Origin of the sequence: Pantoea sp. DY-5, from assembly GCF_019795955.1 — a bacterium.
GTDB classification, from domain to species: domain Bacteria; phylum Pseudomonadota; class Gammaproteobacteria; order Enterobacterales; family Enterobacteriaceae; genus Pantoea; species Pantoea leporis.
The window spans coordinates 1-56,788 of the sequence record NZ_JAIMIE010000005.1 but is presented as its reverse complement, the minus strand read 5'-3'; the positions used below and the strand labels follow the sequence as shown (position 1 = coordinate 56,788).

The window sequence follows — 56,788 nt, the reverse complement described above, 5'->3', positions numbered from 1 at the left end:
GGCATCAAAATCATCATTAGCGATAACGGCCCCGGCTTCTCGGCGGAAGGATTAGCGCAGGCTTGCATGCCGTTTTACAGCTCGCGCGCCAACAGCATGGGATTAGGCATGACGCTGGTCGAGAGCCTGATGTTACGCATGAACGGCCAGCTGCGGCTGGCAAATCGCGCTGCAGGTGGCGCGGAGATTACCTTAATTTTCCAACTGGCGGAGTAACGGAATGGTCGCAAAGGTTTGGTTAGTGGATGATGATTTATCCGTGCGTGAATCGCTCGGTTTTCTGCTTAAGACGCTGGATTACGACGTGGCAGATTTTGCCGATTTGGCCGCATTTGAAGCGGCAACGCAGGCGCAGCAGCCGCTGCGCGGCTGCTTGCTGTTGGATGTGCGCATGCCGGGCATTAGCGGTCTGAGCTGGCTGGCGGAGCAGGGCGATCGCCATCCGTTGCTGCCGGTGATCATCATGACCGGTCACGGCACCATTGATGCCTGTCGTCGCGCATTTCGTCAGGGCGCGTTCGAGTTCTATACCAAGCCGCTGGACATAGAACCGCTATTAGAAACCATTCATCTGGCATTCAATGAAAGTGAACAGCGAGCCGATCGCTGGCAGTCGCAGCAGGGTTTGCAGGCGCGGTTTGCGCTGTTATCGGCGCGTGAAAATGAAGTGATGCAGTTGATAATTGCCGGGCAAACCAGTAAAGAGATCGCGCGTGATTTATCACTTTCGCCGCGCACCGTGGAAGCGCATCGCGCAGCGGTGTTTGCCAAGCTGGAGCTCAATAATCTCGCACAGTTGATTCACGCCTGGCAGCAGTTGAACCAGGTATAACTACCAGGCCGAACGAGTAATCGTCCGAATATTTCTTTTGCCCGCCGCGCTTTACAGTGTCACTCACTATTAAACAGGAGTGACACATGAACATCCGCCTTTCTCTGATTGCCGCTGCGGCGGCCTTTGTATCCTTCGGCAGCCACGCTGCATTAACCGAATCCAACCTGTCACTGGCTGACGCACAGAAGCTGGCGAGCGCCGCGATTCAGTCGTGTGCGGCGAAAAACTACAACGTCACGGTAACCGTGGTGGATCGTGCTGGTGTAGTGAAAGCGGTGCAGCGCATGGATAACGCCGGTCCGCACACCGTTGAAGCCAGCCAGATGAAAGCCTACACCGCGCTGAGCACCAAAAACCCGAGCGGTAAAGTGATGGAAGCCGCGCAGAATAATGCTGGTGCGCAGAACATGCGTGATATCCCAGGCTTCCTGCTGCTGGCGGGCGGTGTACCGGTGAAAAGCGGCGATCAGGTGATTGGCGCAATCGGCATCGGCGGCGCACCAGGCGGCCATCTGGATGAAGCCTGCGCGATGGATGCGCTGAAAGTCATGTAGGGTCGCCATTCATGGCGACCAGGTGCGCATAAATGCGCACCCTACGAAAACCTCGCGCGATCTGGTTACATGCGGCGCGACAGTGCAAAACAGATCAGCGGCATCGGCAAGGTAAACAGCAGCAGCAACCAAAGCAGCACATACACTGCATCAATGCCGTTATTTTGCAGATTGTTATACAGCTGAACCGGCATGCCCTGTGGGAAATAAGCGAAGATCATCACGATGCCAAACTCGCCCATGGCACGCGCCCACGCCAGTGCGCTGGCCGTTGCCAGTCCCGGCGCGGCAAGCGGAATCGACAAACGCCAGAAACGTTGCCACGGCGATGCACCCAACGTGCGGCCCGCTTCCAGAATATCCTTCGGCACAGCGGCAAACGCGGAACGCGCGGTGGTGACGAAGTAGGGCAACGCACCGTACCATTGCGCGAGAATAAACGCGGCCGGATTGTTGACCAGCGTCCAGCCAAACTTCCCCAACAACTCGCCCGGCAAACTATACGGCCCGTAAGCGCTCACCAACAAAATCCCCATTGCCAGCGGCGGCGTCAGCAACGGGATCATCACCAGCAGTTCGACAATCAACCGTGCCTGACCGCGTGCCTGCGACAGCCACCACGCCAGCGGCAATCCACTGACAAAAATCAGCAACAGCGCGATCACCCCCAAACCTAGCGACGTGGCGATAGCATTGCCATCGCCCCACGCCAGCTGCAGATGCTGCCAGTTGGTGACGCCAATCAGCGTGAGAAAAGGCACCGCCAGCAACAATAATGCCGGTAGTGACAGCCACAGCGCGGTGGCGTGACGGGTTTTCATTAGCGGTAGATCGAACTGCCTTTCGGCGCGGCATAGCCATTCTGTTTAAACAGCGCCTGACCCGGCTGACTCAGCATAAAATCAACAAAGGCTTTGCCAGTTGCGGCGCCGTGCGGGGCGTTTTTCAACACCGCGGCATAGTAAACCAGCGGCTGGGTGTGCAGCACTTTGTCGTTGCCCGTGCTGTCTTTCACGCTGAAACTCACCGTGTCGTACCACTGTTTTGCCATCGCCGGATTGCTCAGATTAATCTCTTCGGGCAGTGCCACATACGGCAGATGCGCGGAGATCACTTCGCTCTCGTAACCTGCTGCAGCATCAACCTGGCCGCTCTCCAGCCGCGTCAGCAGGCCGCCCTCCAGATGGGTTTGCGCCGAATTTTGATAGCCGCCCATAATTTTGTAGGCGATGCCCGGCTGCTGATAATACTTCTCTGCCAGCAACAGGGTAAAGATGATGTTTTGACCTTTCGGATCGTTGATCGGATCGGTGCGACCAAACTTAATGCCCGGCGTTGCCAGCACATTTAACCAGCTGGCATCGCTGCCTTTGGCCTGCGCGAACTGCTGCGCGTATTTTCCTTTCGGGCTGTACGCCACCACCATGCTGGTACTCGCCACCGGAATCGCATCATCAATCAATCCGGCGTCTTTCAGGATCTGCATCGGCCCCGGCGTGATTGAAACAAACACATCGGCGGTGATTTTCTTGCTCGCCAGCAAACGCGCCATGCCATAAGCGCCCTGACCCTGGCCTTCATACCTGCCGTTATTTTGTTTAGCAAAGGCTGGACCTAATGATTGGTCCATCACTTTGCCCATGGAACCGGCATAAGTTACGCGGATATCGGAATCCGCTTGTGCATGCCAGCTAACGCCCGCGCTGGCAGTCAGCAGCAGCGCGGTGAGGTGAGTAAATCGCATTCACTTTCTCGCTATATAATTAGGTAGATAGCGATTATCGAAATTGAAATAAGCAGCGCAAGCGAAAATCTATTGCGAAATCATACTAAAGGCCCGCCGCAACGGGCCGAAGCGTTAAGCGAGGATGCGTTTCGCCCAGGATTCGATCTCGTCGCCGCTGCCGATATCCAGCTGTACCAAACCGTTGGTGATGAAGGTTGGTGAAACGTGGATACCGTTTTGCCGCGAGTATTTGCTGTGCCATTTAATCTCATTCTGCAGCTCGGCACGCAGGAAGGGTTCGCGCGCGTTAACGCCGCTGTATTGCTCCAGACGATCGAGAATCTGATGCGGCGTGGCATCCATATTCGGGCCGTGGCTGTGATCGGTAAACTCGAACTCTTCACGATGATCGGCCACCGCTTGCAGCACCTTTTTGGCCGCTGCTTTGCCTTCCGGCAAGGTTGAGGCGGCAAGGATGTAGCGCACAATCACGCCGGAATACATATGCCACGGCTGTGATTGCAAACGGATTTTTAACGTCATCTTCTCTTCGCCCACCAGTTGCAGCAGCGCGTCTAGCTTGTTGAATGCGCGCACGGAGAACGGGCAGGTAGGTTCCAGAAACACTTCGAACACTTTTGGGCCGTGGCCCCAAACCAGCGGATCGGCGTGTAATGCGGTGGATTGGCTCATGGTAATTCCCTGTTGCAGCGATAAAAGTTGCCTTACTTTGGCAAAGCCCTGGACGGACAGCCAGCGCGGGCTTGTGCTTTTTTGTTACAAGGCCATTCGATTGCTGCAAATGTAGCGAAAGAAAAATCGTTTTATAGATCCGCGAGCTACAAGAAACTCAGCCTGCAACCGCCTTGCACAGAAAATAAGCGGCTATAGTTAATCCTGTTTCAATCTTCTGACTTGTAGCATTTTTGATTCATTTGCCTGGAGCCAAACGTCAAGAGCATCGAGGTTCAATGTGTTTGCCAATCTCTCCTGGAAAATCATTCATCAGGTTCTCAATGAAACCATTGCCGAGTTAATGGATGAACACCAAACGCTGGACGTTCCCACTTTGCGCGAGCGGCTGCTGGAGATGGCGGAAAGCGAATCCGATGAACTTATGGTGTTGTGTTACTGGCAAGCGAGCAAAGTGCTGACGCGCTTGCCGCCCACGGTGACCGCCAGCCAACTGATTGAAGAGGCGCGCGTCGCGTACCGCACGCCGCTTAATCACGATCCGCTTTAACCCTTGATGCTTTTCAGCGTTTTAATCGCGTTAAAGCGGCTAAGTGACGGATTAATGGTCAAGAGCGGGAAACACGCTCTGCTAGACTTGCCCTGTCAAAAACGTGGATACAGAGGACAGTAATGAAAATCAAAAGTTATGCCGCCTTGAACGCGGGTGAAGCGCTGGTGCCTCATGAGTATGAAGCCGGTGAACTGGCTGCTGAAGAGGTGCAGGTTGAGGTCGATTACTGCGGTGTTTGTCACTCAGATTTGTCGATGATTGATAACGAGTGGGGCATCTCCTCGTTCCCGGTGATTGCCGGCCACGAAGTAATTGGTCGCATCAGCGCGTTAGGCGACGCGGCGCAGAATAAAGGCTTGAAAGTGGGCCAGCGCGTGGGCATCGGCTGGACGGCGAAAAGCTGCCAGCACTGTAATGCCTGTATCAATGGCGAGCACGTTAACTGTGAAAACGGTTCGGTGCCAACCATCATGAACAAAGGCGGTTTTGCCAGCCATCTGCGCGCCGACTGGCAATGGGTGATCCCGCTGCCGGAAGCGATGGATTACACCTCGGCGGGTCCGCTGCTGTGTGGCGGCATCACCGTGTTTAAACCGCTGTTAATGCATCATGTCACCGCCACCAGCCGTGTCGGCGTGATCGGCATCGGCGGCCTGGGCCACATGGCGATTAAATTGCTGCGTGCGATGGGTGCCGAAGTGACGGCATTCAGCTCCAACGCCAGCAAAACCGAGTCAATCAAAGCGATGGGCGCGGACCGCGTAGTTAACAGCCGCGACCCGCAGGCGCTGAATGCGCTGGCCGGTCAGTTTGATTTGATCATCAGCACAGTGGCGGTGGATCTCGACTGGGCACCGTACTTCCAGGCGCTGGCTCCGCACGGTAAATTCCACACCGTCGGCGCAGTAATGAAGCCGTTTGAAGTGCCGGCGTTCAGCCTGATTATGGGCGATCGCGCGGTGACCGGTTCCTCTACCGGTTCGCCAGGCCAGCTACGTTCACTGATGAAACTGGCATCGCGTGCGGATATCGCACCGCAGGTGGAAGAGTTCCCGATGTCTAAAATCAATGAAGCGCTGGAGCACGTACGCGCGGGTAAAGCCAATTACCGCGTGGTGTTGAAAGCTGATTTCTGATTTTTCGCCATGATTAAAACGGTGCATAAGACCATGCACCGTTTATCCAACAACACACCACTCGCGGGACATTCTGCAATTTGTTTCGCGATTAACCGCAAGAGTTCTATTCGGTTTATCATTGCTTAATGGGTAATGAAATTTTCCGGTGTATCAGTATCACGGTGATGAAAAATTGCATCAGAATTTAAAATGAATGAATTTACCCTAAAATATCAATATTATTTTTATTTATGCCAAGTGCTGACATTTTATCTTCTGTAAAGCACAATATGTCATATGGCCCATACTGACATATTATGTAATTTGGTGATATTTCTTTTATTTGGCTAATAATCACGCTCAGGTCAGATTTCAAAACTTCTATTTGCAATACTGGTAGGCTATGTCCAATGGTTTTTTTTGCCCCAGTTAAAACCTGGGATTCCATACCCTCAACATCTATTTTTATGAAGCAAACTTTCTCAAAACTAAAATCATCAATTTTTACTTGTTGAACAACTTCATGAGATGTAGATCTCTTTTGGTGAAGTTCTTCATTTTGAGAGTCTCCAAATTCGATGCTTCCAAAATTCATAAGCTGACTATAATCAAATTTTGGTATCGGAATGTCTTCATGAGAATCCCCAACGCAGTTATGATGTACAAATAGGTTTTCAATGCTATTTAATACGGTCGAACCACAAATCATATATGCCAGAATTCGCTGCCCCTCAAAGGCGTGAACTGCTCCTCCTTTTTCTTTTAAGGTTTTGGCACAACTTAATGCATAGGCACCAAAATTTGCACCAATATCAAGCATTACGCTTCCTTCACCCGCTAAGTAACATATCTTTTGTGCCACATCAATTTGCTGATAGTCTAACGCCGCACCTGTTTTTACAATGGCATTAGTTTGATTTATATCAAATCTGTTGATCAGCATATCGCCATGAATTGTTGGTACTTTTATAGTATAGGACGGTGCCATTTCATCTCTCTCAAAAATTGTTATCCTTACTAAGATAGCGGCACAACAGTAGAAAACTTAAATGTAAATATTTTTGCAAGATAGTAATTCAATCTCGGCATAATTACGTTGGGATTTAATTATTGCCTGTAGAACAAAATTGATGGTTTTCGCATTCAATAAAAACAGCATTCACTCACTTAATCCCCTGATCAATCAGCATTATATGACGTAATGCTTTGGTAAACTGCTGTCGTCAAATCAAACTCACCGAGGACAGCGATGAAGATTTCCAGCTATGCCGCTCTGCAAGCGGGTGAGGCGCTGGTGCCTTACGAATACGATGCCGGTCCACTGGCCGCGGAAGATGTACAGGTTGAGGTGGATTATTGCGGCGTCTGCCATTCCGATTTGTCGATGATTGATAACGAATGGGGCGGCTCGCGCTATCCCTTAATTGCCGGCCATGAAGTGATTGGTCGCGTCGTCGCGCTGGGTGATACGTCGCAGAATAAAGGGCTGAAAGTCGGGCAGCGCGTGGGCATTGGCTGGACGGCGAAAAGCTGCCATCACTGCGATGCATGTATCGAAGGCGTTAAGGTCAACTGCGAAAACGGAAAAACCTCCACCATCAATAATAACGGCGGGTTTGCCAGCCACTTGCGCGCCAACTGGCAATGGGTGATTCCGTTGCCGGACGCGATGGATATCGCCACCTCCGGACCGCTGCTATGCGGCAGTATCACCGTGTTCAAGCCGCTGCTGATGCATAATATCTCGGCCACTAGCCGCGTGGGCGTCACGGCATTGGCGGATTGGGGCATATGGCGATCAAACTGTTGCGGGCCATGGGCGCGCACGTAACCGCATTCAGTTCTTCTGCGGCGAAAACCGATTCGATTAAAGCGATGGGTGCCGATCGCGTAGTCAACAGCCGCGATCCGCAGGCGCTTAGTGCGCTGGTGGGGCAGTTTGATTTGATTTTCAGCACCGTGGCGGTGGATTTGGACTGGAAGCCGTATTATCAGGCGCTGGCGCGCAAAGGCACGTTCCACACCGTTGGCGCGGTGATGAAACCGTTTGAAGTGCCGGCGTTCAGTTTGATTGTCGGCGATCGCTCGTTAACCGGATCGTCTACTGGTTCACCGGCACAGCAGCGCGCCTTGCTGAAACTGGCATCGCGCAGCGATATCGCGCCGCAGGTGGAAGAGTTCCCGATGTCGCAGGTAAATGACGCGCTGGAACATCTGCGCGCCGGGAAAGCCAATTATCACGTGGTGTTGAAGGCCGATTTTTAAGGACGGTGCGGTTGGTAATAAGGTCGCCATGAATGGCGACCCTACGCGCTCTTATCCCCGATCATCCTTTTCGCCGAGGAAGAAGTACCACAGCGGAATCGACGTCAACGCGGTAAATACCGTGGTATACAACGCAATCATAAAGCCCTGCGTGATGTACATGGTCAGCGACCAATGGCTGAACGGAATGCCATATTGATCGATAACGCCGCCGATAATCGCATTGCTCATCACCGTGCCGACAATCAGCGCCAGGATAAACAAACCGCGCAGAAAGTAGCGCATCTCTTTACGCTTCACGGCAAATCGCGCGCGAATAATGCCCAGCGGAGATTGCTGTGAAGCCAACAGCGCGGCTTCATCGAGCGGTGCGCGTTGCTGTTTGCGCCAGCGCAGGATGTCCAGCAGCAGGAACGCCAGCAAACTCGCGCCCATCACCGGCAGCGCATAACCCAGCGCCAGCGCCACCAATAACCAGGCGACTTTGGCGTAATGCGGTAACGCCATCCAGGTTTCGGTCAGGGTTTGTGCCGGATTCGCGTCGACATCTTTTGGCCGACGAATCCACCACATACGATAGCCGAACACGATCATGCTGCATAAACCGAGGCCAAAGAACGCCAGCAGCAGCTGATTAGGCAAACCAAACAACACGCCCATATGCGCATCCACGCCCCAGCGCGTCAGCTTCGCCACCAGCGGGAAACTGGCAAAGTAGACGTGATCCACCACGCTAAAATCCTGCGGATTTACTGACACCGCATCGACTCGCGTAGGCCAGCTGCGATCGATCTCCGTCACCGCCCACGCTTTATCTGCGCTTTTCGGCTGACGCAGTTCGAGCTTCGCCGCGCTCAGTCCATCCTGACGCGCCGCATTCAGCACGCGATCCCAGTCGGCATCGGCGGCGTTATTGCGCGCCGGTTTGGCGGGCGCTGCCGTTGGTTTGGTCATCGAAGACATCGGCATACTCATGCCCGACATATCCCTATCCGGCATGTGATCGGCGTGCGGATCGGCCGGTGCAGCAGGCGCATCGCTGTTGAGCGAGGTATTCACCTGTGGCGTCAGCCAGTTCAGTTCGGTACGCATGCGATCGATATTGCCGCCCGCCCACTGCGACCACGTCAGGCCGGTCACCGAGAAGAACACCAAACCGATTGCCAGCGTCAGACCGAGCGTAATGTGCCAGTGGCGGCTGAAGGCAAAACCGCTGCGCGGCTGTTTCAGCTTACGTTTCGGACGCGTTCCCAGCCACAGCACCACGCCGCCCAGTGCTGCCACCCACAGCCATGACGCCGCCAGTTCACTGTAATTACGACCGAAATCGCCGAGCAGCAAACTGCTGTGCAGTAAGTCGATGGTGGTGCGCAGCGGCAACACGCCGCTGGTGCCGTAAACCGGCATATCGCCTTTCACTTTCAGGCTGTAGGGATCGATAAACACCGCGCGCGACAGTGACGCACCGAGTGTGGCGTCGCTGAACTGCACGCGCGTGGTATCCGTTGCGCCCGGCGCAGGACGCACCGCGTAGATGTGCTGATTTTCGCCCGCATAGGCGCGTGCCGCGCTGATTTGTGCGGACAGCGGCTGCGCGTTGCCTTGAGGTTCGGCGGTTAGCGCATCGGCATAAATCAGGTTTTCCAGCTGGGGCGTCAACACATAAAGCGTGCCGCTGAGCGCCGCAACAAAGATGAACGGGGCGACAAACAGACCAATATAAAAATGTAAGCGACGTAGCAAATTAAGCACCGCGCCGCGCGGTGCTGCAGAGTGAGCAGCAGACAAAGCCGTCTTCCTTCCAAAAAGAAATTGTCTTAGCACATCGCTCAAGCTGAGCGTGCGCTGCAATAAATGAGGTCAGCAGGAAAGCGGTGCAGGCGGGGCGCGCGGACGATGAATGCTGCTAACGCGACGCACAATCGGCGCAACCACGTGGGGCAGCGGCGGGGCGCGCGAGATCACCATGATCAGCCAGATAAACGGAATAAACACCCACATCAGGAGCGGGACATGCACCAGCAGATCACAATAGCCACAGGCAAACTCGCCGTCGTCCATCATGTGGTGGCTCATGCCGGGCATCGGCATATCCGCCATCATCATTTCATGATGGCTCATTGAGATATCCATCATGCTGTGCTGCGGCATCGCCAGCAGCTGGCTTTGACGCTCCATCAACGTTTTCGACACAATCGGCGCGACGAACAGCAGCAGCACCGCCACAATGGCGACGCAGGCAGTCAAACGCTGGCGGAAGTGGTGTGTAAACGTCATGGTTGCTAGTGGATGATTCCGTAAATGAGGCGGAAGTGTAACGCGATTGACGTTGATGGGTTAAAAAAATAGAGGCTATTTAAGAAAAAATTCGCACCTTTTGAAAATAGTCACTTAAAGAGATGCGGCTGTTAACGTAAATGCAACCTGATAAAAACAGAGAGGAAACATAAGGGTAAGCATGTGGCAGTGAATGACGTTTATTGCGTGATGCAGGTTAATGTGGGGCGGTCGCCATGAATGGCGACCCTACAGGTATTTTGCGGGTTTTTCGTAGGGTGCGCATTCATGCGCACCTGGATACAGCGGCAATCTATTGCGCGATAAATCGCGCCGCTACGGCTTGTGCGGTGGTGGAAATCCGTAGTTCCCGGGCGCTTTAGAATATTGATCTTCCCAATCGCTCGGTGAGTTTTTCCAGCAGCGCGGTGCCTGCTAAAGAGTTGCCCGAATGATCCAGCGCGGGCGACCAGACGGCGATACTCATGTCGCCGGGGATCACCGCAACAATGCCGCCGCCGACGCCCGACTTCGCCGGCATGCCCACGCGCCAGGCGAATTCTCCGGCACCATCGTACATGCCGCTGGTCATCATCAACGCATTTACCTGACGTGCCTGGCGCGGTGAGATCACCGCCGATTCATCATCCTGCGTGCTGCCATGATTGGCGAGATAAAGGAAGGTGCGCGCCAGTTCTTCGCAACTCATCGCCAGCGAGCAGTAATGAAAATAAGTTTCCATCACTTTGCTGACATCGTTATGGAAGTTGCCGAAGGATTTCATCAGCCAGGCGATCGCAGCGTTGCGCGCCGAATGTTCGTATTCGGAGCGCGCGACGACGCGGTCGTAATGGATGTCATTTTGCTGCGCCAGACGGCGCACAATTTCCAGCATGCGCTGGCGCGGCGCGGTCAGGCGGCTTTCCAGCAGATCGCACATCACCAGCGCACCGGCATTGATAAACGGATTACGTGGTTTGCCCTGTTCCAGCTCCAGCTGCACCAGCGAGTTAAACGCCTGGCCGGACGGCTCTTTGCCGACGCGCTGCCAGATTTCGCCATCTTCATACAAGGTGAGCGCCACGCTGAGCGACAACACTTTGGAGATCGACTGGATGGAGAAGCGCGTCGTGGCATCGCCCGCCTGAAAACAGCGTCCGTCGGGCGTGCAAATGGCGATGCCGAGCTGATCGGCATCCACGTCGGCCAGCGCCGGAATGTAATCCGCCACTTTTCCCTGCTGGGTGAGCGGGCGAACTTCGCTGACAATCTCTTCTAGCAATGCATTACTGAGTTCCGACACCTTTACGCTCCGTGTAGCCATTGGTGGCCAGGATGATGGTGATTTGCGTGCAGCGAGTCAATCGGCGGCGCAAAATTCTGTGAGCCTTCTGGGTGAAGCCTGCGTTACAGTGCGAGCTGATTTCATTAAATGTCGAGCCCGCGCGATGATAATTAACCTGTTTCGCGATTTCCCCACTTCAGCACAAAATGGCAGTGAAGAGACGTTTGAAGCGCTGCTGACGCAGCCCAATCTGCATATCGAACGCATCGTTTCATATGGACAAGCCAGTCCGCCCGATTTCTGGTACTGCCAGACGCAAGGGGAATGGGTAATCGTTTTACAAGGATCGGCAGGATTGCAGCTGGAAGGGGAAGCGCAGGAGCGTCACTTGCAGGTCGGCGATTTTGTCGAGATTCCCGCTGGCTGCCGCCATCGCGTCAACTGGACGGACAGCAGCGGCCCAACAGTGTGGCTCGCGGTGCATTATGGCGCGATTCCGGTTAGCGAAATGTGAAGTGAGAAGCTCATCACGTGTGAAAATTATATTCCATGATATAAAATATGGAAAATTTATTTCAAATTGAGAGAATTCTATCATGTCATCGCTGCCATCCCTTGAAACCCTGTTGCAGCAGGAAGCTGAGCATCGTTTACCGCAGTTTGATTTCGATTTAGCGTGGCAAATCGGCCAAAGCATCCAGCAGCGCGCGCGTGAGGACAATGCGCCTGTGGCTATCGAAGTCTTTGCATTTGGGCAGGTGCTGTTTTTGGCGGCGTTGCCAGGATCCGCCCCGGAAAACCTGGAATGGATGCGCCGTAAGCGTAATACCGTGTTGCTGACCAGCCACTCTTCGATGTATGTGGGGCTTTTGAACGAGCAGAAGGGCGAGCGTATGGCGCAGCAACGTAATATTCGCCAGGAAGATTACACCGATCACGGTGGTTCTTTCCCGCTGCTCACTTCTCAGGGCGCAATCATCGGCGCAGTTACCATCAGCGGTTTACCGTCTGAACACGATCATGCGTTAGCGCTGTGGGGGATTGCCCAGCTGCTGCGCTGAGTTTGTTAGAAGAAAGAATGCCGGAGATTGAAAATGGCCTCCGGCGTTTTAATTCTCAAAATAACAGCGTTGCTGAACCAACGCCGCAGGCTTTGGCGTATCGCGCGATAGTATCCAGGCTGGCAGAGGTAATATTTTTTTCCATACGCGAAACGGTGGGCGGTTTTACTCCCATTCGCTCTGCAACCTGAGCGCTGGTTAAACCCGCATTCTGGCGCCACTCTTTGAGTAGCGATTGCATTCGCGATTTACGCTCCTCAGCTTCCCATGCTGCACGGTATTCGGGGTCTTGCAGCATCTCTTCATGAATTTGATTGTGAGTTTTATATTTCATTCTGCATTTCCTCCAGCCTTCGCAGGGCTTTCTCTATTTCTGATGATGGTATTTTTTGACTCTTCTTAATAAAAATACGCAGCATGTAAATTTTCTGTCCTCGCTGGTACACCCAAAGTCCGCGTGAGATATCGGTACCAGAGGTTCTAATCTCATACAGCCCATTTCCCAGCGGTTTGGTATGAGGCTCACGGAGACTACAAGGATCGGTTTGTAAACGATTGACCAGTTTTACAAATTTCACGCGAATGATAGGTGGTAATGATCTAAGTTCATCCTCAGCGGCGTCATGGTAGATAACCTCGAACACTGGCTGGCCTCCGTGCGATAATTCTAACGATGATTTTGTATTAGCTCAACAGCTAATATTAGCCTGTGGGCTAATGCTCAATACTTAACCGAACGGAAGTTTTAAAGTATTTAAAAAACAAAAACGCCCGATGTGATCAACACACCGGGCGTTTTATTGCACAACAAACGCTATTTCATCACCGGTACTTTCAGCTTAGCGCCTGCGCCGGTGGCATTGCGCAGATCGGCGACCTGGCTGGCTTTCACCTCGGCAGCCTGATTACCCCACGAATTCCTCACGTAGTTCAGCACATCGGCCATCTGCTGATCGTTAAGCTTCCAGGAGAATGCTGGCATGCCCGCGGACGTTGGGCGGCCTGCGGTGTGCGGCGCGCGTGCACCGTCTAGCAAGGCGTGGATCATGTTGGTGGGATCGTTCTGCATCGCACCATTGCCCGCAAAGGCGGGCACCATGCCGGTGATGCCTTCACCCGACAAACCGTGACACGCCGAGCAATCTACTTCATAGCGCAGTGCAGCCCGATCGTAACGCGTTTTATCCATCACGAACCCGGCGGCTTGCGGCGTGGAAGAAGCCGGTAAGCTGCGCAGGTAAGTGGCGATAGCGTGCAAATCACGATCGTTAAAATATTGCGTCGAGTGCTCGACCGCTTCGGCCATTGGACCCGCCGCCACGCTTGCAACGTTCGAACCGGTTTTCAGGTAGTCAGCGATCTGCGCGTCGCTCCATTTGCCAATGCCAGCATGAGGATTCGGCGTAATATCCGGCGCGTACCAGCTTCCCAGATTGCCACCTTGCAGATATTGGCTATTGATTTCGCCGCCCAGCGCGTTGCGCGCGGTGTGACAGACGCTGCAGTGCGCCGGACCATCAACAATATACTTGCCGCGATTCCACTCATCATTCTGCGCGGTTTGCTGCTTGAACGCGCTGTTATCGAAGAACAACAGGTTCCAGCCAGCCATCGTCAGGCGAATGTTGTAGGGGAAATTCATGCCCGCATTTTCATCGATGGCGTTGTGCACCGGTTTTTGTGCCGAAAAGTAGGCCCAAAGATCGTGCATATCATCATCGCTCATCTGTGTATAAGCGGTGTACGGCATCGCCGGATAAAGGAAGCCGTGTTCGCCGCGTCCCTGACGCACCGCGTTAAAGAAATCGCGCTCGGTCATGTTGCCGATGCCGGTTTCACGGTCTGGTGAAATGTTCGAGGTCTGCAGCGCGCCAAAAGGCGTATCGATTGTGTAGCCGCCGGAGAAGTCCGCATTGTGACAGGCGGCACAGTCGGCGAGGCGCATCACGTACTCACCGCGTTTAATAGCGGCATCGTCATTGCTGTGGAAATCGGCCAACTGCACGTTGTCGTCGGCAACGTTGGAGCGCGCGCTGTCTAACACCACCCACAAACGACCCGACGCCGCGATGCCCGCAATCACCGCCAGTGCGGCGAGCGTATAAGTTATCTTCTTTGCTTTCGCCATGATTACGCCCCCACCAGCGGTGCCGGATTATGGATGTACTTCTGGTGGATCGCCTGCGCAGCACGCACCGCCAGCGCACCAATGGTGATGGTCGGGTTATAACCGCCGTTGTTCGGGAAGGCGGATGCGCCGACCACGAACAGGTTGTGCGCATCCCAGCTTTGCAGATAGGGATTGAGTGCGGAGGTGCTGGGATCGCTGCCCATCACCGCGCCACCAATGGTGTGCGAGCTGTGCTGCTGGTACGGATTCCAGCTCTTCTCCGCCTGGTTATCCACCACGATATGCTGGCCGCCGGTTTCTTTCATGATGTCGATGGCGCGATCGGTAACGAATTTCGCCATGCGCACATCGTTCTGGTTCCAGTCGAACGTGGTGCGGATCAGCGGCTGGCCGTGACGATCTTTGTAGTTGGGATCGAGATCGAGATAGGCTTCGCGCATCGGCATCGAGGTGCCCTGACAGAAGATGGTACCGGCGGTTTGGTAGTCGCGCTTGTAGCCCGCTTTCCACTCGCTGCCCCAGCGTTTGGTGCCGGGACGCAGGCCGTTCATGTTCTGAATTGGACGTCCGTTGGTGGAGAAGCCCATGATGCCGGCGCCGCCGATGAAATCGAGATCGCTGTGGTCGAAGTTATCGCCGTTGAAGTCATCAATCTGCACCGCCAATGCGCCGCCGCCGATGAACGGGTTCATAAATTCGTTATCGAAGAAGCCGGTGACGCTGGAGCAGGTTTGATAGTTGTAGTTACGGCCAATGGTGCCGCGACCGGTCAGCGGATCGTATTGTTCGCCCACGCCGGAGAGCAGCATCAGGCGCACGTTATCCATCTGATAAGCGGTGATGCAGACGATATCCGCCGGCTGGAAGCCCTCCACGCCATCCTGGGTGATAAATTTCACACCTTTCACCGTTTTACCGTCGTCATGCTTTACGGCGTGCAACACTTCCATTTCGGTCAGCAGCGTGAAATTTGGACGTCGCATCAGTACCGGCAGAATGCACGCTTGCGGCGATGACTTGGAGAAGTTGCCGCAGCCGTGGAAGTCGCAGAAGCCGCAATAGGTGCACGGACCCATGCTGACGCCGAGCGGATTGACATAAGCTTGCGACAGATTACCGGCCGGCACCGTGAACGGGTGATACCCCATGCTTTCGGTGGTTTTGCGATACTTGCTCATCCAGTGCGTATCTTTCAGCGGCGGGGTTGGATAGTCGCGTGAACGCGGGCCTTCGAAGATATTGCCGCCTTTTTGCGGCTGGCCATTAAGATTGCCCGCGATACCGGAAGTGCCCGCAATACGCTCGAAGCGATCGTAGAACGGTGCCATTTCGTCGTAGGTCACGCCCCAATCCTGCAGCTGCAAACCCTGCATCTTTTTCGCGCCGTAACGTTCGCGAGTTTGCTTCGCCACTTCAAAATCCCACGGCGTAAAGCGCCATGACATGCCGGCCCAGTGCGTGCCTGCACCGCCAACGTTCCAGCCAAACTGAAACGCTGACCAGTTACGTACCGGCGCTGCCAGCTGATCGCTGCGGTTGCGGAAGGTGGTGGTTTCCACGCTCATCGGCTGCAGGATTTTGCGGCGCGTGTGGAAACGCAGTTCATCGGCATCAATGGCGACCGGGAAATCGGTCGAGGTATCGCGCCAGGCACCGCGTTCAATGGCGACCACGTTAAGTCCCGCGCGGGTAAGCTCTTCCGCCATCACCGAACCGGCCCAACCTAAGCCGACGATGACCACGTCAGCTTTATTTCTTACTAATGACATTGACTCAGCTCCGGCTATTTAATCGTTAGGAATGAGGCTGACGGGAATAAGCGCCAGATTTTCGTTGCGGCGTTCGATATAAGGGCGATAGTCATAGCGTGCGCCGGGAAAACCGATCATCTTCCAACCCACCATATTTTTATTTCCGCCATAAATCGGATCCGCTAAATAGCTTTCACGCGCGTTTTGCAGCATTAATTCAAACAGCGCCTGGCTATTCACGTCTTTTCCTAAATCGATCTTGCCGTCTTCCATAGCTGTCAGGAATGTATCGATCTGTTCAGCTGATAAGGTATGTAATGAAGCCTGATGCTGTTGCTGCGCCCACTTTTCCAGCGCGGCTAAACCGGTTAAGTAGCGCGCTTTTGGCGGGGTAAGAAATTGCGGGCTGCCCATCAATGCCGCTTCATTTTCCGGATGCAGCGGCGCCTGCAAATAGAGCGCCGCGCCAGAGCCATAATCACCAGCTAACTGGTTATCGAGGAACTCAATCGCGCCCGCTTCACTGGCGGACGGGCCAAGGTCATCGGCGGGGATTAGGCGGTCAAAGATGGCTGCCAGATTCTGGCGATCCAGCGGGTTAGTGAGCACCTGATAACCATCTTGCCATGCCGGTTGCGGCAGGTGATCGGTGCTGAGTTGGGTTTCCAGCGGGACATTGTGCAGCTCTTTCGCCCGTAGCTGCGGCGCGACAGCGAGGGATGCCACAATTCCACTGAGCGAAAAGAGCGCTTCTCTTCGGTTCATACTTTTTATCCCTTAAACTTCAACAGATGAATATTGACAGAGCACGACGTTCAGATATTTCAGACGCAATGACCTTGCGCAAATAGCGCGCAGGCGCTAGCGACGAATCTGCGTTCGTAATTGTTTTTTTCAGAGGTAGGGTAAATATACGGTCGCCATTTATGGTGACCGTATTTACGGGAAACCCGTTTATCGGGCTCCCTTTATGTTAATGAATATATTTATTCATATCTTCATAGCAGTGACGGGAAATATCCCACAAATCGTCTTCCCAGTTTTGCGGGCTTAATAGTTCCGGTGACCAAACGCCGTCGTAGCCGGTAGCTTTTACCGCCGCCACCCAGGCGGCAATATCCACATCGCCCTGGCCTGGTGCGTAGTCGCGCTGTACCCACTCATCCCAGGCTTCACCCGGCTTGGCCGCGCGGCCATCGCAGAAATGCACGCCGTAAATCAGATCTTTATCCATGCGCGCCACTTCAGCAGGCGTGGTGCCGCCGCCGGCATGCAGGTGCCAGAAATCCACCACCACGCCAAGATTGTCTTTGCCGCTCTGTTTAATCAGCTCCAGTGCGTGTTGCAGCGAATTGAACGCGGTGAAGGCGACGACTTCAATCTGGAATTTAATGCCGTGTGGTGCGCCGATATCGGCGATGGCGGAGATATTCTCCAGCAGGATGGCATCACGCTCGGCGGCGGAAAGATGATCGAGTTCGGTCAGCGCCATGATTTGCACCACCGGACAACGCAGTTCCACCGCGGCCTGGCAGATTTTTTCCGCTTCGCGCAGCAGCTCAGCTCGCGCTTCCGGCTCATGGCGGCCAATACGTTTCAGCGCATTGATGCAGGTAATATCGACGCTGTATTTCGCCATCAGATCGCGGTAGGCAGCATAGCTGCCAACGTTATCCAGATAGCGATACAGATGTTCTGGCAGGATCTCCAGCCCGCTAAAGCCAGTCTCATGGGCGATGCGTAACTGAGTGACGGCATTGCTGTACCAAACAGACACGCCATGCAACGACAACTTCATCTCTCCTCCTTGTTACCTCACGGCTTCAGGTGAGAGCGTCGAATACGCAATTCTCCCTGAGACCAAACGCCACCCGGAGTGGCACGTTCATCAATCAGCCGGTTCAGGGCTTCAGTGATGATCAAATCAATACGCTGGCTGAAGGTGGTGAGCTGCCAGCTGGGCAAGCTGGCTTCATCGATGTCATCGAAACCCACCACCGCCATGAATTTGTTGCCTGCACCTTCGCGTAAGGCCGCCAGCGCGCCGAGCGCCAGCACATCGTTTTCGCAAAACAGCGCTTCAACCCGCTGATCGGGCGCGTGCGCGTTGAGATACTCAGTCAACGCCGCGTAGCTGCGTTCGCGGGCGTATTCACCGGCGGTGAGCAGCACTTCCAGCGCCAGGCCAGCTTGGTTCAGCGCAAGTTGCAGACCTTCCAAACGCAGCGTGTGATGGCTGCTGGTGGCCGGGCCCATCATGTACCCGATGCGCGTATAACCTTGCGCCAGCAGCAGTTCGCCCAGCTGTTTGCCCGCCTGCAAGCCATCGATATTGACCACTTCAATATCCGGCTCGTCATTGTTACGGCACACCTGCACCAGCGGAATGTGGTGCATTTCACGCGCCACGGCGACCAGCTCATCACTCAGCACCGTGCCGAGAAACAGCATGCCATCGACCTGCAGCTGATCGGCCAGCGACAGCACCGCGCGGTAGTTTTCACCGCTACCAATATTCAGCAGCAGCGCCATGTAGCCGCGCTGCTGTAGCTGGCGGGTGACGGTGTCGAGCATCAGCATCGAGTGCGGATTTTTAAGCTCGTCGATCACCACGCCAATAATCTGTGTCTTCTTCTGCGACAGGCTGCGGGCCAGCAGGTTAGGGCGATAACCCAGCTCGGTGGCAATCGCGATTACGCGTTCGCGCGCTTTCTCGGAAATTGACGCGCCGGGCGTAAAGGCACGCGATACCGTCCATTTCGAGACGCCAGCCAGTCTTGCCACATCGCTGGCGGTGGCTTTGTGGGATTTTGCGGTTGGTTTACTCATAGCACCTGCATAGGGGAAAAAGCGGAGACCCACAGCATTGAACGTGAAACCCAACGGAAAATAAACACCTAAGCGCACGCAATTGGCGTAAAGCGCGACAAATAACCCTGTTTTTAGGATGTTGCGATTATGTTTGATCTTTGCACCCGATTGCAACGTTTTTTGCAATCGGGTGCATTTCATTAACTTTTTGTGATCGATTTCGCTGATTTGCACTTTGCCAGATTGACTAAAAAGTCGTCTTAGCTGACATTTTGCTCACCACTACAAAGCAAATCTCGTTTTTACCTGTCGTGTGCAGCTTATTTTGCACCCGGTAGCAAAACAGTAAAACGCTAAAAATTAATCTCTGATCTCTTACCTCAAACCATTTTGCACCCGAGTGCAAAATAAACAGGAGTTGTTATGCTCATCGGTGAAAAGAGTATTCCACGCCCACTGCGCTGGGCCATGATCGGTGGCGGCCGTCTCAGCCAGGTGGGTTATAAACACCGTTGCGGTGCGCTGCGTGATAACACGGCATATCAGATGGTGGCCAGCGCCTTTGATATCGATGCCGAGCGTGGTCGCGATTTCGGTGTCAACTTAGGGCTCGATGCGGATCGCTGCTACGCCACTTATCAGCAGCTGCTGGCCGAAGAGGCGAAGCGTGCGGATGGCGTTGAAGTGGTGTCTATCGCCACGCCAAACGGCACCCATTTTGAGATCACCAAAGCGGCATTGAATGCCGGTATTCACGTCATTTGTGAAAAGCCGCTGTTCTTCACTATCGCCGAAGCGCTGGAAATTAAAGCATTAGCGGCGGAAAAAGGGCTGATCGTTGGCGTGACCTACGGTTTCTCCGGCCATCCGCTGCTGATGCAGATGCGGGCGATGATCGCCAACGGCGAAATTGGTGATGTGCGCATGGTGGAGCTGCAATACACCCACGGCTTCAGCGCCAATGACAGCGCCGACAAATTTAGCGAAGCGCAAAAATGGCGCGTCGATCCAAAGATTGCCGGTCCGTCTTTTGTGCTCGGCGATATCTCTACGCACACTTTCTACATCTCCCAGCTGGTGTTGCCAGAACTGAAAGTGAAATCGCTGCTGTGCGATCGCCAAAGCTTCATTCCCTCGCGCGCGCCGTTGGAAGATAACGCCATGGTGCTGATGCATTACGACAACGGCGCGGTAGGGCGCATGTGGGCCTCATCGATTAATGCCGGTTCGATGGACAGCCAAAGTATTCGTGTGATTGGTTCGCGCGCAAGCCTGGAGTGGAGCGACTACAACCCAGGCGAGCTGAAATATGAAGTGCAGGGCCAGCCGAATCAGATTATGCATCACGGCATGCCGTACCTGCATGAAAGCGCCCTGGCCGATGAACGTTTGGGCGCGCTGCACACTGAAGGCCTGGCGGAATCCTGGGCCAATATCTATCTGAAATTTGCTATCGCCATCCACGCCACCCAACAGGGCGACCAAACCACGCTTGATAACCTGATCTATCCCGATATTAGCGCCGGAATTGAAGGTGTGCGCTGGATTGAAAACTGCGTGCGTTCTGCGGACAACGGCGCGAGCTGGGTTAACTACGAATAAGGATTGCCATGAAACTTTCGTTTTGTACCGATAGCCTGGGTCATCTGCCGTTTGAACAGATGCTGGATAAGTTGCTGGAGCTAGGTGTTTACGGCGTTGAGATGACGACCGGCGGCTGGTCACCAGCGCCGCATCTGCGTACCGAAGCGTTGCTCGGCAGCGCCACGCAGCGTCAACAGTTGTTGCAGGCGCTGGAGAGCCGCGGCATGTCGATTGCAGCGCTGAATGTGTCGGGTAATCCGCTCGATCCAGGCGAATTAGGTAACAAACATAAGCGCGATACGGAAAACGCGCTGGCGCTGGCCGGAGAACTGGGGGTGAAGAAAATCGTCATGATGAGCGGCTTGCCGCCCGCCAGCCCGCACGACACCATTCCAAACTGGATCACTTACACCGTAAGTTGGCCGCCGACGCTGAAAAACTGCCTCGATTATCAGTGGAATGAAGTGGCGATCCCTTACTGGCTAGGGCTGGTGCAACGCGCTAAAGAGAGCGGCGTGGAGAAATTCGCGCTGGAGAATTTCAGTTCGATGCTGGTGTGGAATCCGGAAACCTTGTTCCGTCTGCGCGACGCGGTGGGTGAGATGGTGGGACTCAACCTCGATCCCAGCCATCTGCTGTGGATGGGCGCGGACCCGATTGCAGCAGCACGCGCGCTCGGCCCGGCAATTCATCACTGTCACGGCAAAGATGTGCGTCTGGAGCGCGGGCTGGTGGATATCAATGGTCTGTTGGAAACCAAACCGGTAGAAGATGTCGCCAATCGCGCCTGGAACTATGTTGCCGTTGGTTGCGGCCAGGATCTGCAGTGGTGGAAAGAGTTCTTCTCGGTGGTACGCATGATGGGCTACAACGACTGGGTATCGCTGGAAATGGAAGATCTCACCATGTCGGTGGAAGCGGGCGTAACCTCCTCAATTGCGGCACTCAAGCAAACCCTTAGCCAGTAATGTCAATTCACGGCGGGCAACCGCTCGCCGTGTTCTGTACATCGAGCCTTGCCTGCCTGATAATTCGTGGTTCACCCACTATTAAGAGGCACGCCATGCTGGAAAACCATCCACAGCGCGACGAAATCAGGCTGGAGAATGTGCTGGCGGCGTTGGGCAACCCGATGCGCATGACGGTAATCAGCATTCTGGCGGACGGCGGCGAACATACTTGCGGATCGCTGCTGAAAGGCGTCTCCAAATCCACGTTGACCCATCACTGGCGCGTGCTGCGCGAAGGCGGCATTATCTGGCAGAAACCCTCTGGACGTGAAAACCTGCTGTCGTTGCGGCGCGACGATCTCGATGCCCGTTTCCCGGGTCTGCTTGATTCACTGCTAAGCGCCACCCAGCAAGATCCCCTGACCCGCATCACGCTGGATGATTTCCAGGTTAAATAACCCGCGCACGCCCAGCCAGCGTAGCCACAATCATCTGCAACCCCGCAATCACCAACAGCAGCATCAGCGGCCACTGCCAGTTGCCGCTGACATCATGCAGCAGCCCAAAACAGAGCGGGCCCAGCGCCGCTAATCCGTAACCGACGCACTGTGCCATGCCCGACAATTTCGACGCCTGCAAATGATCATGGGTGCGCAGATTAAACAGCGACAGGCAAATCACCATTGATGCACCGGCGCCCAGTCCCGCCAGAATCAGCCACAGCAGCGCGTATTGCGGTGCCATTAACAGTCCCGCGACGGCGATAAAAATCGATAGCGATGCGAGAAAACCAATCATCCGCTGGTCGTGCATTTTTTTCAGTGCGCTCATGCAGGCCAGGTTCGAAACGATGGCCACAATTTGATAGACAAACAGCATGCCACCCGCTTCCAGCTGGCTAATGCCGCTGTCTTGCGCAAAAGGCGTAAACCAGCCGATCAAGGTGTAGAACACTAGCGACTGGCAGGCCATAAACAGCGAAACCTGCCAGCCTAAGGCCGCGCGCCACGGTGAGCGTGTTGATGTGCTATTGGCGCTGTTATTTGTCTGAGATGCAGGCTTTTTCAGATAAGGCAGCCAGGCTAACAGTGCGATAATCGCCGGAATCAGCCACACCGCCAATGAAAGTCGCCAACCCGCGCGACTCAGCTCTGCCAGCGGCACCACCACGCCCGATGCAATGCTGGCGGTGATCGCCATGGTCATCGCGTACAGGCCAACATATCGCGCGGTGTGTTCAGTGAAATCACGCTTAATCAGCGGCGGCAGCAGCACGTTGGCCGCCGCAATCCCCGAGCTCAGGATGATCGTTCCCACCCACAACGCATTTTCACTGCCGCTGATACGCAGAATCGATCCCAGCGTGATGAGCAGCAATGCGCCCCATAAACTGCGCTCAAGACCAAAACGGTTGCCGAACCATGCTGCGGGTGGCGCTAAGGTAGCGAACATCAATAGCGGCAAGAAGTTGATCACGCCCGCCGCACTGGCGCTCAAGCCAAACGTCAGACGGATGTTTTCCAGCACCGGGCCAACCGCGGTAATAGGCGTGCGCAAGTTGGCCGCTGTCAGCAGCAGTAAGAACAGGAAAAAACCAGAACGACGCAGAGCAGGATTCGCAGATAAAACGGTATGGGTCATATTTTCGCACCATAGCAATGAGGCAGAGCGAGTCTGCTTATGGTGCGTTGGTTGACGTTAACGCTTACGCAGCGGCGATTAACTGCTGAAAGGAGGGCAATACTAACGAGTGAGTGGGGAGATGTAAAGTCGGCGGATTATCGAGTGAGGTCATATTAAATTTGTCGCTTGCGCCATCGCTCATCCGCGTCCACCTTTAGTATTTCCCTTTTCCACAAATGGACGAACAATGATCTGGTTATGGAACGTGCTTATCTTGCTGGCAACCGTGGTGGTGATGGAAATCGTCGCGGCGCTGTCGCATAAATACATCATGCACGGCTGGGGATGGGGCTGGCATCTGTCGCACCACGAACCGCACAGCGGCAAGTTTGAGCTAAACGATCTGTATGCGGTGGTGTTTGCGCTGCTGGCGATTGTGCTGATTTATGTTGGCGTACAAGGCATGTGGCCGCTGCAGTGGATTGGTGCCGGGATGACGACTTACGGCGCGCTCTATTTCATGGTGCACGATGGTCTGGTGCATCAACGCTGGCCGTTCCGCTATATCCCGCGCAAAGGCTATCTCAAGCGCTTATACATGGCGCACCGCATGCATCATGCGGTACGCGGGCGCGAAGGCTGCGTGTCGTTTGGTTTCCTCTACGCGCCATCGCTGAATAAGCTGCAGGCCACGTTGCGCCAGCGCCACGGGAGAAAAATCAACGAGGACGCTGCCACAGACCAGCCGGACGCGGCTCAGGACGAGCCACACGCGAAGTGATTGCCAAACCCGCGCCTTTCACCAGCAGCGCCAGTTTTTCACCTTTACTGGTGCGCTGCCGTGAATCCCAGGCGTGAACACCGGCGTGCTGAACTTTCACCCCGATTTCGCGATAAACGCCGCGTGCCGTCGCGATGGCCCACGCCGAGCGCAGCGGCAAACCCGGCAAGCCGGACCGCGCTGAGTGATAATAGGGTTCCGCTTCCGTCACTAAACGCGCTGCCAGCGTGGCCAGCGCCGCACGATGTTGCGGTGCTGTCAGCGTATCGGCGCGTAATCCCGCCTGATCGAGCCAGGATTGCGGCAGATAGCAGCGACCATTTTCGGCATCTTCGACGATATCGCGCGCAATGTTAGTGAGCTGGAACGCCAGGCCTAAATCGCAGGCGTGATCGAGCACCGCTTCGTCGCGCACGCCCATTACGCGCGCCATCATCAAACCGACTACGCCCGCGACGTGATAGCAGTAACGCAGCGTATCGTCGAAGCTGGCATAGTGTTCGTCGCGGGCATCCATGGCGAAGCCTTCCAGATGATCAAACGCCAATTGCTGCGGCAGTTGGTGAATAATCGCCACTTCCTGAAACGCTTTAAACGCCGGTTCATCCATGTGCGCGCCGCTGTAGGCGCGGCGCGTTTCAATCTGCAGGTGCTGCATGCGTGCCTGTGCATCTTCGACGGCATGCTGCGTGCCGCCTTCGCCCAGCGTTTGCCCATCAATCACATCGTCGCAATGACGACACCATGCATACAGCATCAGCGTGCTGCGGCGTGTCGGTGCATCAAACAGCTTGGCGGCGGTGGCGAAACTCTTCGAGCCCACCGCCATGGTTTGTGTCACTTGCTCGAGTAAAGGCTGTCGATTCATTCAGCGCGATCCTCCAGCATCAGCTGAGCGGTGGCCTTGGCGGAACCAATTACGCCGGGCACGCCCGCGCCTGGATGCGTACCCGCACCCACCAGATAGAGATTGCTGATATCGGCATCGCGGTTATGCGGTCGGAACCAGGCGCTTTGCGTCAAAATTGGCTCCAGCGAAAACGCCGAGCCGTGATGGGCATGCAGCGTGTCGCGAAAATCAAACGGCGTAAACATTCTGTGTGTCACTAATTGCTGACGTAATCCCGGCATGTAGTGCTGCTCCAGATAAGCAAAAATTCGATCGCGCAAGCGCGGTCCTTCCTGTTGCCAGTCGATGTCAGCGGTGCCGAGATGCGGCACCGGCGCTAACACATAAAAGCTGCCGCAGCCGGGTGGTGCCAGCGACGGATCGCTGCTGCAGGGCGCGTGCAGGTAGAGTGAAAAATCCTCTGCCAGTTGGCTGCTATTAAAAATCTCATCAATCAATTCGCGATAGCGCGGACCAAAACAGACGGTGTGATGCGCGAGCTGTTCATGCGGCTGATTGAGGCCAAAATAGAGCACAAACAGCGAGTTGCTCATGCGCTTACGCTTGAGCGATGTCGCACGTTTCATTGCTAGCGGATGATGGCGCAGCAGTTTGTCGTAGGTATGCACCACGTCGGCATTGGAAGCTACGGCGGCGGCATCGAAGCGTCGTCCATCCTTTAACTGGACGCCGCTAATCTGACTGCCACTGGTTTCCAGCTGGCTCACTTCGGCATTCAATAACAGTTCGCCGCCCAGATCCTCAAACAGCCGCGCCATGCCATTTACCAGCGCGCCCGTGCCGCCGCGCGGAAACCACACGCCCCATTCACGCTCCAGCGCATGAATTAAGGTATAGATCGATGACGTTGCAAAAGGATTACCGCCCACCAGCAATGAGTGGAAGGAGAACGCCTGACGCAGGTGATCGTCCTGAATAAATTTCGCCACCATGCTGTAGACGCTGCGCCACGCCTGCAAACGTCCCAGCTGCGGCGCCACGCGCAGCATGTCACGCACCTGCAGAAACGGCACGGTACCGAGTTTCAGATATCCCTCTTTGAACACCTCGCGCGAATAGGCGAGGAACTGACGATAACCGGCGACATCCTGTGGATTGAAGGTGGCGATCTGCTGCTCCAGCAGCGGCTGATTGTTGTCGTAGTCGAGCTGTTTGCCATCTTCCCAGCACAGGCGATAGAAGGGCGTAACCGGCATCAGCTCGACGTAATCGCTGAGTGATTTACCCGCCAGCGTGAACAACTCTTCGATGGCGCTGGGATCGGTGATCACCGTAGGTCCGGCATCGAAGGTAAAACCGCTATCTTCAAACACATAGGCGCGTCCGCCCGGTTTGTCGCGCTGCTCGAGTAAAGTCGTTGGTATGCCCGCTGCTTGCAGGCGAATCGCCAGCGCCAGGCCGCCAAAGCCTGCGCCAATCACATAAGTGCGTTTCATTTTTTCTTCCCTGGTTCGACAGAATTCAACAGCGCGCGCAGCGCTTCACCGATGGGCACCGGCGGCTTGCCGCACAGAATCCGCGTTTTATCGCGCAGGCGCAGTTGCCCGGCGTAAAAGCGGCTAATTAACCCGGCATCGAGCCGGTAAAAACGTTGCATCACGCGCCAGCGCTGCTGCGGCTTACCGGCCAAAAACAGCATGCGGTTCAGCAGGCGGAAAAATCGCTGCTCGCGCCACTGCTGACGGGCAAAGCGTTCGATGTGTTGACTGAGCGTGCGGGCATCGGTGGGCAACAGCGTGGCTATCAACTCCGCCAACGCCACGGCGGACGGTAAAGAATAACCCGTTGTCGCGTGAAACAGTCCGGCGCGCAGGCCGCTGCATGGCTGGCCGCGCTGCTGTTGCCAGAATCGATCAATATCGCCGCTCAGGGTAATCGGTAATATGCCGTGCTCTTCACGCAGCAGCGTGCCAGGCCGCCAACCTTGCTGTTTGGCATAGTCAGCGATGTGCTGACGAGCGGAGTTCTCCGCCAGCGTAGGTTGATTAACGTAATGCGTATCTTCAATCAGTAACCGATCGGCGCTGAGCGGTAGCGTGTAGACAAAACGGTAGCCCGCTTGCTGATCGACGGTGGCATCCATCAGGATCGGCTGCTGCAGGCCGTGCGGCTGCGCCAGCTGCCACTCTTGTCCAAGAAACACCTGATAACCCAGCTGCAGATGCGGCGTTGGCTGCAGGCCGCGGCCATCAATCACCACCTGCGCATCAAGTTCACGGCCATCCGCCAGCGTCACCTGTGTGGGTTTTACCTGTTTAACGGCAGCATTTGTCCACAGATCGTCACCCATCGCCGCGAGTAGATGCCGGGCAAAATCGCCTGACGCGATGGAACAATAATCCCCGTCCAGGTTGCGGCGCAACGCGGGAAAACGCACCTGATAGCCAGGCCAACGCGCCGTGATCAGCGGCTGCAGCCAGCGTAGCTGATCGGCGCTAAGATCGCTCTGATGAAATGACCAGGTATGATTGCCTGCCGGATGTGCGTCGCTCTCCAGCAACAGGCATTTGAGCTGCGGCTGCAGTTGGCGCAGACGCAGCGCAATCAACCCGTTTGCCAGTCCGGCACCGACCAGAATCACATCGTAGTGCGCACGCATCAGGTGGCCTCCGCCAGCACAACTTGCTGCTGGCACAGCGCTTGTTCGACGATGTCGGCCGCACGCTGGCAACCGCCTGCGCGCTGCAACTGTGCCTGTATCGCTGACATCCGTAACGCGTAGCGATCGTCGGTAAGTAATTGTCGCAGATGCTGCTCCAGTTGATGAACGCGGTTAAAGCGCGATGCGCGCCGTCCAACGCCATGCCACTCAATGCGCGCTGCCACGCCGGGTTGATCAAAGGCAATGGGCAGCGCCAGCATTGGCGTACCGCATTCCAGTGCTTCCAGCGCGCTGTTTAATCCGGCATGAGTAATAAAAAGCTGCGCGTGTTGCAGGGCGGCACGTTGATCGACAAAATCCGTCACCCACGCCGCACCAGCCAGTTGCAACTTGTGCACCTGATCGGCGTTCAATCCCCCACAATGAGCGATCACCAGAGAAAGTTGCTGGCGGCGGCACGCCTGTGCCAGATGCAAAAACAGGCGGAAGCGATGGCCTTGCAGCGTACCCAGCGAGGCGTAAACCACCGGCTGGCGCAGCGCCGGCCAGGGCGCATTGAGCGGCGCTGCCGCAAGCGGCGCGCGCAGTTGTCCGACGGCGTGATAGCAGGCGGGCAGTTGCTGACGCGGAAAATCAAAGGCGGGCACCATCTGGCTGATTTGTGCCAGCGGTGAAAGGCACTGATGCAATCCGCGCCGCTCCGTCAAATTGAACGCCCGCGCGTGTTTGAGGATGACGTCGCCGTAACGACGCATGATGCGATCATAGATATCGCTGCTAGCCTGAAAACGTTTCAGCGCTTTTTCATCCTGAGCATAACGGAAGGGCATCACCGGCAGCGGAATGCCGGCTTCACGATTGACCGGCAAGGCGCAGGCTACCGAAACAAACGGCAGATGCAGCGCTTCAGCGACCAATCCGCCTGCTGCTTCCATTTCATCGGCGATCACACCATCAATGTTCAATGATTTCAGTACCGCTGGCAGTTCGCGGCACAGCATATCGGTGCAGGAGGCGAGATCGTTGATTACGCGAAACAGCGACAGGCCGCCCGGCGAAGCCAGCCGATGCAGTACGGGCGCCAGCGAACCGGCCGGATGCGTTTGCTGGCCTACTGCAACGAAATTAATGCGTTCGTCGCTGAGCAAAGTGCGGGCGTCGGCTTGCTGGATGAAGGTGATGCGATGGCCACGCGCCAGCAGCGTTTGTGCTAACGCCTGCAACGCGTGAAAGTGGCTATAAAGCGGCGGCGCGATCACCGCAAAGTGGCCCAACGGCTTAGCCGCGCTCAGTTGAACATCGCTAGCTGTTGATTAAACAGCGCGTGCATGTATTGGCGAGTGGCGATGCCGCGATGGCAGGCGCAGGCAAGGTGTGCATCGGCGCTGCGCAGATGATCGCGCAGACGACGTTCTGCGCCGTCAGCCCCGAGCATCTGTACCAGCGTGGATTTACCCTGATCCTGATGCACATCTTTGCCGGTGTGTTTGCAGCCGTCGGCGAGGTCGTCAAGCAGCTGAAACGCCTGGCCGAGATCCTGAGCGAAGAAGCTAAGACGTTGCCGCACCTGAGGTGAAGCGTCAGCGGCAATCGCCGCCATTTGCAGCGTGGCGCGAAACAGCACGCTGGTTTTCAGTTCATTAGTTAGGGCGATCGCTTCCGGGCTGCGGCTCTGGGTGCCGTCATGCAGATCCTGAAACTGCCCTTGCACTAAACCTTGCAGGCCCACGGCGGCGGAGAGTTCGGCAATCGCTTCAGATTTATGCATGGCAGGCAAACCGGGTGCAATGGCAATCACTTCAAACGCGCGGCTCAGCAGCGCGACGGCGGCGAGAATCGCCACGTTTTCACCAAACTCGCGATGTACGGTAGGGCGACCACGACGCATCTGCGCGTTATCCATTGACGGGATGTCATCCAGAATCAGCGAGGCCGCGTGCACCATTTCCACGGCACAGGCGAGATCGAGAATGCCATTTTGCGTCAGCTCGCAACCCATATCGCGCGCCGCCAGCATCAGTAATAAAGGACGGATGCGCTTGCCCTGCGCCAGCGTACCGGCACGCATCGCGGCACGCACGCGATCGCTTTGCTGTCCGGCAGGCAGTAAATGTTCAAGATGCGCCTGTAAAATTTGCTGCAGCTGAAGGAGTTCGCTTGTCTGATGTGCTGTGCTATCGACATGGGTGGTCATAATGGCTATCCATGGTTGATGAAATTATTATGCTTTTTGATTAACCGTAGACTGCGGAAGGTGAGTTTGCCAGCGAGGGCAGCGTGGTTAAACCACTCCAAACCCGATAATGGATGAGAATTACGTAGAGAAGTAATGCTCAAGCGTCGGCTAAAGAGAGAGCATTTCGTTTATTTCGAATATTGATTGTTTCGTTTATTGCGATTATCATTCGGTGACTGCAATTTGAAACCACAAACTATCAATTGGAAAACGCATGAAACACACAATTCTGGATAGCTTGAGCCTTCCGGCTCCGAAGGAGATTGAGGCCGCTTTGCGTGGGCAGAGGGAGCTCGCAACTTATCTATCCACCAAGCAGGAAACGCAAAAAATATCGATTCAGGATGCGCACAACGAAACTCATCAGATTGAGCTGCCAACGTCTGCCCTGACACTACTCATGGCTGTTTTGGGCGAGTTGGCGGTGGGAAATGCGGTTCAGGTTGTGCCTGTTCACGCTGAATTAACTACGCAGGAAGCGGCAAATATTTTAAACGTTTCACGCCCGCATTTGGTGAAACTGTTAGAGCAAGGTCAGCTTCCGTACCATAAAACAGGTCGCCATCGTCGCGTGCTTTTTGCGGATCTTATGCAGTTTAAAGACAAGCGTGCGCAAGAGAGCAATGATGCAATGCAGGAATTGGCAGACCAGGGACAGGATCTCAATTTCTACTGATGAACCATTCACCCTATGCCGTGGTACTGGATGCATGTGTGTTGTATCCATCCATACTGCGCGATGTACTGCTTCGCCTCGGTCTGACGGGGCTCTACCAGCCAAAATGGACGGCCACCATTCAGGATGAATGGAAGCGTAATTTACGCACTAACAGACCAGATATTGCTGAAGATCAGTTGGCGCGCACGCAGACATTGATGAATAAAGCGCTTCCAGATGCAATGGTATCGGGATTTGAACCGCTTATTTCTGGCATTACATTACCTGATTCCAATGACTGCCATGTTGTCGCTGCCGCTATACGGTGTAAAGCTGAAGTGATTGTCACAATGAACCTGAAGGATTTCCCGAGAAAACTCATGGCTGAATTTGAAATTGAAGCTCTTCATCCTGACGAATTCATCATGGATCTGTTCGACTTAAATCAGGCGCTGGTTTTGAAGGCAGTGAATGCGCAACGCGCGAGTTTTAGACAACCAGCAATGGGCGTTACGGTTTATCTGGATTCGTTATTACGCCAGGGTTTACCGATGACAGTAAGCGCATTAGATAAGTTTCGTTTTCTCATTTAGCAACGATTAAATCATTACGCTGCTGCACGGCATGCCATCTATTTCCGCGTGATCTTATCGGCGAAAAAAGTAACAGCAACGCCGTAACATAAATAACTCCGTTAGGCTGGTGGTAAATAAATACCGCTAATGGAAAATAAAATGACGAATACTAAACCTGCCGTGCTGATTATTCAGCCGCTAATGCCGCAGTTAGATGAAAAGCTCACGCAACATTTCCATTGCCATCGTTTATATGAGCAGCATGACGCAATGCTATTTATCCAGCAGCATGGCAAAGCGATCAACGCCATTGTTACGCGCGGCGATGTCGGGGTGGAAACTGCACTGCTGGAGCAACTGCCGGAATGTAAAGCCATTGCGGTATTCGGCGTCGGCACCGATCGTATCGACCTCAAATATATTGCTGCACAGGATATTCAGGTCAGCATTACTCGTGACATTCTGACTGATGATGTCGCCGATTTGGCCATGACGTTAACGCTGGCGTTCTCGCGCAATTTGGTGGCTTACCATCAGTTTGCGAAATCCGGGGCATGGGAAAATAACGGCGTTGAACTCTCCAGCCGTGCCAGCGGAAAAAGAATCGGTATCGCTGGGTTGGGCGCAATTGGTTTAGCCATTGCGCGCCGTGCCGAAGCCTTTGGTATGGAAGTGGCGTATACCGCGCGTTCGGCGAAAGACGTCAGCTATAAGCGCTGTGACACCATCGAACAACTCGCCGCCTTTAGCGATTTTCTGGTGCTGGCACTGCCGGGCAGTAAAGAGAATTTGCAGCTGGTCAACGCGAAGGTGCTGGCGGCGCTCGGCAAAGAAGGCGTAGTCATCAACATCGCGCGTGGCACGGTAATCAATGAACCCGATCTAATCGCTGCCTTGCAGCAGGGAATCATTAAAGGGGCGGCGCTGGATGTTTATCCGGATGAGCCGAAAATTAATTCCGCGCTGCGTGAACTGGATAATGTGCTGTTAACGCCGCATATTGCCAGCGCAACCCACGAAACGCGTGCGCAAATGACCAATAATGTGCTGGAGAATTTACTGGCCTATTTTGCCGATGGGAAGATTCTGACATCGGTATAATTTAAACATCCGGATTAAGATGAAATTCTTATATCCTGCGCAATAATCCCTATTTAGCCATAGCAATTTTCGCTCGGCCAGGCTGTTATGATATCGGCACTTAATTCAGGAGCCCATCATGACAGCACAGAAAATTGCAATTATTGGCGGCGGCGTTATCGGATTAGCGGTGGCGCGCGCCTTGGCGTTGCAGGGCGTTGACGTCACCGTTTTCGAACAACAACACATTGGTGCGGGCACCAGCAGCACCACGTTTGCCTGGGTGAACTCCAATGGCAAACAGCCGCAAAGTTATCACCTGCTTAATGCGCTCTCGATGGAAGAGCATCTCAAACTGCAGCACGCGCAGCCGAACGGGTTGCGCTGGCTGGAAACCGGCGGTACATGGGAATGGGCCGCCGAAGGCGATGCGCAGCAACGTTTGCTGCAGCGCGCCACGTCGCTGCAATCGGCGGGTTACGCGGCGCGTCAAGCGTCGCCCGCAGATGTGCTGCGTGATATTCCGGAGCTGCGGGCGCAGGCCATCAGCGGCAGCGTGTGGCATTTCCCAACCGAATCGGTGCTGCATCCGGCGCTCTATCTGGCGCGCTTATGGTCAGAAGCCAAAGCGCGCGGCGCGGTGCTGTACCAGCATCAGCGCATCAATAGCATCAGCGAAAGTGCCGATCGGGTTACGCTGCAGCTGGAAAACGGTGAGCAGTGGCAGGGCGATCGTATCGTGTTAGCCACCGGACGCTGGGCCAATCAGCTGCTGAATTCACTGGGACTCAATCTGGCGTTGCTGGATACCAGCAAACCGAACGCGGTGGCTTGTAGTTTTCTGGTGCGCACCGCGCCGCAGCCGCTGTCGCTCAATGCCAACCTTATCTCTCCGCAACTCAACGTACGCCCGGACGGCGGCGGACGTTTGCTGCTGCAAGCCTTAGAGCTGGATCACCTGGCCGATTCTGCTGCGCCACCCTCAATCACCAGCGACATCGCCGCGCAGTTCCGCGAGCGTTATTACGCGCTGTTTGCGGATGCGGGCGAGTTGCAGATTGAACAGATTGTGGTGGGGCAACGCGCACGACCTGCCGATGGTTTACCGGCGCTGGGCTATGTCACAGCGCATCATCGCGTCTATGTGGCGGTGACACACAGCGGTATCACCCTTTCGCCATTGATTGGCAAGCTGGTGGCTGAAGAGCTGATCGGTGATGTGGCAAGTGAGCTGCTGAGCGATTTCCGTCCGCAGCGTCTGCTGGGCAAAAGCGTGGAAGCGTTTGCGCCCATTAAGCGTAATTTCCCGGCGGCGCAATAACGCGATGAGACTGTGTTTTTATAGGTCTCTTTCATAATCGATAGTCTCTTTCACCGCCGCCACGGCAAGCCGCAGTTTATCCTTGCTGACCGATCCCAACGCAAGACGAATGGCATGCGGCACATTGATTGAGGTACTGAACGGTTCAGCCGAAGATACCGAGATCTGCTGGTGGATTAAACGCTGTACCACCCGTTCAGCCCTGACTTCGCAAGGCAACGGTAGCCAGAGAAAATAAGAGTTGGGATGGCTGATAAAATCCTCGGGCGCAAGAATCTGGCGGGCGATCGACTGGCGTTCACGAGCATCCCGTCTTTTCAGTGTTTCCAGACGTTTGATCGTCCCATCCTTAATCCAGCCACACACTAACGAGACCATCAGAGAAGGGGTATTCCACGTAGTGGCACGAATAGCGCGCTCAAGCGCTGCACGCATGCCAGCGGGGCAGACGACGGCGCCGACGCGCAACCCGGTAGCGATATTTTTCGCAAAGCCGGTTACATAAAGTGTCCTTTCAGGGGCATAAAAAGCCATTGGCGGCGGCGGACGAGGCACCAGATAAGCATAGGCGGCATCCTCAATTACCAGAAGATCAAATGTTCGGGCAATCAGGGCGAGCTCTCTGCGCTGAGCAGCACCCAGAACCCAGCCAAGCGGGTTGTGCAACGTAGGCATGGTATAAATCGCACGGACGCGTCTGCGCTGACAAATCTGTTTTAATGCATTGAAATCAGGACCGTCTGGCCCAGCAGGTATGGCGGCAAGTTCAAGATGATAAAGCGCCGCCAGCGCCTTAAAGCCGGGATAAATCAACGCGTCTACCGCCACAACATCGCCGGGTTTTAGCAATCCCATCACCGCAATGGTAAGGCCGTGCTGTGCGCCATTGACAATCAGAACGCCATCAGCCGAAGGCGTGATCCCGGTTGAGCTAAGCCATGATGCAATGGTATGCCGGTCGCTCTCTTTCCCGGCATGCGGCTGATAACGCAGCAGCGATTCAATATCCCCCGCATTGGAGAGATTGCGCAGGGCATCGCGCAGGCGATCGGCCTGATCGGGCAATGCGGGATAATTGAAATTGAGGTCCACCACATCGGTTGCAACCACATGCTGATCGACACCGAGACCCAGAGGCAAAGAAATTTCCCGGACGAAAGTCCCGCGTCCGGTTTCACCGCTGACCAGCCCGATTGTTTCAAGTTCAGCGTAGACGCGTGTAGCGGTTGCTAGTGAGATCCGTCTTTCCGCCGCCAGCGCGCGATGGGTTGGCAGGCGCGTGCCTGCCGACAATTCTCCGCTGCGTATAGCCGCTGCGTATTCGTCAACCACATCCTTATAACGTGCTCTCACCGAATGTATCCATGACAATATTTTGATTGTTCTGGATCATGGCGTTTATCCTCCGTAGCGTCAATTCATGAAGGAGTAAATTGCCTTCACTCAGCTACTGAAAGAGGTTTAACGTGGTGATACAAAAGACGCGTCCTGAGGCAATGTCAGGTTGGCTCAACGGCCTGGTGGGTGTGATTATTTTCAGCGGATCGCTACCAGCAACGCGCATTGCCGTTCAGGACATCGACCCGTTTTTCCTGACTTTTATCCGCGCATCGATAGCGGGTGTGTTGGCGCTCATGTTGATCTGTTTGTTTAAGGTAAAGCGACCTGATCCCAGCCAACTCTTCTCACTCTTGATCGTCTCTTTGGGCGTGGTGATCGGTTTTCCGTTGCTGACCGCCATGGCTTTGCAGCACGTAACTTCGTCACATTCGATCGTTTTCCTCGGGTTGCTTCCGCTAGCAACCGCCGTCTTTGGCGTCATTCGTGGTGGTGAACGACCGCGACGCGCTTTCTGGCTCTTTTCCCTCTGCGGCAGTTTGCTGGTTGTGGGCTTTGCGTTTTCTCATCTTGCTGCCGTATTACTCAAAGGCGATCTGCTGATGCTCGCGTCAGTGATCATCTGCGGCCTGGGCTATGCCGAAGGGGCAAAACTGTCGCGTGAGCTGGGAGGCTGGCAAGTGATCAGTTGGGCTTTAATCATTTCACTGCCATTCATGTTGATCACGTCATATTTGACCTTGCCTGAATCCCTGAGCCACATCAGCACTTCAGCCTGGCTTGCGCTGGGCTATGTCTCGCTTTTCAGTATGCTGATTGGTTTTATCTTCTGGTACAAAGGGCTCGCTATCGGTGGAATTGCCGCTGTCGGGCAACTGCAGTTGCTCCAGCCATTTTTTGGACTGGGTCTGTCGGCTTCGTTGCTGCACGAGAGCGTCAGCCCGCTGATGATAGCTGTCACGCTTGGCGTCATTCTCTGCGTCATCGGTTCGCGAAAATATGCGCGTTAAAGTTCATGCATGTTGGCCGCTCGCAGGCGGCCTCTTGCATATTGGATTAATAACGCAGTCGCCCACTAAAACCATTGGAAATCAGCGCACCCGACTTTAGCGTTAAATCGCATTCCTGTTCTCGCGGCTGCAGCGCGTTGATGAAGCTTTCGGCCCATTTGTGGCAATCATGAAGATGCAGATTTTTTAGCAGGCTGGCGTGACGTTCGCGACGCACCGAAAGCGGCATGATTAGCGCGGTATGAATGGCATCGGCAATGGCATCAGGATCGTAGGGATTCACCAACAGCGCGCCCTGCATCTGTTCGGCGGCGCCGGCAAACTGCGACAGAATCAGCACGCCGGGATTGGCATGATCTTGCACCGCCACATAGGTTTTCGCCATCAAACTCATCCCGGCTATCAGCGGTGTGACCAGCGCCACACGCGCTGCACGGTAAAATCCGCACAGTTCTTCATGCGAATAATGGTTGCTCAAATAACTCACCGGATACCAGTTCAGCTCGCCATGCACGCCGTTCATTTCGCCGCAGCGGGTTTCTAAATCGCGCGATAACTCTTTAATACGATGGCTGTAACCTGACGCCGCTGAAGCCAGCTGCACCATGGAAAACTTGTGGTGATACTCCTCATGTTGACGCAGTAAAACTTCAATCGCGCTGATGCGGTAGGGCGTGCCGGTGCTGTCGTCAAAATGGCCGCCGCTAAGGATCAGATTCTCCGGTAAGGTTTCGCGACATTGCTGCTCCATATACTGGCAGCTGTTGCTTTCTGCCAGCGCGCTGGTTTCCGCGGTATCAATTCCCACCGGGAAAACGCCTACGCGAATCTGGCGACCATGAATACGCAGCGTGTAAGGCGTTTGACGTTCGCAACGGAAGCGGGATTCAACCCAGGCGGTGAAATTGTTCATGTCATGAGTGGTCTGGAAACCAATCAAATCGGCGCACAGTAATGAATCGGCCAGATAGCGCCAGTTCGGCACCGATTCAAAGGATTGTCCCGCCGGGAAAGGCTGATGGAAAAAGAAGCCGATACGATTTATCAGGCCGGCATCGCGCAGCATTTTAATGCTGGGAATCAGGTGATAATCCTGCAGCCAAATATCATCATCGGGCATGGCATATTCACTGATGGCGCGCGTATAGGTTTCATTCAGTTTCATATATCCGATTTGGCTGCTGGTGGAAAAACGCGCCATGTCGGGGCGCTGATGAAATACCGGCCACAATCCCTGATGAATATATTGATGATAACCTTCTTCATATTCTGCTTTGGTTAAGCGGAATGTCAGCGTGTCGAATGCTTTGCCGCTAGTAAAATTCAGCTCACGATGAGGTTCAGTGGTAAAAGATTCAAACTCGCCACTCCATTTCACCCACATGCCACCGCGACGCGTCAATATGCTTTCATAAATGTTTGAAAGCGTTGAGTGATTATTTTGATTGTGTGATACCAAAATCAAGCCTGACATAGTTTTGACCCGTTGCTTAATCTGCCCATGAATAGTTGGCAGAGAATTTAAAAGAGGTTGGCGCAGTAAAAATTGCAGCATGCCGCTCATGATGTACGCTCACAGGCGTTAATGGATCGGTGCGTGTTGACCGCTGACGTTATGCGGATGAACCTGCACAACGTGCATTTCCGGCATATTTTCAATCGGTTTGAAGCCATTCTTCATCAGGAACAGTGAGGCGTCGCTGCCCCAGCCAATGACGGTTTGGCTCTTCAGCATCGCCGGATGTGTCAGGCAACAGCTCAGCAACCATGAGCCCAATCCGATAAAACGGTATTCCGGGGAAATATAGATATCCCGGATAATTGCGGTACCGGCTAAATCGGTGACGATACGCGCGAAACCAATCTGGCGTTCATTACGGTAAACACCAAAACACAGGCTGCCGCGCAACGCTAAGGCAATATGTCGCTTATCGCTATCGTGATGGCTCAATGTCGAAAATAAGAAGTGAGTATTCAGTAACCTTTTATCTGTGCTGATCGAGAACACACCTTTAAACCATTTACGGGGTGACAACATTTTAATGCGTTGTTGTTCTGCCAGATCAGCAACCGCCGATACGCTATTAATTGAACCAATGTTAGTGAGTTCGATACTTTTCATCTCGCGCTACCTCTCCGAATCCTTCAGGGCTGTCGATGAAATTAATCTAGCCGACCAACCCGTAAAAATGTCGTAAAAAAGGCGCGAAGAGTTATAAAAATTTAATAGATTTTATTTAGGGTTCGGGAAAGGGCTGGAGTAAATATTCTAACGGTCGCCATGAATGGCGACCCTACGGTAAGGTGGGTGTATTTGTGCGCAATGGAACATTCGGCCTGTTAGAATGACCGCCGTTCAGAGGGGAATCGAAGAGGTTGAGTTGTGTCGACGTTAGTGTTTAGAGAAGCCAGGCTGGCAGATGTGGATCGTTGTTATGCGATTGAAATTGAGGCTTATGAAGGTGATGAAGCCGCCACGCGTGAAAAAATTGCTACCCGCATTGCGCAGTATCCGCAGGGATTTTTATGTCTGGAAACCGACGGCAGGGTGATTGGTTTTATCAACGCCGGATGCGCGTGGGATGTGGTGATGTCAGATGAAGCGTTCAAAGAGTTAATCGGGCATGATCCTGCGGCACCCAACGCCGTGATTATGTCGGTGGTGCTTGATCCGGCATATCAGGGCAAAGGTTATGCGTCGCTGCTGATGCGCCAGTTTATCAACCTGATGAAGAACATGGATAAGCGCACCATTCATCTGATGTGCAAAACCCAGCACGTTGAGTTGTATAAAAAATGGGGCTATCAGTACGTCAAACCGTCTGAGTCAGACCACGGTGGCATGGCGTGGCATGAAATGCTGATGAAACTGTAATTCAACAGGTAAATATAACGCTAAGCATTCAATGATCGCACATTCCCTGGCGGCGCGATTTATCGCACAATAAATTACGCCGCTAGGACACCTGCGCACACTTTATGCAGCCACACCTTTCGGCTGAGCCGACAGATGTCCCGCCCATAAACTGGCCACCCATTTCACGCCTTTGGCGGTGAAACGCGCTTGTGAGAAGGCATGCTGATTCTCGCCACGTCCGGAGCGCAGGGTAAAATAACCCGCCTGTATATGGTGCTGCTGCGGTGCCAGCATGCCTTTTTCGCGATACATGATGTTGCGTTCTAACAAAAACTCACGAAACTCAGTTTCCTTTACCTTCAACATCTTGCACAGCTGACGAAAGCCGAGCGAATCTTCGATCTCGACAAAGCGATCAAAAAATTCAGCCTTAGGGGCCGACAACGCAAGTTGCTGCTCAGCCGCACGGCGCTGCTCAAATTGCTCCGCCCAGGCGCGGGCCGCTTCCGCCGGATTGGTGAAATCAGGCAGATGGGTAAATTGTTCACGCTGCTGCCAAAGATCGAGTAATTCCGCAGTGAAGCCAGGCGAAAGCCGGGCAACGGCAAGTAATGAATCGCGCTTGTTAAGATGAAACTCCTGACGCACTTCACCCTGATGCTCATAAAGATTCACCGTCAAAGGCTGGGAAAGACGCTGTGCGGTTTCCAGGCTTTTCACCAGGCGTTTTACTTCGCCGTGCGTAATGCCCGTGACATGGGCAATTTCGCGGCTGCTCATCATCATTGATGCATTCAAAGCAGACAGACTTTCCGTTGAGATCATCATCATTATCACCTCTTGCAGACTTACTCAGCCTTGTAGCTGTTGAATAAGTATACGCAACACTGTTTATATATCCAGTATTATTTTTAACCGTTCACCTAAGATGTTCAGCTTTGCGTAACGTTTCACAAAGTCAGATCCCGCAAACCCGGCGCTCTACGTATTCTCTTAAAGTGAGTTTTTAGCGGTTTATTAAATTGTCGCGCTGAGTACTGTTTGATAATTTTGAGCCAATTTTCCGGGCTTTTGTCGGCTTTCTGCAGCATTAGGTGCAGGGCTGATGTGTGCCTTTTTAACAGCAATAAGTAGTTAACTGGCGGCTGTGCTGCTGGAGAAACGATGAAAAAGAATAAATTCAAAACCCATCTGGTCTCATTAGGTTTACTGGCGGAAAAAAAGCTGACCAAACGCCGAACGCTGCCCGATTACAATCCCGCCGCAGAGCAGGATATCAATTTAGTTGCACGCCAAACCACGCCCGCTGCTATTCCGCGTCAGATTTGGATGTACTGGGAAAGTGAAACGCTGCCGGGAGAAGTGCAGATTTTTGTCGATAAAATCGTGCGCGAAAACCCCACCTATCAAGTAACCGTCATCAATAACCTGAATATTCAGCACTATCTGCCCGATCTGCACTTCGTGCATCAGGATATGCGACCTTCACATAAAAGTGACGTGATTCGGCTGGAACTGCTGCATCGCTATGGCGGAATCTGGATGGATGCCACCATCATTCTCAACCGCACAATGGACGAATTGCTGGCGGTGAATATTCACGATGAGTATGACCTGATCGCCTTTTACCGCGACAGTTCGACGCTGGATAAAGCCTATCCGGTGATTGAATCCTGGTTCCTGGCCGCGCCGAAAAATAACGCCTTTATTGCACGCTGGCTGCACTTTTTCCGTCCGATTGTTGAAGTGGGTGCCGACGAATTTTTCCGTCGTCTACTCGCGCTGCCCAATTACGAAACCATTGTTCAGGGCATCACGCCACCGGATTATCTGGTGGTGTATATCGCCCAGCAGCAGGCGCTGCGTGAGAACAATCAGTACAACTTCTATCTGCGTAAATGCGAAGCCAGCGCGTTGCTATATCAAAGCCTGGTGGAGTGGCGTCCGGTGAAGCTGAGCCGCATGCTGATGGTGGATCGTCTGCCGGCCGTCTTGCCGCCGCTGACCAAACTGACGGGATTTGATCGTAAATATCTCGACACCAACCTGAAATATGGCGTGGTGAACAAAGACAGCTTGTTGGGTCAGATTCTGTTAAACAGCCAGAAGGGCGCCCACCCGCAGACACCGGTTCCGGCGCTGACCAGCAAGGCCTAACGCATCAGGGATTGATCAACTGCTGCAGTGCCGCGGCGCTGGTTTCATCGTCCGGCACATACACCAGCAGGCGATCGCCGTTGCGTGACGCCGACCACCAGTTATTTTGCCGCAGCGTCATTTCACCCACTTCGTCGCGGTAAAAGCGTTTCACGCGATTCTCCACCTGGCCCAATTCATAGCGCTGCCAGGTGTGAGCAAACTCATCTGAACTGTTCAGCAAGCGAGCAAGAAAGCTTTCCCAGTGCGGATCGCCAAGGTGCTCGCCCATCTGCCCGCGAAACATCGCCACCATCTGCGGCATCACTTCATCCCAGTCATTCAGCGCTTTGCGCCAGGTTGGGTGATTGAAGGCCAGCCAGATGCAGTTGCGATCTTCTGGCGCGATTTCGGCTAAATCCACGCCCATCAAGGCACACCACGCGGCGTTGTAACCGATAATATCAAAGCGCGGCGTCTCAATAATCGCCGGTAACTGGATCGCGTCGAGCATCTGCTGATTGTGCGCGGCAATTTTGCAGCAGGCGGCCACCACGCGCACCGAAGGTAACGCATGTCCGGCGAGCGAAAACAGGTGCTGCGTTTCCACATCGTTGCACTGCAACGCGCTAGCAATCGCCGTCAGGGTTTTCGGCGAGGCTTTGATATTGCGTCCCTGTTCCAGCCACGTATACCAGGTCACGCCAACATCCGCTAACTGTGCGACTTCTTCACGGCGTAAACCCGGCGTGCGGCGATGGCGCATGCGTGGCAAACCGAGTCGGTTAGGATCGAGATTTTCCCGGCGCGTGCGCAGAAATGTACCGAGTAATTTGCGGTTGTTTTGTTCGGTGGTAACAGGCGCAGATGACAGGCTCATAAGCAGATCCTTCGACAAGACGGGTAGTATTTATACCATGATAATCAAGAACTGGTACCCGTTTAACGGTTAGGTGATGCTATGCCGTACTGATAGCAAAAACAAGGTAAAACCGATGCAGACATCGCAACTTCAGCGCACAGGATTGATGGTCCTGCTTGCCGGGCAACTGCTGCCCATGATTGATTTTTCTATCGTTAACGTAGCGTTAGACGCGATGGCCCACTCGTTGCAGGCCACGGCGATTGAGCTGGCGCTGATCGTCGCGGTCTACGGCATCGCCTTTGCCATCTGTCTGGCGATGGGCGGACGGCTCGGCGATAACTATGGCCGCCGTCGCGTGTTCCTCGCCGGAGTATGGATCTTCGGTATTGCATCTTTATTATGCGGCATCGCCAACAGCGTCGGCCTGTTGATGTTTGCCCGCGCGCTGCAAGGCGTGGGCGCGGCCTTTATCGTGCCGCAAATCCTCGCCACGCTGCACATCACGCTGAAGGGCAGAGCGCATGCGCGCGCCATCGGTTTGTACGGCGGCATTGGCGGACTGGCCTTTATCATCGGTCAGGTGCTGGGCGGATTTCTCATCAAAGCGGATATCGGCGGCTACGGCTGGCGCAGTGTTTTCCTGATTAATCTGCCAATTTGCCTGTTTGTGCTGATCACCGCGCGCCGCTTTGTGCCGGAGACGCAGAACACGCAGCGCGTACCGGTGGATATTAGCGGAACCTTGCTGCTGGCGGGCGCGATTGGTTGCCTGATGCTGGCACTGGCGCTCGGTCCGCTGCTGCATTGGTCGTGGCCGTGCATCTTGCTGCTGGTGCTGTTCCCGCTGTTTCTGCATCGTCTGCGCCAGAGTTCGCTGCGTTTGGAAGCGGCCAACGGCGCGCCGCTGTTGCCGCCTTCACTACTGCGTCTGCCGAGCGTGCGTTTTGGCCTGACGCTGGCGGTGCTGTTCTTCTCCTGCTGGAGCGGCTTTATGTTCTCTGTGGCACTGACGCTGCAGGCCGGTTTAGGGCTGACGGCGTTTCAATCCGGGAATGCGTTTATCGCGCTTGGCGTGGCCTATTTTATCGGGGCGATGCAATCCACGCGCATCGTCGAGCGTTTAGGTAAGCGCGGCGCCTTATTGATGGGCTGCGGCATTCAGATGGTTGGGTTGCTGGCCCTGATCGCCACGCTGCAACTCGCCTGGCCGCAGGTCGGTATTTTCACCCTGATTCCCGCCACGGTGCTGATTGGCTTTGGTCAGTCGTTTATCGTCAGCACCTTCTACCGCATTGGCATGAGCGGCGTGCCGCATCATCAGGCGGGCGCGGGCAGCGCGGTGCTGTCGACGGTTCAGCAATCGGCGTTAGGTTTAGGCCCGATGCTGCTGGGCGGTGTATTCACGCAGATCTATACGCACGGCAATCATCTGGCGGCAATCACCGGTACGCTCGGCGTTGAGTTGGTGATGATGGCATTGCTGGTGATCTTCACCAGCCTCAATCGCCGTACGTTTCAGCCGGTAACGGTAGAAGGGTAATTCTTGTGAGCAGATTTCAGCAGGAGCTTTCCACCTTATTGTAAAACAACCGAAAATCCACAAGTCGCGCTGAATTTACCTTTGGCTCAGCGGTCTTTTTTCCGGAACATATCGCCGCAGTTAACGGGCTGAACCGCGTGTTCAGCCCGTTTTTATGTGGTGCGGAAGCAAGGCGCTTGAATCAGGCACAGGAAAAACGGCAGGCTCACAACAGATGAAGAAGATGTTAACCGGGTTACTTTTTATGGTAACCACCACTGCCTTTGGTGCAGATGATTTCACCCTAAAGGATATTCACTTTGCTGGGCTTCAGCGCGTCGCACCCGGCGCGGCGCTGCTGCATATGCCGCTGCGTGTTGGCGATCGCGTCAATGATGATGATATTCGCAACACCATCCGCGCGCTGTTCGCCACCGGCAATTTTGACGATGTGCAGGTGCTGCGTGACGGGGATGCGCTGCTTGTCAAAGTCAAAGAGCGCCCGGCGATTGCCAGCATCTCATTCTCTGGTAACAAAGCGATTAAAGAGGATCAGCTCAAGCAGAACCTTGATGCCTCGGGCGTGCGCGTGGGTGAAGCGCTGGACCGCACCACGCTATCGGATATGGAAAAAGGGCTGGAAGATTTCTATTACAGCGCCGGGAAATATACTGCCAGCGTCAAAGCGGTCGTCACGCCGTTGCCGCGCAACCGTGTCGATCTGAAGTTCATTTTCACCGAAGGCGTGTCGGCGAAAATTCAGCAGATCAACATTGTCGGCAACCACGCTTTTTCCGCTGATGAACTGATTTCGCATTTCCAGCTGCGCGACGATGTGCCGTGGTGGAATTTGATCGCCGATCAGAAATACCAGAAACAGAAACTCTCGGGCGATTTAGAGACGCTACGCAGTTATTATCTCGATCGCGGTTACGCACGCTTTAACCTCGATTCCACACAAGTCAGTTTAACGCCGGATAAAAAGCATATTTACGTCACGATAAATATTCATGAAGGCGACGTTTATCATGTTAGCGGCGTCACGCTGAGCGGAAATATGGCCGGATATTTCGCCGAAATTGAAAAACTAACCCAACTGCCGGCGGGCAGCTTATACAGCGGGGCAAAAATCACGCAAAACGAAGAGGCGATTAAAAGCCTGCTCGGTCGTTACGGCTATGCGTTCCCGCAGGTGAATACGCAATCGGAAATAGACGACAGCGATAAAACCGTGCAGCTACACGTGAATGTCGATGCCGGGCGGCGCTTCTCAGTGCGACAGGTGCGTTTCTCGGGCAATGACACCTCGAAAGATGCGGTGCTGCGTCGTGAAATGCGTCAGATGGAAGGCGCATGGCTGGCGAGCAATCAGGTGGAGCAGGGCAAGGCGCGCCTTAATCGTACCGGTTATTTCGAAAGCGTAGATGTTGATACGCAGCGCGTGCCGGGCAGCCCGGATCAGGTGGATGTGGTGTACAAAGTGAAGGAGCGCAATACCGGCACCTTTAACGTTGGGCTGGGTTACGGCACCGACAGCGGCATCAGTTATCAGCTTGGTGTCAGCCAGGATAACTGGATGGGCACCGGCAATACCGTGAGTTTTAGCGGCACGAAAAACAGCTATCAAACTTATGTCGAAATCACCGCCACCGATCCCTATTTCACCGTGGATGGCGTGAGTCTTGGCGGCAAACTGTTCTACAACGATTACAGCGCGGAAGATAACGATCTTTCCGAATACACGCTGAAAAGTTTCGGTGCGGGCAGTACGTTAAGCTTCCCGATCGGCGAAAACAGCAGCGTGAACAGCGGGCTGGATTACGTCTATAACCGCGTCAGCAATATGGCACCGCAGGTAGCAATGTGGCGCTATCTTGGTTCGCAGGGCATTCATCCAAGAGTCATCACCAGCGATGACGACGATGACGATGCCACCGTGGCGGACAAATTTACCGCCAACGATTTCTTCTGGAATATTGGCTGGAGCTACAACTCGCTGGATCGCGGCTTCTTCCCCACCTCGGGCGTGAGCGCCGGTTTCAACACCAAAGTGACGATTCCAGGTTCCACCAACAGTTATTACAAAAGCACGCTGACCGCCAGCGGCTACTTGCCGCTGAGCAGCGACCATCGCTGGGTGCTAATGGGCCGCAGTAAAGCCGGTTACGCCGACGGTTTAGGCGGCAAAGAAGTGCCGTTCTACGATAACTTCTATGCCGGCGGCTCTAGCTCAGTACGCGGATTCTCCTCCAACACCATCGGGCCAAAAGCCGCCTATTACCGCTGTAGCGGCAGTGAAAGCAGTTACGGTGCATGTTCGGTAGAGAAATCGGATGATGCGGTGGGCGGCAATGCGATGGCGGTGGTAAGCGCGGAGCTGATTGTTCCAACGCCGTTTATCAGCGAGCGCTATGCCGATTCGCTGCGCACCTCATTGTTTGTCGATGCTGGCACCGTATGGGATACCGGCTGGCAGAACACCGCTGCCACCAAAGCGGCGGGGATTCCCGATTATGGCGATCCCAGCCAGATTCGCGTATCAAGCGGCGTGGCTTTGCAATGGCAGTCACCGCTGGGGCCGCTGGTATTTTCTTATGCGTTGCCGATTAAGAAATATGAGGGCGATAAGTCAGAGCAGTTCCAGTTTAATATCGGTAAAACCTGGTAGATGTACTTAATCCGTTAAAGGTTGAGAGGAGTTTTACATTATCTTTAAACGGTGAAGACAGAATAAAATAGCCAGCAGAGTACAATAGCCGTTGTGAAATGCTTAAGGAATGAGTGTTCGCCAATATCGTTGTTATGCATGTGATGAATTATATTTTGCCACCCAGGTTTGGGTGGCTTTTTTATTTGTTAGGTAAAAACGTGCGTTTCAGTCGGAAAAGGCGGGCGTTGCGTAAAGACGGCGTGAATACATCCCTGTAGCCTCGGCCGCCGCATCCTTGCGGCGGACGCTTTACTCCACTGCCCACCTTTTCCTCCTTAATGACAATTCATTGGGGTTTCCAAATTGCACCATCAACAGCGATGATCATCTCAACGGGTTGGCCTTTTCTGGCCTGAGCACCAACCTAGAGCGACTCAGCCAACCTCAGCCCCGTCTCGGCATCAAACAGATGAATCTTCTCGGCGTTGAAGCCGAGCATAATGCTCTCGCCGCTCACCGCCGTGTGGCGACCGGCAATCTGCATATGCAATGGCTGACCGTGCCATTCGAGATGCAATAAGGTAGATTCGCCGGTGATCTCCACCACTTTTACCAAGGCCGCGGCGTTGCTGCTGGCTTCCAGCAGATCGTGCGGGCGCACGCCAAGCGTCACGGCTGCGCCTGCACGTTCGCGCGCCGCCGCTTGCCAGCGCGCGGGCAGCGGCTGCCACAGATCCTGACACTGCACGCCGGGCACGCCATCGCGGGTGATCAACTGTGCCGGCAACAGGTTCATCGGCGGTGATCCGATAAAGCGTGCGACAAAGGTATCCGCCGGACGATCGTAAATCGCCAGCGGCGCGCCTTGCTGCACGATGCGGCCATCCTTCATCACCACGATTTGATCGGCCAGCGTCATCGCCTCAACCTGATCGTGCGTCACATAAACCATGGTGGTTTTGAAACGCTGATGCAGTGATTTGATCTCGGCGCGCAGCTCCATACGCAGCTGCGCATCGAGGTTTGACAGCGGCTCATCGAACAGGAACACTTTGGGATTTCGCACCATCGCGCGGCCCATCGCCACGCGCTGACGCTGTCCGCCCGATAGCGCACGCGGATAGCGCTGCAACAGCTTATCGATGCCAAGAATTCCGGCGATGCGCGCAATTTTAGTTTGCTGCTCCTCGCGCTTCACCTTCTTCACCTGCATGTGAAACGCCAGATTCTCCGCCACGGTTAAGTGCGGATAAAGCGCGTAGCTCTGAAACACCATGGCGATATCGCGGTCGGCCGGATCGCGATCGTTGATCTGTACTTTATCCATCAGGATCGCGCCATCCGACAGGCTCTCCAGCCCGGCCAGCAAACGCAGCAACGTCGACTTCCCGCAGCCGGATGGGCCCACCAGCACGGTAAAACTGCCGTCAGGAATGGTGAGATCGAGCGGATGCAGCACCGACTGTTTTGCGTAGCGTTTGGCCACTTTTACGAGTTCAACACTGGCCATAATTTAAAACTCCTGGGAAAGTTGCAGTTGATGCCAGTCGGGATAACGACGCGGCAAGGTGCTGATAGCCAGTGACGCCACCGAAATACCCCATTGCAGAGCCGTATTAAGATCTTGCTGATGCAGCAGGGCGGTGAGAAATCCGGCGTTGAAACTGTCGCCCGCGCCGATGGTATCCACCACCGTGACCGGACGTGCAGGCTGACTTACTGAGTTATCTGCCTGCCAGCAGCGCGCGCCTTGCGGGCCGCATTTCACTACGCAGCCGCCGCGTCCGCTCAGCTGCTGCGCCAGCATGTGCGCGCTGGCAGGCAAGTCGTCTTTCGCCGCCAATCCCAGCGTTTCCACCTCATTGAGCAGCAGCCAGTCGCACAGCGGTAGCCAGTGCGTGACCTGCTGACGCACTTCGTCTGTCCAGCCCTGCGGCGGCCAGCCGGTATCGACGGCGGTGATAAAGCCGCGCAGCTGAAGCTCAGCGAGCAGCACCGGATATTCGTCATACAGATGCAGACACAAAAAAGTGCCGCACAGCAGCACGATATCGCCTTCAGCCGCTGTAGCCGGCAGCTGATCCAGCACATCCTGCGCCGTAAGTTTCACGATATGGCCGAGATTACTCAGGAAGGATCGCTCGTGATCCGAGTGCGTCACGCCAACGGTAAGCGAGGTTTCGCAGCTGTAGCGCGTCCAGTGTGCGGCGCTGTGCGGAAAATGACTCGCCAGCCAGGCGCTCAGGCCATCATTGCCCTGATTGGCGACCGCGCGATGACGCACCTGCATCGCTTCCAGCGCCAGCGCGCAGTTGCCCGCCGATCCGCCTGGACGCAGTTCGCTGTGATTCAGCATCACTTCAGTACCGCGCTGCGGCCAGTTATCCAGCGTGCCCATGATCAAATCGACATTAATGTTGCCCACCACATAAAGCGTGGCGGTGAGTTTCTGCTCCATCATCCTTTACTCCCGCCACTGGCAAGGCCGCTAACCAGCGTCTTCTGCAGCCAGATGGCAATAAACAGCGGTGGCACCGACGCCAGAATGCCGACGGCAGCGATCAAGCCATCATCGGTGGCGCGTCCGGCGGTAAATCCGGCAATGGTGACCGGTAAGGTTTGTGCGGCGATATTGCTGGTAAACAGCAGCGCATAGAAAAATTCGTCCCACGCCAGCAGCCAGCCAAACAGTGCGGCGGCCCCCAACACCGGCTTCGCCAGCGGCAGCGTAATGCGTAACAGCACTTGCCAGACGCGCAGGCCGTCGAGCCGCGCCGCCTGCTCAATATCCTGCGGCAGCGTATCGAACTGGTTTTTCAGCATCCAGGTAAGGAACGGCAGAATCAGCGAGCAGTAAACGATGATCAATCCGGGCCGCGTGTTGAGCAGATCGAACTGCTGCAACAGGAAGTAGAGCGGCAACACGAATGCCACCGGCGGCACCATATAGATGGCAAGCGAGGCAAACAGCCAGCCGTCGCGCCCGCGGTAGCGCGAGAAGCTGAACGCTGCCGGAATGGCCAGCAGTAAGCAGATGATTGTCGCGCCGGTGGCCACTAAAAGGCTGTTGCCGAGTGCATGCAGAAACAGTACGCCCGGCTGGCCCGGCTCCAGCGACAGCAGCTTGCCGTAGCGGGTGAAATCCCACTGGCGCGGCAGCCACTCCAGCGGTACGCGGGTGAGATCGCTGGCGGCGCTGACGCTCATCAAAAACAGCCAGCCCATCGGCGCTAACACTGAGAACGCCACCAGCAGCGCGGCGGCGTATTTACCGACATGGCGCAATTTAACCTTCATGAGCGCTTCCTTTGCGGCGCTGGCGCCACAGTAACAACATGTAAAGCGTGATCAGCACCGCGCACAGCAAGGTCATCAACATCGCGTAGGCCGCGCCGCTGCCAGCACGCAAGTAGCTAAACGACTCCTGATACACGTAAAAACTCAGGGTTTTGGTGCTATCGACCGGACCGCCGCGCGTCATTACGTAGATGATGTCGAAAATTTTGAAGGCGTCGATGGTGCGCAGCACCAGCGCCACGCTGAGCGGGCCAACAATCGCCGGGAAGGTGATAGCACGAAAACGCCGCCACGCCGATGCGCCATCCAATCGTGCGGCTTCAAACAGATCGTCGGGGATCGATTGCAGCGCCGCCAGCACCAGTAAGGTCACCAGCGGATAGTTTTTCCAGATATCGGCGAACATCACCGCGTTGAGCGCCGAATCCGGCGAACCCAGCCAGCTGCGATAGCCATCAATGATCCCTAACTGCGTCAGCAGGGCGTTGATGCTGCCGTAATCCGGGTTGAAATTCAGACGCCACATCATGGCGTTAACGATGGTCGGCAGCGCCCACGGCAAAATCACCAGCACGCGCAGCACGTTGCGACCGGCGAATTTCTGGTTCAGCAATAGCGCTACCAGCACGCCGATCACGCCTTCAATTGCCACCGACACCACGGTGAAATAGAGCGTGCGCCATAGCGAACTGCGGAAATCCGCATCGGTGATGGCGAACAGATAATTTTCAAAGCCAATCCAGCCCGGCGCTTCACCGCTGCCGATCAGGGCGGCATCGGTGAAACTCAGCCAGATGGTGCGTAACAGCGGCCATGCGGTGAGCAACAGCATCACCAACAACATGGGTGCCAGCAGCACCCATGCCTGCCGTTGTTCGCGTTGACGCAAACTCAGCATTGTTGCCCCTTAGCGCAGACGCGCCGCACTCTTATCTACCGCTTGCAGCGCGGCATCTGGCGTTGCACTGCCCACCAGCACCTGCTGCAACTGCTGCTGCAGCGTGTTGGAGAGACGCGAATAGTCAGCCGTTTCCGGACGCGACAGCATCACGTTAAGCGATTTATCCGCCGCCGCGATCAGACTTTCCTGGTTTTTCAGCACCGCCGGATCCTGATACGAGCTTTTCCAGATCGGCAGACTCAGCGTGGCGTATTGGTTCTGTACCGGCTGTGAAGTCATGTAGCGGATGTATTGCCATGCCTGATCCGCATGCGTGCTGCCTTTAGTGATGCCAAGGCCCATCGAACCGTTTACCGCACCGAATTTGCCCGGCGCATCGCCTGGCGCGGGAACGATGCCCACCTGGCCGGCGACCTTACTTTGTTTAGGGTCGTTGGCCATGTTGTACATGTAGGTCCAGTTGAGCGCGAAAGCCGCATCGCCATTGGAGAAGGCTTTACGCACATCCTCTTCCAGATATTCGCGTGAAGCCGGATTGCTCAAGCCTTCATCCAGCGAGCTTTTCATCAGCTTCACCGCTTGCAACGAGGCCGGGGAGGAGAAATCGAGTTTGTCGTTGTTATAGAACTTGCCACCGAAACCTGATACCAGCGTGGTGTAATCGCACACCAGCGCTTCCGCCTGCGACCAGCTCCACACCAGCGGATATTTCACGATGTTTTTCTGCTTGATGATGCGCGCGTCATCCATCACCTGCTGCCAGGTTTGCGGCGGCGTGGTGATACCGGCTTTTTCCAGCATCGCTTTGTTGTAATAGAGATATTTGGTATCGAGGATCCACGGCATGCCGAGGGTTTTGCCTTTGAACTCAACGGTGTTCATTGCGCCGGGGAAAATCTGCCCTTTTTCATCAGCGCTGATGCGGCTGCTGACGTCCTGCAACAGATCGAACTTAGTGAATTCTGCCGGCCAGATGGCATCGAACAGCACCACATCGTAGCCGTTACCGCCCGCGCCACGCGCCGCAACAATTTTGTCATGCAGCGCTTCGTACGGCACAAACTCAAGATTAACCTGCACGTCTGGGTGCGTTTTCTGAAACGCCTGCGTCATGGCGCGGATATCATTTTCGCTATACGCCGCCTGCGTCATAAACAGCGCATTCAACGTGGTCGCCGCTGCCGCGCTGCCTACGCTGGCTAACAGAACCGCTGCAAAACATCCTTTTATGACTGGGTTGAATCGGATTTTCATGGTGTTTTCCGCCTTGATGCAAAAAGAGGGTGTTTTATTAAATCAATTTGATGGATTTAATAACGCGCACAGGTTGTCAGGTTGCTGCGGCTGACATCGGTTAGCTAAAGCAATTGACGTGCCAGGGCATAAATCTCGTTTGCCGCTGGACACTACTTTGCACAGATTTTGGCCGCTGTCAGGTAAACAGATTGTAAAATGTGTGGGTGATCATAGATATTCATTTGGGTTTTGAAGGAGGGCAGTTGTGAAAGGTGGAGATAAGCCGTTTGCAGAATGCATTGTTTAGGTGCAGATGCGTGATGACTTGCTGCATGAAGGCGCATTTCATTACGACGAAATGCCGTTATCAGGAGCTTGTTAGGATGAGGTTTTTTGCTGATGGCACAGCCGCGCGTGATAACGAGCATTAGCAGCGCTTGGGGTGGGTAATGACCTGGCTGGATGAACAACGTGCAATATCCAGCTAAACAAACTAACGTTTGGTCCGCTATGAGCGATAAGCGGACCTTTAGTGAGAAGAGGTAAGCCATACCTGCTGTAATGAGATTTGAATATTTAACAAACTTTCTGGCAGATCACTGTTTTTTTAACTCTCTAAGATATTTATAAACGGTTGTACGTCCCAGTGACAGTACGCCCGCAATGTAATCGGCTGCATTCTTTGCACGAAAAGCACCCTGACTGTGCATGCTCTGTACCAGATTTTTCTTCTGTTCTCGCGTCAGAGCGCTCAGCGAGGTACCCTCGCGTCGAATCCATTCATGCAGAAAAGTATTGATATTCTCCTGCCAGTCATCACGGAAAAGTTGTTCTGGCTGAGGCTGAAGCCGCGTAACGGAAAGAAACATGTCAAGCGCGTTCCTGGCGTCTTCAAACACCGCTGTGCAGAGGTTAATGCAAAGAAGGTAACCCGGTGTCTTATCGTCTCCTGTCGCGATTGTGACGGAGCGCATTTTTTTTCCGTCCCAGTTGAGCTTTTCATATGGGCCGCTTACCGGTGCCAGTTTGTCCTGTTGAAAATCATCAAGACCCGCATCATCGCCTGGCTTGCGCTTTGAAAGATTGTTCGCAATGTAGGCCACAGTGCCCGCTTCTACATCGTGGATAACGACTTCCACGCTCGGAAAGAAAAGCGCGGCAATACCGTCTGCAACTGACTTCAGCAAACTCAGCTGGGCATTGTCCGGGCCGTGCTTATTTAACATTTTCATATCCTCATTCCGTGCGATTGGTACAGATTGAAATAATGCCGTTTTTCCGGGGGCGAACCATATCACGATGTACCTGATAAATGCTGCATCGCTGGCTAAGCAAAACGATATTCCGGTACCGCTATAGAAATCTCCGTAATCCGTCATTCTTCCGCCATCTCATACCTGAACGGCAGTACCAGGCCTCATAAAACCATCTTGTAAACAATTTGTGCATAATGTACTTTTAAGTACACACCTTACCACAGGCCAGCCAGTTTGGCGGTCCGTCAGGAAAACATATGCATTCCAAGGGCATCCCCGTTATTACCGCAGAACAAACCGCAGAAATCCTTCTGCATGTCGATGTCAAAGAGGCCATGCGCCGGGTCTTTACCAGTCTTGCGCGTGGACAGGCTGTTCAGCCTGCACAGAAAGTCGTCCTGCTGCCAAACTGCAGAGGGGACTTCATAAACTATTTTGGCGCGGATATGTCTCGCCAGATGCTCGGCGCGAAAATATCGCCTTATCTTGTTACTGAGCATAAGCCGGTCATTACCGCCTGGACGCTGCTTATGTCTGCAAGTGATGGTATGCCGCTGATGCTGTGCGATGCCTCTCTGCTGACCATAGAACGCACGGCGGCCACCACTGCGCTGGCTGTAGAGCTACTGGCTCGGGAAAGCGCACAGATATTAACGGTCATCGGCACAGGACCTGTTGCGCGCGCTCATATCCGCCATGCCCTGACGCTGCGCAACTGGAAAGAAATCAGGGTCTGGAGCCGGAGCGGCTCGCAGTCAGCTGAATCTATCCAGCGTGAATGCGGGCTGACTGAAGGGATGTTGAAAATCTGCCACAGCGCAGAAGACGCCGCAAAAGATACAGATGTACTGATGTTATGCACCTCCTCAGCAACACCGGTAATCGATGTGAAACGGCTGCTCCGGCCCTGCCTGATTACGTCCATCAGCACGAACGCGCCAGGTGCGCACGAGGTTTCTCCCCGGGCACTACAGGAAATGGACGTTTACTGTGATTACAGGCAGACCACTCCCTCGCACGCAGGCGAGATGGTCATCGCGGCCAGCGAAACTGGCTGGAGCACCGGGGATATCCGGGGGGACTTACCGGAATTGGTCACTGGAAGCGCCATCAGCCCCAGTTACAAACGACATGCATTTTTCCGCTCCCTGGGGCTGGGGCTGGAAGATGTGGCAATTGCAGACAGCGTGCTGTCTTACCTCAAAGAACAGGATAAATAAGATGAAAATCAGACCGTTTGGTGTAGAGCAGTGGATGAATGATTGGGAAAACAACTGTAAATATAATCTTGCCGAAACCTGTGTTGAATCCCTGACCATGCAGCAACTGCTGGACATGACCGGTAAACCCCGGGAGGTTCTGGATGACATGCTGAATATTAAAATGACTTACGGGCATATCACCGGTTCACAAAGACTGCGTCAGCTCATCTCTGAGCAATACAGCAAACAGTCGGCTGAAAACATTCTTATCACGCACGGCGCAATCGGGGCTAACGCCCTGATTTATGAAACTCTTGTTGAGCCGGGTGACACGATAATTTCCGTTTTGCCAACCTATCAGCAACATTATTCTATCCCTGCAAGTTACGGCGCGAACGTCAAAATTCTGGCTTTGCGTGAAGAAAATAACTTTCTTCCCAACCCGGAGGAGCTGAAATCGCTCATTGATGACAAAACAAAGCTTATTGCCATTAATAATCCGAACAACCCGAGCGGTTCGCTGATGGATGAAACACTGTTGAAGGAAATCGTTGAGGTTGCACGAGCAGCAGATGCCTGGCTGCTGTGCGATGAAGTCTATCGCGGTACCAATCAGGAAGGCGATGGTTATGGTCCCGCAATCGCTGACCTTTATGAAAAAGGTATCAGCACCGCCAGCATGTCCAAGTCTTACTCGCTGGCCGGTCTGCGCCTTGGATGGATAGCCGGTCCTCATTCTCTGCTCAAAGAGGTTGAAATCCACCGTGACTATACAACGATCAGCGTGGGCGTGCTGGATGACTACTTCGCCTCACTGGCGCTGGAGAACCGGGACAAAATTCTGGCCCGCAATCATAAAATATTACGTGATAACCTTCAGATGCTTGACGCCTGGGTCAATTCAGAGCCGCTCATCAGCTATGTCAGACCCCGCGCCGGGACCACTGCACTGCTGAAATATGAGCTGCCGATCAGCTCGCGCGAATTTTGCATCCGTCTGCTGGAACGTTACGGCGTAATGTTTACCCCCGGCGAGGCGATGGATATGGAGGGATATGTACGCATCGGATTTGCCAACAACAGAGAAGTTCTGAAGCAGGGGCTGCCTCTTGTGAGTCGCTTCATTAAAAAGCTCGCAGAAGATATAAGTTAATCGTCTTTCGCCCGAATCTCCTTTATACGTGCGCTGGCAATATCTGAAAAGCGCAATAACCGGCAAAGCGGCTTGTTGCTGAAGAGATTCAGACGCCGCTGAAACCATCGAAAGGATATAATTCATGCATGACAAAACCTTCTACTCGGTGCAAACAGCCGTTCCTGTCGGACATATCGCCTGTATCGTCACGCATCTTGAAATGTCAAAAAGGCCCGAGCGAATCGACATAGAGCTTCCTGAAGGTATTACTTTACGCAGGATCATTAACCCCGCCCCTGAAGAGTATAAAAAATTGTACCGTAAAATTGGCGGAGACTGGCTCTGGTGTTCGCGGCTAATGATCAGTGAGAAGGAGCTGGAAGAGATACTTACCAGCCACGGCACAGAGGTTTTTTCAGTACAGAGCAATAATGAAGATGTCGGCATGTTTGAGCTGGACTTCAATACGCCCGATCAGTGCGAATTGTCTTTTTTCGGAATTGATTCCTCACTGACCGGCAAGGGACTCGGTAAAGCATTGATGAGCTCAGTGATGGATAGGGTCTGGGCCCGTCCAGTCGAACGTTTCTGGGTGCATACCTGCACTTTCGATCATCCTGCTGCTCTGCGATTCTATCAGCGTGTAGGGTTCAGGGCTTATGCCACAGAAATTGAAATACTGGCTGATCCACGATTAACAGGCCATCTGCCAGCTGAATTTGCCCAACATGTCCCCCTTATTGTTTAAACATCTGTTACGCATTTATTGCCTAAGAACGTTATACGTATCAACTCTAACCCAGAAAGCGATAACAATTATGAATGTCCGCTTTTGGCACGAAGCTGCCTCAGGTAAGGATCCGATGGCAGCCACGAGCGAAGAGCCGACACAGATTTCGCCCGGACTTACGAGGACGTTGCCGTCTCAAAAATTAATAAGCAACTCACCCTCACTAACTCGAAGGTGTTGCCAAAAATTCCGGTCGCTGTTCGGCCAGCAATGCAAATCTGGTTACTTCCGGATACAACGTACGGCTGAAGGTATCCGGAAGCATCAATTCTGTAAAACGCCAGGCTACTGCGATGCTGATACCGGCCACGGACAGCATGTCAGGATGACTTTCCCGCAGCCCGTTCTCCAGCGTCTGCAAGGCACCATGAAGTTGTTGAGTTACCCGATTCAGCCAGGGTTGATGCTGTTTTTCTACCGGTCTGAGACGCTGTTCGTACACAAGCTGCACCGCTTTTTCACAGGCTGCCAGGGCGAATCCGGTAAGATGCAAATCTCTCAGATCTTCCGCTCTGGACGCTGATGTGGGTGCAGGTGAATGACCGAAATATTTCTCAAGGTAATTAATGATTAATGTTGAGTCGATAACTACCTGATTATCATCTGTAATAAGCGTCGGAACTTTAACGGCAGGGTTAATTTTCGTTAAGGCATCAAAATCGCTGAATACAGAGATCGGCCGATGTTTAAATTGAATACCTAATACTTTTAAGTAAATAGCAACCCGTCTGACGTAAGGTGAATCCAGCATTCCGATTAGGATCATGGCGCTACCTCATATTATGTTGATTAACAAAATCAATTAACTGTGCGGCGACAGCTAAGGGGGCATCTTCCATCAAGAAGTGTCCGGCGTGTTCATAGATATGCAGGGTGGATGAGACAATGTCGCGTTGTAAACGCCTTCCATACTCAACGGGTTGCCACTCATCTTCGGCGCCCCATAAAATCTGCACAGGCAGCCGGAGTTGCGGCAATTTTTCTGCAAAGTCACTGGTGTAACAGGCACTATAATGCGCAACCTGATGCTGATAAAACGAGGGCTGGCCCACCACGCCACAAAGAGGTGCGAGATAACTTTCCAGCCGCTGCTCTGTCATAAGATGCTTATTAAAAACAGCCATCTTTAACTGTCGAGACATCGCGCGATAATGCTCAGTGGCAGGGATCAGCGCATAATCCACATAGTTATCCCGCATAGCTTTCCATGTGGGCG

The 56,788-nt window shown here is 54.2% G+C and carries 56 protein-coding genes and 1 pseudogene (1 of these 57 cut by a window edge); 24 read left to right on the top strand and 33 right to left on the bottom strand.

The features are described 5' to 3' along the window. From K5Y30_RS16525 to K5Y30_RS16515, 3 genes are all read left to right on the top strand, one after another. Positions 1-216, top strand: the 3' portion of a protein-coding gene (locus K5Y30_RS16525) for a sensor histidine kinase (RefSeq protein ID WP_255606689.1). The gene continues 1,092 nt to the left of window position 1, outside the view; only the last 216 of its 1,308 coding nucleotides appear in the window; the start codon falls outside the window, past its left edge; it ends in the stop codon at positions 214-216. A 4-nt stretch (positions 217-220) separates the two neighbouring features. Then, positions 221-832 (top strand): response regulator transcription factor, encoded by a 612-nt coding sequence (locus tag K5Y30_RS16520; protein ID WP_222183937.1) that lies wholly within the window; start codon positions 221-223, stop codon positions 830-832. Between the two features lie 86 nt (positions 833-918). Next, positions 919-1,389 carry a heme-binding protein gene (locus K5Y30_RS16515; RefSeq protein ID WP_222183935.1) on the top strand — a complete coding sequence of 157 codons (471 nt, stop codon included), beginning with the start codon at positions 919-921 and terminating at the stop codon, positions 1,387-1,389. 65 nt (positions 1,390-1,454) lie between these two features. Here the strand turns inward: K5Y30_RS16515 and K5Y30_RS16510 are convergent, their stop codons facing one another. From K5Y30_RS16510 to K5Y30_RS16500, 3 genes are all read right to left on the bottom strand, one after another. Continuing rightward, complete coding sequence (locus tag K5Y30_RS16510) at positions 1,455-2,210, bottom strand: molybdenum ABC transporter permease (protein WP_222212238.1); 756 nt, start codon at positions 2,208-2,210, stop codon at positions 1,455-1,457. Continuing rightward, a complete protein-coding gene (locus K5Y30_RS16505) occupies positions 2,210-3,133 on the bottom strand; it encodes an extracellular solute-binding protein (protein ID WP_222183931.1) in 924 nt (307 codons plus the stop codon). Before K5Y30_RS16505 ends, K5Y30_RS16510 begins: the two co-directional genes overlap by 1 nt. Before the next feature lie 114 nt (positions 3,134-3,247). Further along, positions 3,248-3,808, bottom strand: a complete 561-nt coding sequence (locus K5Y30_RS16500; protein ID WP_176970600.1) for a thioredoxin — start codon at positions 3,806-3,808, stop codon at positions 3,248-3,250. Positions 3,809-4,088: 280 nt separating this feature from the next. Between K5Y30_RS16500 and K5Y30_RS16495 the strand changes: the two genes are divergently transcribed. Both K5Y30_RS16495 and K5Y30_RS16490 read left to right on the top strand, forming a co-directional pair. Further along, positions 4,089-4,358, top strand: coding sequence for a hypothetical protein (locus K5Y30_RS16495; protein WP_101761136.1), 270 nt, complete (start codon positions 4,089-4,091; stop codon positions 4,356-4,358). Between the two features lie 122 nt (positions 4,359-4,480). Further along, positions 4,481-5,497 carry an NAD(P)-dependent alcohol dehydrogenase gene (locus K5Y30_RS16490; protein WP_222183925.1) on the top strand — a complete coding sequence of 339 codons (1,017 nt, stop codon included), beginning with the start codon at positions 4,481-4,483 and terminating at the stop codon, positions 5,495-5,497. Positions 5,498-5,699: 202 nt separating this feature from the next. On the opposite strand, the gene K5Y30_RS16485 is transcribed toward K5Y30_RS16490, so the two are convergent. Further along, positions 5,700-6,467, bottom strand: coding sequence for an FkbM family methyltransferase (locus K5Y30_RS16485; RefSeq protein ID WP_222183922.1), 768 nt, complete (start codon positions 6,465-6,467; stop codon positions 5,700-5,702). A 261-nt stretch (positions 6,468-6,728) separates the two neighbouring features. Here K5Y30_RS16485 and K5Y30_RS16480 point away from each other — a divergent pair. Then, positions 6,729-7,744: pseudogene (locus K5Y30_RS16480) on the top strand (NAD(P)-dependent alcohol dehydrogenase). Positions 7,745-7,795: 51 nt separating this feature from the next. Here K5Y30_RS16480 and K5Y30_RS16475 read toward each other — a convergent pair. The 3 genes from K5Y30_RS16475 to glsB form a co-directional block, all read right to left on the bottom strand. Then, on the bottom strand, positions 7,796-9,532 hold the full coding sequence (locus tag K5Y30_RS16475) for a DUF2534 family protein (RefSeq protein ID WP_222212236.1): 1,737 nt from the start codon (positions 9,530-9,532) through the stop codon (positions 7,796-7,798). A 72-nt stretch (positions 9,533-9,604) separates the two neighbouring features. Next, complete coding sequence (locus tag K5Y30_RS16470) at positions 9,605-10,021, bottom strand: DUF2946 domain-containing protein (RefSeq protein ID WP_222183918.1); 417 nt, start codon at positions 10,019-10,021, stop codon at positions 9,605-9,607. A gap of 379 nt (positions 10,022-10,400) precedes the next feature. Beyond that, complete coding sequence (gene glsB, locus K5Y30_RS16465) at positions 10,401-11,324, bottom strand: glutaminase B (RefSeq protein WP_222183916.1); 924 nt, start codon at positions 11,322-11,324, stop codon at positions 10,401-10,403. 145 nt (positions 11,325-11,469) lie between these two features. Here glsB and K5Y30_RS16460 point away from each other — a divergent pair, with 145 nt between their 5' ends. Together K5Y30_RS16460 and K5Y30_RS16455 are read left to right on the top strand one after the other, a co-directional pair. Next, positions 11,470-11,820 carry a cupin domain-containing protein gene (locus K5Y30_RS16460; protein WP_222212234.1) on the top strand — a complete coding sequence of 117 codons (351 nt, stop codon included), beginning with the start codon at positions 11,470-11,472 and terminating at the stop codon, positions 11,818-11,820. 82 nt (positions 11,821-11,902) lie between these two features. Then, entirely contained in the window at positions 11,903-12,367 is a 465-nt protein-coding gene (locus tag K5Y30_RS16455; protein WP_222183912.1) for a heme-degrading domain-containing protein, read from the top strand. Positions 12,368-12,422: 55 nt separating this feature from the next. Here the strand turns inward: K5Y30_RS16455 and K5Y30_RS16450 are convergent, their stop codons facing one another. From K5Y30_RS16450 to K5Y30_RS16420, 7 genes are all read right to left on the bottom strand, one after another. Then, the gene (locus K5Y30_RS16450; RefSeq protein WP_176972028.1) at positions 12,423-12,701 is read right to left on the bottom strand and encodes a helix-turn-helix transcriptional regulator; all 279 of its coding nucleotides are present in this window, start codon (positions 12,699-12,701) and stop codon (positions 12,423-12,425) included. Then, entirely contained in the window at positions 12,691-13,011 is a 321-nt protein-coding gene (locus K5Y30_RS16445; RefSeq protein ID WP_192235460.1) for a type II toxin-antitoxin system RelE/ParE family toxin, read from the bottom strand. The genes K5Y30_RS16450 and K5Y30_RS16445 overlap by 11 nt, the downstream gene beginning before the upstream one ends. 170 nt (positions 13,012-13,181) lie before the next feature. Continuing rightward, a complete protein-coding gene (locus K5Y30_RS16440; protein WP_222212232.1) occupies positions 13,182-14,495 on the bottom strand; it encodes a cytochrome c in 1,314 nt (437 codons plus the stop codon). Between the two features lie 2 nt (positions 14,496-14,497). Next, positions 14,498-16,267, bottom strand: coding sequence for a GMC family oxidoreductase (locus K5Y30_RS16435; protein WP_222212230.1), 1,770 nt, complete (start codon positions 16,265-16,267; stop codon positions 14,498-14,500). An 18-nt stretch (positions 16,268-16,285) separates the two neighbouring features. After that, positions 16,286-17,014 (bottom strand): gluconate 2-dehydrogenase subunit 3 family protein, encoded by a 729-nt coding sequence (locus tag K5Y30_RS16430; protein WP_137387185.1) that lies wholly within the window; start codon positions 17,012-17,014, stop codon positions 16,286-16,288. Positions 17,015-17,222: 208 nt separating this feature from the next. After that, on the bottom strand, positions 17,223-18,047 hold the full coding sequence (locus K5Y30_RS16425) for a sugar phosphate isomerase/epimerase (RefSeq protein ID WP_222212228.1): 825 nt from the start codon (positions 18,045-18,047) through the stop codon (positions 17,223-17,225). Between the two features lie 17 nt (positions 18,048-18,064). Next, complete coding sequence (locus K5Y30_RS16420) at positions 18,065-19,078, bottom strand: LacI family DNA-binding transcriptional regulator (protein ID WP_110867234.1); 1,014 nt, start codon at positions 19,076-19,078, stop codon at positions 18,065-18,067. Between the two features lie 405 nt (positions 19,079-19,483). On the opposite strand from K5Y30_RS16420, the gene K5Y30_RS16415 reads away from it, so the two are divergent. From K5Y30_RS16415 to K5Y30_RS16405, 3 genes are all read left to right on the top strand, one after another. Beyond that, on the top strand, positions 19,484-20,662 hold the full coding sequence (locus K5Y30_RS16415; protein ID WP_222212226.1) for a Gfo/Idh/MocA family protein: 1,179 nt from the start codon (positions 19,484-19,486) through the stop codon (positions 20,660-20,662). Positions 20,663-20,670: 8 nt separating this feature from the next. After that, positions 20,671-21,612, top strand: coding sequence for a sugar phosphate isomerase/epimerase (locus tag K5Y30_RS16410; RefSeq protein ID WP_101761122.1), 942 nt, complete (start codon positions 20,671-20,673; stop codon positions 21,610-21,612). 95 nt (positions 21,613-21,707) lie between these two features. Continuing rightward, positions 21,708-22,052, top strand: coding sequence for a helix-turn-helix transcriptional regulator (locus tag K5Y30_RS16405; protein ID WP_222212224.1), 345 nt, complete (start codon positions 21,708-21,710; stop codon positions 22,050-22,052). Here K5Y30_RS16405 and K5Y30_RS16400 read toward each other — a convergent pair. Beyond that, positions 22,045-23,235 (bottom strand): MFS transporter, encoded by a 1,191-nt coding sequence (locus K5Y30_RS16400; protein ID WP_222212222.1) that lies wholly within the window; start codon positions 23,233-23,235, stop codon positions 22,045-22,047. The genes K5Y30_RS16405 and K5Y30_RS16400 overlap by 8 nt on opposite strands. 229 nt (positions 23,236-23,464) lie before the next feature. On the opposite strand from K5Y30_RS16400, the gene K5Y30_RS16395 reads away from it, so the two are divergent. After that, on the top strand, positions 23,465-23,998 hold the full coding sequence (locus K5Y30_RS16395) for a sterol desaturase family protein (RefSeq protein ID WP_222212220.1): 534 nt from the start codon (positions 23,465-23,467) through the stop codon (positions 23,996-23,998). On the opposite strand, the gene crtB is transcribed toward K5Y30_RS16395, so the two are convergent. Genes crtB through K5Y30_RS16370 form a run of 5 tightly spaced genes read right to left on the bottom strand, consistent with a single transcriptional unit; the run spans position 23,937 to position 29,704 of the window. Further along, entirely contained in the window at positions 23,937-24,866 is a 930-nt protein-coding gene (gene crtB, locus K5Y30_RS16390) for a 15-cis-phytoene synthase CrtB (RefSeq protein WP_222212218.1), read from the bottom strand. The genes K5Y30_RS16395 and crtB overlap by 62 nt on opposite strands. Beyond that, the gene (locus tag K5Y30_RS16385; RefSeq protein ID WP_222212216.1) at positions 24,863-26,344 is read right to left on the bottom strand and encodes a phytoene desaturase; all 1,482 of its coding nucleotides are present in this window, start codon (positions 26,342-26,344) and stop codon (positions 24,863-24,865) included. Before K5Y30_RS16385 ends, crtB begins: the two co-directional genes overlap by 4 nt. Beyond that, complete coding sequence (gene crtY / locus K5Y30_RS16380) at positions 26,341-27,507, bottom strand: lycopene beta-cyclase CrtY (protein WP_222212214.1); 1,167 nt, start codon at positions 27,505-27,507, stop codon at positions 26,341-26,343. Before crtY ends, K5Y30_RS16385 begins: the two co-directional genes overlap by 4 nt. Further along, a complete protein-coding gene (locus tag K5Y30_RS16375) occupies positions 27,507-28,784 on the bottom strand; it encodes a glycosyltransferase (protein WP_222212212.1) in 1,278 nt (425 codons plus the stop codon). Before K5Y30_RS16375 ends, crtY begins: the two co-directional genes overlap by 1 nt. Positions 28,785-28,798: 14 nt before the next feature. After that, on the bottom strand, positions 28,799-29,704 hold the full coding sequence (locus K5Y30_RS16370; RefSeq protein ID WP_222212210.1) for a polyprenyl synthetase family protein: 906 nt from the start codon (positions 29,702-29,704) through the stop codon (positions 28,799-28,801). Between the two features lie 256 nt (positions 29,705-29,960). Here K5Y30_RS16370 and K5Y30_RS16365 point away from each other — a divergent pair, with 256 nt between their 5' ends. The 4 genes from K5Y30_RS16365 (at position 29,961) to K5Y30_RS16350 (ending at position 33,380) form a co-directional block, all read left to right on the top strand. Next, on the top strand, positions 29,961-30,422 hold the full coding sequence (locus tag K5Y30_RS16365; RefSeq protein ID WP_222183900.1) for a helix-turn-helix domain-containing protein: 462 nt from the start codon (positions 29,961-29,963) through the stop codon (positions 30,420-30,422). Continuing rightward, a complete protein-coding gene (locus K5Y30_RS16360; protein WP_222183899.1) occupies positions 30,422-30,997 on the top strand; it encodes a PIN domain-containing protein in 576 nt (191 codons plus the stop codon). Before K5Y30_RS16365 ends, K5Y30_RS16360 begins: the two co-directional genes overlap by 1 nt. A gap of 141 nt (positions 30,998-31,138) precedes the next feature. Next, on the top strand, positions 31,139-32,080 hold the full coding sequence (locus tag K5Y30_RS16355) for a 2-hydroxyacid dehydrogenase (RefSeq protein WP_222183898.1): 942 nt from the start codon (positions 31,139-31,141) through the stop codon (positions 32,078-32,080). 118 nt (positions 32,081-32,198) lie between these two features. After that, positions 32,199-33,380 carry an FAD-binding oxidoreductase gene (locus K5Y30_RS16350; protein ID WP_222183897.1) on the top strand — a complete coding sequence of 394 codons (1,182 nt, stop codon included), beginning with the start codon at positions 32,199-32,201 and terminating at the stop codon, positions 33,378-33,380. Positions 33,381-33,398: 18 nt separating this feature from the next. Here K5Y30_RS16350 and K5Y30_RS16345 read toward each other — a convergent pair whose 3' ends face one another. Next, the gene (locus K5Y30_RS16345) at positions 33,399-34,733 is read right to left on the bottom strand and encodes a PLP-dependent aminotransferase family protein (RefSeq protein WP_222183896.1); all 1,335 of its coding nucleotides are present in this window, start codon (positions 34,731-34,733) and stop codon (positions 33,399-33,401) included. Positions 34,734-34,876: 143 nt separating this feature from the next. Here K5Y30_RS16345 and K5Y30_RS16340 point away from each other — a divergent pair, with 143 nt between their 5' ends. Beyond that, positions 34,877-35,728, top strand: a complete 852-nt coding sequence (locus tag K5Y30_RS16340) for a DMT family transporter (RefSeq protein ID WP_222212727.1) — start codon at positions 34,877-34,879, stop codon at positions 35,726-35,728. 46 nt (positions 35,729-35,774) lie between these two features. On the opposite strand, the gene K5Y30_RS16335 is transcribed toward K5Y30_RS16340, so the two are convergent. Together K5Y30_RS16335 and K5Y30_RS16330 are read right to left on the bottom strand one after the other, a co-directional pair. Further along, positions 35,775-37,202, bottom strand: coding sequence for a trehalose-6-phosphate synthase (locus tag K5Y30_RS16335; RefSeq protein ID WP_255606687.1), 1,428 nt, complete (start codon positions 37,200-37,202; stop codon positions 35,775-35,777). Between the two features lie 108 nt (positions 37,203-37,310). Next, on the bottom strand, positions 37,311-37,850 hold the full coding sequence (locus K5Y30_RS16330) for a GNAT family N-acetyltransferase (protein WP_255606686.1): 540 nt from the start codon (positions 37,848-37,850) through the stop codon (positions 37,311-37,313). Positions 37,851-38,111: 261 nt separating this feature from the next. Here K5Y30_RS16330 and K5Y30_RS16325 point away from each other — a divergent pair, with 261 nt between their 5' ends. Further along, positions 38,112-38,603 carry a GNAT family N-acetyltransferase gene (locus K5Y30_RS16325; protein ID WP_222212208.1) on the top strand — a complete coding sequence of 164 codons (492 nt, stop codon included), beginning with the start codon at positions 38,112-38,114 and terminating at the stop codon, positions 38,601-38,603. Between the two features lie 102 nt (positions 38,604-38,705). Here the strand turns inward: K5Y30_RS16325 and K5Y30_RS16320 are convergent, their stop codons facing one another. Further along, positions 38,706-39,413 carry a phage antirepressor KilAC domain-containing protein gene (locus K5Y30_RS16320; RefSeq protein ID WP_222212720.1) on the bottom strand — a complete coding sequence of 236 codons (708 nt, stop codon included), beginning with the start codon at positions 39,411-39,413 and terminating at the stop codon, positions 38,706-38,708. 336 nt (positions 39,414-39,749) lie between these two features. Between K5Y30_RS16320 and K5Y30_RS16315 the strand changes: the two genes are divergently transcribed. Further along, positions 39,750-40,742 carry a glycosyltransferase family 32 protein gene (locus tag K5Y30_RS16315; RefSeq protein WP_222212206.1) on the top strand — a complete coding sequence of 331 codons (993 nt, stop codon included), beginning with the start codon at positions 39,750-39,752 and terminating at the stop codon, positions 40,740-40,742. A 4-nt stretch (positions 40,743-40,746) separates the two neighbouring features. Here the strand turns inward: K5Y30_RS16315 and K5Y30_RS16310 are convergent, their stop codons facing one another. Then, on the bottom strand, positions 40,747-41,601 hold the full coding sequence (locus K5Y30_RS16310; protein WP_222212204.1) for a helix-turn-helix transcriptional regulator: 855 nt from the start codon (positions 41,599-41,601) through the stop codon (positions 40,747-40,749). Between the two features lie 115 nt (positions 41,602-41,716). Between K5Y30_RS16310 and K5Y30_RS16305 the strand changes: the two genes are divergently transcribed. Next, entirely contained in the window at positions 41,717-43,126 is a 1,410-nt protein-coding gene (locus K5Y30_RS16305) for an MFS transporter (RefSeq protein ID WP_222212202.1), read from the top strand. Positions 43,127-43,340: 214 nt separating this feature from the next. Next, positions 43,341-45,773: an outer membrane protein assembly factor BamA gene (gene bamA / locus K5Y30_RS16300; RefSeq protein WP_222212200.1), complete on the top strand. Its 2,433-nt coding sequence runs from the start codon at positions 43,341-43,343 to the stop codon at positions 45,771-45,773. Between the two features lie 406 nt (positions 45,774-46,179). Here bamA and K5Y30_RS16295 read toward each other — a convergent pair whose 3' ends face one another. The 6 genes from K5Y30_RS16295 to K5Y30_RS16270 all read right to left on the bottom strand — a co-directional run bounded on the left by K5Y30_RS16295 (position 46,180) and on the right by K5Y30_RS16270 (position 52,421). Then, positions 46,180-47,265, bottom strand: coding sequence for an ABC transporter ATP-binding protein (locus tag K5Y30_RS16295; RefSeq protein WP_222212198.1), 1,086 nt, complete (start codon positions 47,263-47,265; stop codon positions 46,180-46,182). A 3-nt stretch (positions 47,266-47,268) separates the two neighbouring features. Further along, entirely contained in the window at positions 47,269-48,213 is a 945-nt protein-coding gene (locus tag K5Y30_RS16290; protein ID WP_222212718.1) for a carbohydrate kinase family protein, read from the bottom strand. Further along, positions 48,213-49,052, bottom strand: a complete 840-nt coding sequence (locus K5Y30_RS16285) for a carbohydrate ABC transporter permease (protein WP_064739810.1) — start codon at positions 49,050-49,052, stop codon at positions 48,213-48,215. Before K5Y30_RS16285 ends, K5Y30_RS16290 begins: the two co-directional genes overlap by 1 nt. After that, positions 49,042-49,950 carry a carbohydrate ABC transporter permease gene (locus K5Y30_RS16280; RefSeq protein ID WP_064739811.1) on the bottom strand — a complete coding sequence of 303 codons (909 nt, stop codon included), beginning with the start codon at positions 49,948-49,950 and terminating at the stop codon, positions 49,042-49,044. The genes K5Y30_RS16285 and K5Y30_RS16280 overlap by 11 nt, the downstream gene beginning before the upstream one ends. A 9-nt stretch (positions 49,951-49,959) precedes the next feature. Next, a complete protein-coding gene (locus K5Y30_RS16275; protein ID WP_101761101.1) occupies positions 49,960-51,207 on the bottom strand; it encodes an extracellular solute-binding protein in 1,248 nt (415 codons plus the stop codon). A gap of 578 nt (positions 51,208-51,785) precedes the next feature. Beyond that, complete coding sequence (locus K5Y30_RS16270) at positions 51,786-52,421, bottom strand: transcriptional regulator (protein ID WP_370634219.1); 636 nt, start codon at positions 52,419-52,421, stop codon at positions 51,786-51,788. A 281-nt stretch (positions 52,422-52,702) separates the two neighbouring features. Between K5Y30_RS16270 and K5Y30_RS16265 the strand changes: the two genes are divergently transcribed. The 3 genes from K5Y30_RS16265 (at position 52,703) to K5Y30_RS16255 (ending at position 55,530) form a co-directional block, all read left to right on the top strand. Continuing rightward, positions 52,703-53,665 carry an ornithine cyclodeaminase family protein gene (locus K5Y30_RS16265; RefSeq protein WP_222212196.1) on the top strand — a complete coding sequence of 321 codons (963 nt, stop codon included), beginning with the start codon at positions 52,703-52,705 and terminating at the stop codon, positions 53,663-53,665. 1 nt (position 53,666) lies between these two features. Further along, positions 53,667-54,800 carry an aminotransferase gene (locus tag K5Y30_RS16260; RefSeq protein ID WP_222212194.1) on the top strand — a complete coding sequence of 378 codons (1,134 nt, stop codon included), beginning with the start codon at positions 53,667-53,669 and terminating at the stop codon, positions 54,798-54,800. A gap of 124 nt (positions 54,801-54,924) precedes the next feature. Beyond that, complete coding sequence (locus tag K5Y30_RS16255) at positions 54,925-55,530, top strand: N-acetyltransferase (RefSeq protein ID WP_222212193.1); 606 nt, start codon at positions 54,925-54,927, stop codon at positions 55,528-55,530. A 205-nt stretch (positions 55,531-55,735) separates the two neighbouring features. Here the strand turns inward: K5Y30_RS16255 and K5Y30_RS16250 are convergent, their stop codons facing one another. Together K5Y30_RS16250 and K5Y30_RS16245 are read right to left on the bottom strand one after the other, a co-directional pair. Then, on the bottom strand, positions 55,736-56,338 hold the full coding sequence (locus tag K5Y30_RS16250; RefSeq protein WP_222212192.1) for a glutathione S-transferase: 603 nt from the start codon (positions 56,336-56,338) through the stop codon (positions 55,736-55,738). Positions 56,339-56,342: 4 nt separating this feature from the next. Further along, positions 56,343-56,788: alpha/beta fold hydrolase (locus tag K5Y30_RS16245; protein WP_222212191.1), on the bottom strand; the 446-nt coding region annotated here is incomplete at its 5' end.

Bases quoted from the DNA above. Each gene is read 5' to 3' on its own strand.
- K5Y30_RS16520 (WP_222183937.1), top strand. From the start codon at position 221: ATGGTCGCAAAGGTTTGGTTAGTGGATGATGATTTATCCGTGCGTGAA.
- K5Y30_RS16515 (WP_222183935.1), top strand. From the start codon at position 919: ATGAACATCCGCCTTTCTCTGATTGCCGCTGCGGCGGCCTTTGTATCC.
- K5Y30_RS16510 (WP_222212238.1), bottom strand. From the start codon at position 2,210: ATGAAAACCCGTCACGCCACCGCGCTGTGGCTGTCACTACCGGCATTA.
- K5Y30_RS16505 (WP_222183931.1), bottom strand. From the start codon at position 3,133: ATGCGATTTACTCACCTCACCGCGCTGCTGCTGACTGCCAGCGCGGGC.
- K5Y30_RS16500 (WP_176970600.1), bottom strand. From the start codon at position 3,808: ATGAGCCAATCCACCGCATTACACGCCGATCCGCTGGTTTGGGGCCAC.
- K5Y30_RS16490 (WP_222183925.1), top strand. From the start codon at position 4,481: ATGAAAATCAAAAGTTATGCCGCCTTGAACGCGGGTGAAGCGCTGGTG.
- K5Y30_RS16485 (WP_222183922.1), bottom strand. From the start codon at position 6,467: ATGGCACCGTCCTATACTATAAAAGTACCAACAATTCATGGCGATATG.
- K5Y30_RS16470 (WP_222183918.1), bottom strand. From the start codon at position 10,021: ATGACGTTTACACACCACTTCCGCCAGCGTTTGACTGCCTGCGTCGCC.
- K5Y30_RS16460 (WP_222212234.1), top strand. From the start codon at position 11,470: ATGATAATTAACCTGTTTCGCGATTTCCCCACTTCAGCACAAAATGGC.
- K5Y30_RS16455 (WP_222183912.1), top strand. From the start codon at position 11,903: ATGTCATCGCTGCCATCCCTTGAAACCCTGTTGCAGCAGGAAGCTGAG.
- K5Y30_RS16450 (WP_176972028.1), bottom strand. From the start codon at position 12,701: ATGAAATATAAAACTCACAATCAAATTCATGAAGAGATGCTGCAAGAC.
- K5Y30_RS16440 (WP_222212232.1), bottom strand. From the start codon at position 14,495: ATGGCGAAAGCAAAGAAGATAACTTATACGCTCGCCGCACTGGCGGTG.
- K5Y30_RS16435 (WP_222212230.1), bottom strand. From the start codon at position 16,267: ATGTCATTAGTAAGAAATAAAGCTGACGTGGTCATCGTCGGCTTAGGT.
- K5Y30_RS16430 (WP_137387185.1), bottom strand. From the start codon at position 17,014: ATGAACCGAAGAGAAGCGCTCTTTTCGCTCAGTGGAATTGTGGCATCC.
- K5Y30_RS16425 (WP_222212228.1), bottom strand. From the start codon at position 18,047: ATGAAGTTGTCGTTGCATGGCGTGTCTGTTTGGTACAGCAATGCCGTC.
- K5Y30_RS16420 (WP_110867234.1), bottom strand. From the start codon at position 19,078: ATGAGTAAACCAACCGCAAAATCCCACAAAGCCACCGCCAGCGATGTG.
- K5Y30_RS16415 (WP_222212226.1), top strand. From the start codon at position 19,484: ATGCTCATCGGTGAAAAGAGTATTCCACGCCCACTGCGCTGGGCCATG.
- K5Y30_RS16410 (WP_101761122.1), top strand. From the start codon at position 20,671: ATGAAACTTTCGTTTTGTACCGATAGCCTGGGTCATCTGCCGTTTGAA.
- K5Y30_RS16405 (WP_222212224.1), top strand. From the start codon at position 21,708: ATGCTGGAAAACCATCCACAGCGCGACGAAATCAGGCTGGAGAATGTG.
- K5Y30_RS16400 (WP_222212222.1), bottom strand. From the start codon at position 23,235: ATGACCCATACCGTTTTATCTGCGAATCCTGCTCTGCGTCGTTCTGGT.
- K5Y30_RS16395 (WP_222212220.1), top strand. From the start codon at position 23,465: ATGATCTGGTTATGGAACGTGCTTATCTTGCTGGCAACCGTGGTGGTG.
- crtB (WP_222212218.1), bottom strand. From the start codon at position 24,866: ATGAATCGACAGCCTTTACTCGAGCAAGTGACACAAACCATGGCGGTG.
- K5Y30_RS16385 (WP_222212216.1), bottom strand. From the start codon at position 26,344: ATGAAACGCACTTATGTGATTGGCGCAGGCTTTGGCGGCCTGGCGCTG.
- crtY (WP_222212214.1), bottom strand. From the start codon at position 27,507: ATGCGTGCGCACTACGATGTGATTCTGGTCGGTGCCGGACTGGCAAAC.
- K5Y30_RS16370 (WP_222212210.1), bottom strand. From the start codon at position 29,704: ATGACCACCCATGTCGATAGCACAGCACATCAGACAAGCGAACTCCTT.
- K5Y30_RS16365 (WP_222183900.1), top strand. From the start codon at position 29,961: ATGAAACACACAATTCTGGATAGCTTGAGCCTTCCGGCTCCGAAGGAG.
- K5Y30_RS16360 (WP_222183899.1), top strand. From the start codon at position 30,422: ATGAACCATTCACCCTATGCCGTGGTACTGGATGCATGTGTGTTGTAT.
- K5Y30_RS16355 (WP_222183898.1), top strand. From the start codon at position 31,139: ATGACGAATACTAAACCTGCCGTGCTGATTATTCAGCCGCTAATGCCG.
- K5Y30_RS16350 (WP_222183897.1), top strand. From the start codon at position 32,199: ATGACAGCACAGAAAATTGCAATTATTGGCGGCGGCGTTATCGGATTA.
- K5Y30_RS16340 (WP_222212727.1), top strand. From the start codon at position 34,877: ATGTCAGGTTGGCTCAACGGCCTGGTGGGTGTGATTATTTTCAGCGGA.
- K5Y30_RS16335 (WP_255606687.1), bottom strand. From the start codon at position 37,202: ATGTCAGGCTTGATTTTGGTATCACACAATCAAAATAATCACTCAACG.
- K5Y30_RS16330 (WP_255606686.1), bottom strand. From the start codon at position 37,850: ATGAAAAGTATCGAACTCACTAACATTGGTTCAATTAATAGCGTATCG.
- K5Y30_RS16320 (WP_222212720.1), bottom strand. From the start codon at position 39,413: ATGATGATCTCAACGGAAAGTCTGTCTGCTTTGAATGCATCAATGATG.
- K5Y30_RS16315 (WP_222212206.1), top strand. From the start codon at position 39,750: ATGAAAAAGAATAAATTCAAAACCCATCTGGTCTCATTAGGTTTACTG.
- K5Y30_RS16310 (WP_222212204.1), bottom strand. From the start codon at position 41,601: ATGAGCCTGTCATCTGCGCCTGTTACCACCGAACAAAACAACCGCAAA.
- K5Y30_RS16305 (WP_222212202.1), top strand. From the start codon at position 41,717: ATGCAGACATCGCAACTTCAGCGCACAGGATTGATGGTCCTGCTTGCC.
- bamA (WP_222212200.1), top strand. From the start codon at position 43,341: ATGAAGAAGATGTTAACCGGGTTACTTTTTATGGTAACCACCACTGCC.
- K5Y30_RS16295 (WP_222212198.1), bottom strand. From the start codon at position 47,265: ATGGCCAGTGTTGAACTCGTAAAAGTGGCCAAACGCTACGCAAAACAG.
- K5Y30_RS16290 (WP_222212718.1), bottom strand. From the start codon at position 48,213: ATGGAGCAGAAACTCACCGCCACGCTTTATGTGGTGGGCAACATTAAT.
- K5Y30_RS16285 (WP_064739810.1), bottom strand. From the start codon at position 49,052: ATGAAGGTTAAATTGCGCCATGTCGGTAAATACGCCGCCGCGCTGCTG.
- K5Y30_RS16280 (WP_064739811.1), bottom strand. From the start codon at position 49,950: ATGCTGAGTTTGCGTCAACGCGAACAACGGCAGGCATGGGTGCTGCTG.
- K5Y30_RS16275 (WP_101761101.1), bottom strand. From the start codon at position 51,207: ATGAAAATCCGATTCAACCCAGTCATAAAAGGATGTTTTGCAGCGGTT.
- K5Y30_RS16270 (WP_370634219.1), bottom strand. From the start codon at position 52,421: ATGAAAATGTTAAATAAGCACGGCCCGGACAATGCCCAGCTGAGTTTG.
- K5Y30_RS16265 (WP_222212196.1), top strand. From the start codon at position 52,703: ATGCATTCCAAGGGCATCCCCGTTATTACCGCAGAACAAACCGCAGAA.
- K5Y30_RS16260 (WP_222212194.1), top strand. From the start codon at position 53,667: ATGAAAATCAGACCGTTTGGTGTAGAGCAGTGGATGAATGATTGGGAA.
- K5Y30_RS16255 (WP_222212193.1), top strand. From the start codon at position 54,925: ATGCATGACAAAACCTTCTACTCGGTGCAAACAGCCGTTCCTGTCGGA.
- K5Y30_RS16250 (WP_222212192.1), bottom strand. From the start codon at position 56,338: ATGATCCTAATCGGAATGCTGGATTCACCTTACGTCAGACGGGTTGCT.